The organism is Agrobacterium sp. MS2, from assembly GCF_003261015.1.
In the GTDB taxonomy this organism is placed as follows: domain Bacteria; phylum Pseudomonadota; class Alphaproteobacteria; order Rhizobiales; family Rhizobiaceae; genus Agrobacterium; species Agrobacterium pusense.
This window is the reverse complement of sequence record NZ_QLNF01000025.1, coordinates 22,104-79,774: the sequence shown is the minus strand read 5'-3', so window position 1 is coordinate 79,774 and position 57,671 is coordinate 22,104. Positions and strand designations below refer to the sequence as shown.

52 protein-coding genes and 1 riboswitch (1 of these 53 only partly in view) are annotated in these 57,671 nt (G+C 59.4%); of the genes, 30 read left to right on the top strand and 22 right to left on the bottom strand.

Translation table 11 applies throughout. The annotated features are described in order from the left end of the window. The 3 genes from DOU54_RS11170 to DOU54_RS11160 all read left to right on the top strand — a co-directional run. A protein-coding gene (locus tag DOU54_RS11170) for a sensor domain-containing phosphodiesterase (RefSeq protein WP_113731301.1) crosses the window boundary here: on the top strand, window positions 1-415 show its 3' end. Its footprint begins 1,928 nt before the window's first position; 415 of the gene's 2,343 nt are visible here — the last part of the coding sequence; its start codon lies beyond the left edge, outside the window; it ends in the stop codon at window positions 413-415. 29 nt (window positions 416-444) lie between these two features. Beyond that, a complete protein-coding gene (locus tag DOU54_RS11165) occupies window positions 445-1,338 on the top strand; it encodes an amino acid ABC transporter substrate-binding protein (protein WP_044459888.1) in 894 nt (297 codons plus the stop codon). A 69-nt stretch (window positions 1,339-1,407) separates the two neighbouring features. Then, window positions 1,408-2,310 carry an amino acid ABC transporter substrate-binding protein gene (locus DOU54_RS11160; protein WP_113731300.1) on the top strand — a complete coding sequence of 301 codons (903 nt, stop codon included), beginning with the start codon at window positions 1,408-1,410 and terminating at the stop codon, window positions 2,308-2,310. 38 nt (window positions 2,311-2,348) lie between these two features. Here the strand turns inward: DOU54_RS11160 and minE are convergent, their stop codons facing one another. From minE to minC, 3 genes are read right to left on the bottom strand one after another with little or no spacing between them, the layout of a single operon-like run. After that, the gene (minE, locus tag DOU54_RS11155; RefSeq protein WP_004438814.1) at window positions 2,349-2,609 is read right to left on the bottom strand and encodes a cell division topological specificity factor MinE; all 261 of its coding nucleotides are present in this window, start codon (window positions 2,607-2,609) and stop codon (window positions 2,349-2,351) included. Next, a complete protein-coding gene (minD, locus tag DOU54_RS11150) occupies window positions 2,606-3,421 on the bottom strand; it encodes a septum site-determining protein MinD (RefSeq protein WP_004438810.1) in 816 nt (271 codons plus the stop codon). Before minD ends, minE begins: the two co-directional genes overlap by 4 nt. 35 nt (window positions 3,422-3,456) lie before the next feature. Continuing rightward, a complete protein-coding gene (gene minC / locus DOU54_RS11145) occupies window positions 3,457-4,185 on the bottom strand; it encodes a septum site-determining protein MinC (RefSeq protein WP_064263018.1) in 729 nt (242 codons plus the stop codon). 406 nt (window positions 4,186-4,591) lie between these two features. On the opposite strand from minC, the gene DOU54_RS11135 reads away from it, so the two are divergent. The 7 genes from DOU54_RS11135 (at window position 4,592) to uxuA (ending at window position 11,785) form a co-directional block, all read left to right on the top strand. Then, window positions 4,592-5,278 carry an HAD family hydrolase gene (locus tag DOU54_RS11135; RefSeq protein WP_113731298.1) on the top strand — a complete coding sequence of 229 codons (687 nt, stop codon included), beginning with the start codon at window positions 4,592-4,594 and terminating at the stop codon, window positions 5,276-5,278. Window positions 5,279-5,645: 367 nt separating this feature from the next. Next, window positions 5,646-6,362, top strand: coding sequence for a FadR/GntR family transcriptional regulator (locus DOU54_RS11130; protein WP_004438798.1), 717 nt, complete (start codon window positions 5,646-5,648; stop codon window positions 6,360-6,362). A gap of 62 nt (window positions 6,363-6,424) precedes the next feature. Next, window positions 6,425-7,399 carry a sialic acid TRAP transporter substrate-binding protein SiaP gene (locus tag DOU54_RS11125; RefSeq protein ID WP_113731297.1) on the top strand — a complete coding sequence of 325 codons (975 nt, stop codon included), beginning with the start codon at window positions 6,425-6,427 and terminating at the stop codon, window positions 7,397-7,399. 60 nt (window positions 7,400-7,459) lie between these two features. Continuing rightward, a complete protein-coding gene (locus DOU54_RS11120; RefSeq protein WP_035208172.1) occupies window positions 7,460-8,032 on the top strand; it encodes a TRAP transporter small permease in 573 nt (190 codons plus the stop codon). 4 nt (window positions 8,033-8,036) lie between these two features. After that, complete coding sequence (locus DOU54_RS11115) at window positions 8,037-9,443, top strand: TRAP transporter large permease (RefSeq protein ID WP_022563702.1); 1,407 nt, start codon at window positions 8,037-8,039, stop codon at window positions 9,441-9,443. A gap of 69 nt (window positions 9,444-9,512) precedes the next feature. Continuing rightward, on the top strand, window positions 9,513-10,580 hold the full coding sequence (locus DOU54_RS11110; protein WP_113731325.1) for an L-idonate 5-dehydrogenase: 1,068 nt from the start codon (window positions 9,513-9,515) through the stop codon (window positions 10,578-10,580). Then, on the top strand, window positions 10,577-11,785 hold the full coding sequence (uxuA, locus tag DOU54_RS11105; protein WP_113731296.1) for a mannonate dehydratase: 1,209 nt from the start codon (window positions 10,577-10,579) through the stop codon (window positions 11,783-11,785). The genes DOU54_RS11110 and uxuA overlap by 4 nt, the downstream gene beginning before the upstream one ends. 26 nt (window positions 11,786-11,811) lie before the next feature. Here the strand turns inward: uxuA and DOU54_RS11100 are convergent, their stop codons facing one another. Next, window positions 11,812-12,165: a hypothetical protein gene (locus tag DOU54_RS11100; RefSeq protein ID WP_064263025.1), complete on the bottom strand. Its 354-nt coding sequence runs from the start codon at window positions 12,163-12,165 to the stop codon at window positions 11,812-11,814. A 243-nt stretch (window positions 12,166-12,408) separates the two neighbouring features. Here DOU54_RS11100 and DOU54_RS11095 point away from each other — a divergent pair, with 243 nt between their 5' ends. Next, complete coding sequence (locus DOU54_RS11095) at window positions 12,409-13,920, top strand: aldehyde dehydrogenase (NADP(+)) (RefSeq protein WP_004438778.1); 1,512 nt, start codon at window positions 12,409-12,411, stop codon at window positions 13,918-13,920. 54 nt (window positions 13,921-13,974) lie between these two features. On the opposite strand, the gene DOU54_RS11090 is transcribed toward DOU54_RS11095, so the two are convergent. The 4 genes from DOU54_RS11090 to DOU54_RS11075 are packed head-to-tail and all read right to left on the bottom strand — an operon-like array spanning window position 13,975 to window position 18,841. Further along, complete coding sequence (locus tag DOU54_RS11090; protein WP_113731295.1) at window positions 13,975-14,973, bottom strand: TRAP transporter substrate-binding protein; 999 nt, start codon at window positions 14,971-14,973, stop codon at window positions 13,975-13,977. 15 nt (window positions 14,974-14,988) lie between these two features. Beyond that, window positions 14,989-16,821, bottom strand: coding sequence for a TRAP transporter large permease (locus DOU54_RS11085; protein ID WP_193603324.1), 1,833 nt, complete (start codon window positions 16,819-16,821; stop codon window positions 14,989-14,991). A gap of 29 nt (window positions 16,822-16,850) precedes the next feature. Beyond that, a complete protein-coding gene (locus DOU54_RS11080) occupies window positions 16,851-17,978 on the bottom strand; it encodes an LLM class flavin-dependent oxidoreductase (RefSeq protein ID WP_022563695.1) in 1,128 nt (375 codons plus the stop codon). Next, window positions 17,975-18,841, bottom strand: coding sequence for an ABC transporter substrate-binding protein (locus tag DOU54_RS11075; protein ID WP_113731294.1), 867 nt, complete (start codon window positions 18,839-18,841; stop codon window positions 17,975-17,977). The genes DOU54_RS11080 and DOU54_RS11075 overlap by 4 nt, the downstream gene beginning before the upstream one ends. A 213-nt stretch (window positions 18,842-19,054) precedes the next feature. Here DOU54_RS11075 and DOU54_RS11070 point away from each other — a divergent pair, with 213 nt between their 5' ends. After that, window positions 19,055-19,420 carry an ArsR/SmtB family transcription factor gene (locus tag DOU54_RS11070; protein ID WP_004438767.1) on the top strand — a complete coding sequence of 122 codons (366 nt, stop codon included), beginning with the start codon at window positions 19,055-19,057 and terminating at the stop codon, window positions 19,418-19,420. A gap of 1 nt (window position 19,421) precedes the next feature. Then, window positions 19,422-20,051: a glutathione S-transferase family protein gene (locus DOU54_RS11065; RefSeq protein ID WP_113731293.1), complete on the top strand. Its 630-nt coding sequence runs from the start codon at window positions 19,422-19,424 to the stop codon at window positions 20,049-20,051. Between the two features lie 4 nt (window positions 20,052-20,055). On the opposite strand, the gene DOU54_RS11060 is transcribed toward DOU54_RS11065, so the two are convergent. Continuing rightward, window positions 20,056-21,891, bottom strand: coding sequence for an ABC transporter ATP-binding protein (locus tag DOU54_RS11060; protein ID WP_113731323.1), 1,836 nt, complete (start codon window positions 21,889-21,891; stop codon window positions 20,056-20,058). A 211-nt stretch (window positions 21,892-22,102) separates the two neighbouring features. Beyond that, window positions 22,103-23,299, bottom strand: a complete 1,197-nt coding sequence (locus tag DOU54_RS11055) for an aminotransferase class V-fold PLP-dependent enzyme (protein WP_113731322.1) — start codon at window positions 23,297-23,299, stop codon at window positions 22,103-22,105. An 88-nt stretch (window positions 23,300-23,387) separates the two neighbouring features. Between DOU54_RS11055 and DOU54_RS11050 the strand changes: the two genes are divergently transcribed. Continuing rightward, on the top strand, window positions 23,388-24,224 hold the full coding sequence (locus DOU54_RS11050; RefSeq protein WP_035208156.1) for an IclR family transcriptional regulator: 837 nt from the start codon (window positions 23,388-23,390) through the stop codon (window positions 24,222-24,224). 6 nt (window positions 24,225-24,230) lie between these two features. On the opposite strand, the gene DOU54_RS11045 is transcribed toward DOU54_RS11050, so the two are convergent. The 5 genes from DOU54_RS11045 to DOU54_RS11025 form a co-directional block, all read right to left on the bottom strand. Further along, window positions 24,231-24,725 carry a RidA family protein gene (locus DOU54_RS11045; protein WP_113731292.1) on the bottom strand — a complete coding sequence of 165 codons (495 nt, stop codon included), beginning with the start codon at window positions 24,723-24,725 and terminating at the stop codon, window positions 24,231-24,233. 82 nt (window positions 24,726-24,807) lie between these two features. Next, window positions 24,808-26,031, bottom strand: a complete 1,224-nt coding sequence (locus DOU54_RS11040; RefSeq protein WP_111814047.1) for an amidohydrolase/deacetylase family metallohydrolase — start codon at window positions 26,029-26,031, stop codon at window positions 24,808-24,810. 1 nt (window position 26,032) lies between these two features. Beyond that, the gene (locus tag DOU54_RS11035; protein WP_113731291.1) at window positions 26,033-26,908 is read right to left on the bottom strand and encodes an ABC transporter permease; all 876 of its coding nucleotides are present in this window, start codon (window positions 26,906-26,908) and stop codon (window positions 26,033-26,035) included. Continuing rightward, the gene (locus tag DOU54_RS11030) at window positions 26,908-27,849 is read right to left on the bottom strand and encodes an ABC transporter permease (RefSeq protein WP_004438751.1); all 942 of its coding nucleotides are present in this window, start codon (window positions 27,847-27,849) and stop codon (window positions 26,908-26,910) included. Before DOU54_RS11030 ends, DOU54_RS11035 begins: the two co-directional genes overlap by 1 nt. 106 nt (window positions 27,850-27,955) lie before the next feature. Then, window positions 27,956-29,482 carry an ABC transporter substrate-binding protein gene (locus tag DOU54_RS11025; RefSeq protein WP_113731290.1) on the bottom strand — a complete coding sequence of 509 codons (1,527 nt, stop codon included), beginning with the start codon at window positions 29,480-29,482 and terminating at the stop codon, window positions 27,956-27,958. A gap of 427 nt (window positions 29,483-29,909) precedes the next feature. Between DOU54_RS11025 and DOU54_RS11020 the strand changes: the two genes are divergently transcribed. From DOU54_RS11020 to DOU54_RS11005, 4 genes are all read left to right on the top strand, one after another. Next, entirely contained in the window at window positions 29,910-31,034 is a 1,125-nt protein-coding gene (locus DOU54_RS11020; protein WP_113731289.1) for a glycosyltransferase family 4 protein, read from the top strand. 397 nt (window positions 31,035-31,431) lie between these two features. Beyond that, a complete protein-coding gene (locus DOU54_RS11015; RefSeq protein ID WP_113731288.1) occupies window positions 31,432-32,628 on the top strand; it encodes a polysaccharide biosynthesis/export family protein in 1,197 nt (398 codons plus the stop codon). Window positions 32,629-32,910: 282 nt separating this feature from the next. Beyond that, window positions 32,911-34,206 (top strand): efflux RND transporter periplasmic adaptor subunit, encoded by a 1,296-nt coding sequence (locus DOU54_RS11010; protein ID WP_113731287.1) that lies wholly within the window; start codon window positions 32,911-32,913, stop codon window positions 34,204-34,206. Beyond that, window positions 34,206-37,340, top strand: a complete 3,135-nt coding sequence (locus DOU54_RS11005) for an efflux RND transporter permease subunit (RefSeq protein WP_113731286.1) — start codon at window positions 34,206-34,208, stop codon at window positions 37,338-37,340. The genes DOU54_RS11010 and DOU54_RS11005 overlap by 1 nt, the downstream gene beginning before the upstream one ends. Here the strand turns inward: DOU54_RS11005 and DOU54_RS11000 are convergent. From DOU54_RS11000 to DOU54_RS10980, 6 genes are all read right to left on the bottom strand, one after another. Then, window positions 37,337-37,885: an invasion associated locus B family protein gene (locus DOU54_RS11000; protein ID WP_113731285.1), complete on the bottom strand. Its 549-nt coding sequence runs from the start codon at window positions 37,883-37,885 to the stop codon at window positions 37,337-37,339. The genes DOU54_RS11005 and DOU54_RS11000 overlap by 4 nt on opposite strands. 32 nt (window positions 37,886-37,917) lie before the next feature. Beyond that, a complete protein-coding gene (locus DOU54_RS28420; RefSeq protein WP_353505549.1) occupies window positions 37,918-40,470 on the bottom strand; it encodes an autotransporter outer membrane beta-barrel domain-containing protein in 2,553 nt (850 codons plus the stop codon). Continuing rightward, window positions 40,442-41,647, bottom strand: a complete 1,206-nt coding sequence (locus tag DOU54_RS28415; protein WP_353505548.1) for a hypothetical protein — start codon at window positions 41,645-41,647, stop codon at window positions 40,442-40,444. The genes DOU54_RS28420 and DOU54_RS28415 overlap by 29 nt, the downstream gene beginning before the upstream one ends. A gap of 449 nt (window positions 41,648-42,096) precedes the next feature. Next, on the bottom strand, window positions 42,097-42,621 hold the full coding sequence (smoA, locus tag DOU54_RS10990) for an NADH-dependent FMN reductase SmoA (RefSeq protein WP_113731284.1): 525 nt from the start codon (window positions 42,619-42,621) through the stop codon (window positions 42,097-42,099). Then, entirely contained in the window at window positions 42,621-43,514 is an 894-nt protein-coding gene (locus DOU54_RS10985) for an aldo/keto reductase (protein ID WP_112416280.1), read from the bottom strand. The genes smoA and DOU54_RS10985 overlap by 1 nt, the downstream gene beginning before the upstream one ends. Continuing rightward, on the bottom strand, window positions 43,514-44,671 hold the full coding sequence (locus DOU54_RS10980) for an LLM class flavin-dependent oxidoreductase (RefSeq protein ID WP_113731283.1): 1,158 nt from the start codon (window positions 44,669-44,671) through the stop codon (window positions 43,514-43,516). Before DOU54_RS10980 ends, DOU54_RS10985 begins: the two co-directional genes overlap by 1 nt. 101 nt (window positions 44,672-44,772) lie before the next feature. Between DOU54_RS10980 and DOU54_RS10975 the strand changes: the two genes are divergently transcribed. The 11 genes from DOU54_RS10975 to thiD all read left to right on the top strand — a co-directional run bounded on the left by DOU54_RS10975 (window position 44,773) and on the right by thiD (window position 56,315). Then, entirely contained in the window at window positions 44,773-45,477 is a 705-nt protein-coding gene (locus DOU54_RS10975; protein ID WP_113731282.1) for a GntR family transcriptional regulator, read from the top strand. 334 nt (window positions 45,478-45,811) lie between these two features. Beyond that, complete coding sequence (locus DOU54_RS10970) at window positions 45,812-46,888, top strand: ABC transporter ATP-binding protein (RefSeq protein ID WP_113731281.1); 1,077 nt, start codon at window positions 45,812-45,814, stop codon at window positions 46,886-46,888. A 47-nt stretch (window positions 46,889-46,935) separates the two neighbouring features. After that, window positions 46,936-48,186, top strand: a complete 1,251-nt coding sequence (locus DOU54_RS10965) for an ABC transporter substrate-binding protein (protein WP_113731280.1) — start codon at window positions 46,936-46,938, stop codon at window positions 48,184-48,186. Between the two features lie 172 nt (window positions 48,187-48,358). After that, window positions 48,359-49,270 carry a carbohydrate ABC transporter permease gene (locus DOU54_RS10960; RefSeq protein WP_035208133.1) on the top strand — a complete coding sequence of 304 codons (912 nt, stop codon included), beginning with the start codon at window positions 48,359-48,361 and terminating at the stop codon, window positions 49,268-49,270. A gap of 4 nt (window positions 49,271-49,274) precedes the next feature. Next, the gene (locus tag DOU54_RS10955) at window positions 49,275-50,132 is read left to right on the top strand and encodes a carbohydrate ABC transporter permease (protein WP_004438712.1); all 858 of its coding nucleotides are present in this window, start codon (window positions 49,275-49,277) and stop codon (window positions 50,130-50,132) included. 11 nt (window positions 50,133-50,143) lie between these two features. Continuing rightward, window positions 50,144-52,135: an alpha-glucosidase gene (locus DOU54_RS10950; protein ID WP_113731279.1), complete on the top strand. Its 1,992-nt coding sequence runs from the start codon at window positions 50,144-50,146 to the stop codon at window positions 52,133-52,135. 36 nt (window positions 52,136-52,171) lie between these two features. Next, window positions 52,172-52,274, top strand: a riboswitch (TPP riboswitch). Between the two features lie 128 nt (window positions 52,275-52,402). After that, entirely contained in the window at window positions 52,403-53,188 is a 786-nt protein-coding gene (locus DOU54_RS10945; protein WP_113731278.1) for an ABC transporter permease, read from the top strand. Next, complete coding sequence (locus tag DOU54_RS10940) at window positions 53,185-54,135, top strand: ABC transporter substrate-binding protein (RefSeq protein WP_113731277.1); 951 nt, start codon at window positions 53,185-53,187, stop codon at window positions 54,133-54,135. Before DOU54_RS10945 ends, DOU54_RS10940 begins: the two co-directional genes overlap by 4 nt. Further along, complete coding sequence (locus DOU54_RS10935) at window positions 54,132-54,872, top strand: hydroxyethylthiazole kinase (protein ID WP_113731276.1); 741 nt, start codon at window positions 54,132-54,134, stop codon at window positions 54,870-54,872. The genes DOU54_RS10940 and DOU54_RS10935 overlap by 4 nt, the downstream gene beginning before the upstream one ends. Then, complete coding sequence (gene thiE, locus DOU54_RS10930) at window positions 54,859-55,521, top strand: thiamine phosphate synthase (RefSeq protein WP_113731275.1); 663 nt, start codon at window positions 54,859-54,861, stop codon at window positions 55,519-55,521. The genes DOU54_RS10935 and thiE overlap by 14 nt, the downstream gene beginning before the upstream one ends. Further along, window positions 55,518-56,315 carry a bifunctional hydroxymethylpyrimidine kinase/phosphomethylpyrimidine kinase gene (thiD, locus tag DOU54_RS10925; protein WP_113731274.1) on the top strand — a complete coding sequence of 266 codons (798 nt, stop codon included), beginning with the start codon at window positions 55,518-55,520 and terminating at the stop codon, window positions 56,313-56,315. Before thiE ends, thiD begins: the two co-directional genes overlap by 4 nt. Before the next feature lie 16 nt (window positions 56,316-56,331). Here the strand turns inward: thiD and DOU54_RS10920 are convergent, their stop codons facing one another. Continuing rightward, complete coding sequence (locus tag DOU54_RS10920) at window positions 56,332-56,790, bottom strand: Lrp/AsnC family transcriptional regulator (RefSeq protein ID WP_004438693.1); 459 nt, start codon at window positions 56,788-56,790, stop codon at window positions 56,332-56,334. Window positions 56,791-56,917: 127 nt separating this feature from the next. Between DOU54_RS10920 and DOU54_RS27995 the strand changes: the two genes are divergently transcribed. Continuing rightward, the coding region (locus tag DOU54_RS27995) for an alanine racemase (RefSeq protein ID WP_286079888.1) at window positions 56,918-57,671 on the top strand (754 nt) is incomplete at its 3' end.

Below are 57,671 nucleotides of genomic sequence, written 5' to 3'. Positions count from 1 at the left end.
CGTCCGCCTGGCGCTTGATGATTTCGGCACCGGTTATGCGGGGCTCAGCACGCTCACCCACGTCGCCTTCGACAAGATCAAGATCGACCGCGAATTGGTTTCCGGCCTTCCGACCAATCCCATGTGTTCGGCTATCGTCAACACCGTCATCGACATGGCCGAACAGATCGGCCTGAAGGTGACCGCCGAGGGGGTGGAAAACGGGGAGCAGGTCGAGGTGCTCAAACTTTCCGGATGCGACGAGGCACAGGGCTATTATTTCGCCGAGCCTGCACCGCTTGCGCAGATTCTCAGGAGCCGTGCGGTCATCGTCCAAGTGGGAAAAACCGAAATCGCCGATCGAGCCGCGCAGACGGGCCACGATGCCGGACGACCGACACAGGACACCTATTGCCCTTCACAAAAAGCGATTTGAGAAACCGGCCGCCGGCCAAGAGGACATAAATGCGTATTGCAGTCTATTGCCTTTTCCTCACATGCTTTGCCCCCCTCACCCCGCTGCAGGCTGCCGGTGAAGGCGACACGCTTCAGCAGATCGCCAGGACCGCAAAAATCCGCATCGGCTATCGTGAGGCTGAACCCCCCTTTTCCTATCAGCTGCCGAACGGAGAGGTGACCGGTTTCTCAACCGATCTCTGCAAGACGATCAGCGAGGACATTCGCAAGTCCCTGAAACTCGACAAGCTCGACGTCGAATATGTCAAGGCCACGCCCGCCACCCGCTTCATCCTTGTCCGCGGCGGTCAGATCGATATCGAATGCGCAGCCACCACCAATAATAGCGACCGTCGCAGGATCGTGGATTTTTCCTATCCGAATTTCATGACGGCAACACAGTTTCTCTCGCGCAAGCAGGACAATCTGAAAAGCCTCGCCGATCTGGCAGGCAGGTCAGTCACATCCGCCTCCGGAACTGTCAATATTGAGCAGCTCAATGCCGTGAACCGTGAGAAGAACCTCAATATCTCCGTCATGCCGACGAAAACCAACGAGGAAGCCTTCGCCCTCGTCGTTTCCGGCAAGGCTTCGGCTTTCGTGATGGATGGTATCCTGCTGGCGGCGCTGGCGGCGACATCTGAAAATCCGGATCTTTATGCGCTTTCCGAGGAGACGCTGAGCGCACCCGAACCCTATGGGCTGGTCTTCCGTCGCGACGACCCGGCCTTCAAGGCGGTCGTCAACGACAGTCTGAAACGGATTTTCACTGGCCCCGCCATTCATGATCTCTATGAAAAATGGTTCACCAGACCCATTCCGCCAAACGGCATGAATCTGAACCTGCCGATGGCAGCAGCTCTGAGACAGGCCTACGAACAACCGAAAGAATATCGGGATTAAGGTGCTCGCACCCCCGCCTCCATTTTCATGAAAACACGTTTCGACAGATACTTTAGCTGGAGATGCGCGATGCAGAGATCGACATTATGGCTTGCATTAGGAATTTTTAGCCTTTTATCCACTTATGCGGCCGGGCAGGAAGTGCAGCCGCCGACACTCGAGACCATTGCTAGAACCGGTATCATCCGACTGGGTTATGCCGATCGCAATATCCCCTTTTCGTATCTCGGCACCGGCCCGGAGCCGATCGGCTACAGCATCGAGCTTTGCCTCAAGGTGGTGGATTCCATCAGGGAGAAGCTGGATCTGCCGGAATTGAAGGCCGACTTCGTCAAACGCACCCCCAGCAATCGTATCACGCTTCTCAATGACGGCACGATCGACATGGAATGTGTGGCGAGCACGAACACGGAAGAACGGCGCAAGGCCGTATGGTTCTCCTACAGCCACTTCATCACCGGTACGCGATACGTGGCGCTGAAATCGAGCGGCCTGAATACCGTCGCGGATCTTGCCGGGCGTACCGTGGTCGTAACGACGGGAACCATTAATATCAGCCAGTTGAACGTGCTCAATCGGAAACTGGGGCTGAACATCGCCGTGCTGCAAAATGACAGCACCGAAGGCGGTTTCGAGATGGTGACGGAAAACCGTGCTTCGGCTTTCGTCATGGACGATATTCTTCTGCGATCCTTCGTCGCAGAAACAGGCAGGCCTGAGGATTACGCAATTTCAAATGAATATCTTGCGCCACCCCAACCTTACGGCCTGATGCTTCGCCACGGCGATACCGGTTTCAGAGATGCCGTCAACGAGGCCCTGGGTGAAATCTATGCGAGCGGTGAAATCGACAAAATCTACGAGAAATGGTTCAACGCTCCGATCCCGCCGAACGGGATGAACCTTCAGCGCCCGCTTCCGGACGATCTCGCTGACGCGTTTCGAAACCCCGTGGATACGACCGCGCAATAAAACGCCGCCCGGTTGGGGCGGCGTCTTTCATGCCTATGTCACGCGGCGCGGAGATCTGCGCCGAGCGGAATTTCGACGTCGATCTCGAGAATCGAGAAATGTTCGTCGCGATCCATCTTCACGTGCACACGGTCGCCGTCGATCTGTACATGCTTGGCAATGACGCCGAGAATTTCTTCCCGCAGGATGGCGACAAGATCAGAGCCCGATGAGGCCCGCTCATGGGCGAGCAGCACTTGCAGGCGCTCACGCGCAAGCGGTGCCGACTTCTGTTTGCGGAAAAGATTGAAGAGACTCATGCGGCCCTCCTTGCGAAGATCTTGGAAAAGATGCCACGCTTTTCGCCCGGAATGACCACCGGAATATCTTCACCCGAAAGGCGGCGGGCAGCGTCGAAATAGGCCATGGCCGGCGCGCAGCGGGCATCTGCGAGCGTGACCGGCGCACCGACGTTGGAGGCGCGCAGCACATCCGAACTCTCGGGAATGATGCCAATCAACGGGATCGACAGGATTTCGAGAACGTCGTCGACCTTCAGCATATCACCCCGCTCCGCACGCGCAGAATCATAGCGGGTAATGAGAAGGTGTTTTTCCATGCGCTCGCCGCGCTCGGCCTTCAGCGTCTTTGAATCGAGCAGGCCGATGATGCGGTCGCTGTCGCGCACCGAGGAGACTTCAGGATTGGTAACGACCACAGCCACATCCGCATGGCGCATGGCCAGCGTCGCGCCGCGCTCGATGCCGGCGGGGCTGTCGCAGATCACCCAGTCGAAGTGCTTCTTCAACTCGTTGATGACCCATTCGACACCTTCCGGCGTCAGATTGTCCTTGTCCCGCGTCTGCGAGGCGGGCAGCAGGAACAGCGTCTCCAGGCGCTTGTCGCGGATCAGGGCCTGCGTCAGCTTGGCATCGCCCTGAATAACGTTGACGAGATCGTAGACCACGCGGCGTTCAGCACCCATGACGAGATCGAGGTTGCGCAGACCGACATCGAAATCAACGACTACGACCTTCTCTTTATTCTGCGCCAATGCGGCGCCAAGCGCTGCGGTCGAGGTGGTCTTGCCGACCCCGCCCTTGCCGGAAGTTACAACGACTACCTTCCCCATATGGCTCTCTCCTGTTCGTGCGTGTTTATCTTTTATCAGCCGAGTTTTGCGGCCTTGATCGTATCGTCTTCCAGCCAGAGCTGAACGGGTTGCCCGCGCAGCTTGTCGTCAATGTCCTCAGCCACCTTGTAGACGCCGTCGATTGCCAGAAGCTCAGCCTCCAGCTTGCGGCAGAAGATGCGCGCAGAGACATTGCCGAGCGAACCGGCCATGGCCCGCCCGCGCAGCGCGCCATAAACATGGATCGAACCGCCAGCGATGATCTCCGCCCCCGAGGCGACCGAGCCGATGACGGTCACGTCACCTTCGGGAAACATGATCGACTGGCCGGAGCGCACGGGCTCGTTGATGACGAGCGACTGCACGACGGCGCGGATCTCGCCCGATGTAGGCGGCTTCTCCTCCGGCAATTCGGCAACCACGGCGACCGGCTCGACCTCGACATCGGAAGCCGGCTTTCCGCCCTTCAGCGATGGGGGCATGCCCGGCTCGATCATCGAGGGACGAACGCCCTCGATGCCCATGATGCCGACATTGCGCTCCCTGAGCGCCGCCAGCAGTTCCTTCAGACCCGCCTTGTCGAGCGACAGTTCCGAAACATCGAGGACCACCGGCCGCGACAGGAAGAAGCCCGCCGAACGCGCCGCGAGATCATCGAGCCTTTCCAGCCATTGATCGACCGGAGCTTCGGGGGACAGGACGACTGCGAGGAAGGAGCGGCCTTTGATGCGGATGGAACGCTGGTCTGTTAGCACTTTGGTCATCTTGGTAAACAAATCGTTGACAATTAGGTACCTCGAATATGGTTAACAAATGGTTAACGCCACCCTCAAGAGAGGGAAATCGTTAAGAAAATTCCGCGTTCGAAACTCTCATGCAGAACCTTCTAGAACATCTGTTATCCCTTTGAATCCGGTACCTTCCCTGGCATATGAAGGCAAAGGATAACAGCGCATCCTTGCTGCAGGCTGACTCCGGGTGTGGCTCTGTTCACCGCCGCCCTGCCTACCGACGACCTCGACTCGCGTGAGTCTGACCGCGTCCGATTCCGGGACAACATCCCCTACCCGCGGCAGATGACCATCGGCCCTTGGCGGCCGAAAAACGATTCCGTTATGCCTGGCAATACTGTAGAGACAGGCGAGGCCGACAGTTCAACGGAAGAATGAGATGCACAGCAGAGTCCCGCCGCAAAACCAGATTTTTTCGCAACAGTTTGCGGCCTTCCTGTTCGACATGGATGGCACACTCGTCAATTCGATCGCCGTCGTCGAGCGCGTATGGCGGGAGTGGGCAGTGGCGAATGGCATCGAGCCGAATGCCTTCCTGCAGCGCATTCACGGCATGCGAGCTTCGGAAGTTATCCGCCGTGAGGCCATTCCGGGTCTTGACGTGGATGAGCAGGCCGAAATGATCCTTCGTGCAGAGATGGATGATGTGGATGGCATTGTTCAGATACCGGGCGCCGGCGCTTTCCTCAAGTCGCTGCCGGCGGGCAAGTGGGCTATCGTGACGTCGGCCGTACGCGAACTGGCTGAACGCCGGCTCGCTGCGGCGGGCATTGCACCGCCGCCTGTCATGATCTGTGCGGAAGACGTGGTGAACGGCAAACCCGATCCTGAAGGCTATCGAAAAGCGGCCGAAAAGCTCGGCGTATCACCGCAAGACTGCCTTGTCTTCGAGGACGCCCCCGCCGGCATCCAGGCGGGGGAAAACATGGGGGCGTCAGTGGTGGTCATCAACGCCACCCATTCGCATCCTATCGAGACGCCACACCTTTCCATTGGCGGCTATGGTGAGGTGAATGTAATTATCGACGGTAAAGACGGCCTGAAGCTGGCGACGGGCAGGGGCTGAAAAGCCTGCCCTCAAAGGGAAAGAAGCGATCGCTTGCTAGCCGATGTCGCGAACTGCTGGCAAGCCGTCGCGCCCCGACATCATCCAAAATATTGAGAGAGGCAAAGTTTGCGACTTTGCCATCGTTCTCCACCCAGGGAATCCGGCTGCCCGGCCAGCTCGCGGCCAGAATGAGGAAATGGCAGAACCCCCGGGAGCCAGAGCCCCGGGGAGCGTGACAATACTGCCCCGCTGAGCCTCCAGACGACCTCCGTATATTTTTCATTAACGTCTAATTGACAGCGTCGCCCAAATGCGCCCTAATGAAATTGGTAAGACAATCTTACCGCTTGCGCGATTGGGGGAGACTTCGCGCTGGGAGGACATCATGTTTGTGGCTCTTGAGCCGCGCCGCCTTTACCGGCTGGTTGCGGAACAAATTCGCTTGCTCATCGAAAGCGGGGAACTGACGGACGGTCAGCGCCTGCCGGCGGAACGCGACCTTGCGGAACGCTTCGGCGTATCACGCCCCACGGTGCGGGAAGCGCTTATCGTTCTTGAAGTGGAAGGCCATATCCATATTCGCATGGGTTCGGGCGTTTATGTAAACGCAACCGGCAAACAGGGGAAAGAAAAGCCAACAGTGCCGGATGCGCATGGGCCTTTCGAAATCCTGCAGGCGCGTTGCATCATCGAAAGCGCTATCGCGGAGGAAGCCGCACGGCTCGCCACGCCGGAATGCATCGTCAAACTTGATGACATCATCGAGCGCATGGCCGGCGCACTCGACAATTCACCGCAGGCGCTCAATCTCGACCGGGCCTTTCACACCGCCATCGCCGACATCATCGGCAACTCGGCGCTCAACCGCTTTACCGGCCTGATCTATGACGAGCGCAGCCTGTCACCCTTTTTCGAAAAGCTCGCCAGCTATTTCGAAGGTCCGCACACCTGGAACCTCGCCGTGCAGGAACACCGGGTCATCCGCGACGCCATTGCCGCGAACGATCCGGAAGGTGCCCGGGAGGCGATGCGGCAGCATCTGACGCTGTCGCAGAAGAGATTTTCCGAAAGTTTCGGGGAGGAAACGCTCGGAGAAGAATAACCGCCGCCGCAACCGGCGACGGGAAAAACGGAAATCTGGCTTTAATTCGGGAGGAGTTAAGAATGAAAATCAGATTGTCGACTTTGATGGGCGCAACAGCGGCCATCCTGCTCTCGGCGCTTGCGGCGCAGGCGCAGACCGTACTGAAATGGGCACATGTCTACGAGACCTCAGAGCCGTTCCATACGGATTCGGTCTGGGCCGCGGAAGAGATCGCCAAGCGAACCGATGGCCGCTACAAGATCGATGTCTTTCCGGCCTCGCAGCTCGGCAAGGAAGCCGATATCAATCAGGGCCTGAAGATCGGCACCGTTGATATCATCATTTCCGGGTCGAGCTTCGCCGCGCGTGACTTCAAGCCGATCGGCGTCACCTATTTCCCTTACATCTTCCGCGATCCGAGCCATCTGATCGCCTATACCAAAAGCGATATCTTCAAGCGGCTCGCCAAAGGTTATGAAGACAAAACCGGCAACCACATCGCCGCCGTCAGCTATTACGGCACGCGCCACACGACATCGAACAAGCCGATTGCCGCCTGCGCCGACATGGCGGGGCTGAAAATGCGCGTGCCTGATGTTCCGGCATACCTCGCCATGCCACGCGCCTGCGGCGCCAACACGACCCCGATTGCATTTGCGGAAGTCTATCTGGCGCTGCAAAACGGCACCGTCGACGCACAGGAAAACCCGCTGACAACCATCGAGGCAAAGAAGTTCTTCGAAGTGCAGAAGAACATCGTCCTGACAGGCCATATCGTCGACCATCTCAACACGGTGATCTCGAAGAACCTGTGGTCCAAGCTCTCAGATGAAGACAAAAAAATCTTCACCGAAGTCATGCAGCAGGCCGCCGAGCGCACCACCAAGACCATCGAAGGCCGCGAGAAAAGCCTCGTCGAGGACTTCAAGAAGCGCGGCCTGACCGTCGCCGAAGTCGACAAGGCCGACTTCGAGAAGAACGTCCTCGAAAAAGTGAAGTTCGAGGACTTCGGTTACGACAAGGCCGACTGGGAAGCCATTCGCGCCGTCAAGTGAAGCAAGATCCGGTGCGGCCCTCTTGCCGCACCGCCCTTTCTCTCCAGACGGGATATCTCAATGTCGCAGGAAATTCATACTCAGGTCACGCCTGAGGAACTCGCCCATACGTTCGACGAGGCGCCGCCGGAGGTCGATCTCAAGGTTTATTCATTCGAAGACTGGGTCACGCTTGGCCTCTTCTGGCTGATGACAGGTTGCGTGTTCCTCCAGTTCTTCACCCGCTACGTGCTCAATGACAGCTACGCCTGGACGGAAGAAATCGCCGTCAACTGCCTGATCGGCGTCGTCTTTTTAGGTTCGGTCATGTGCGTGCGCATGTCGCGCCACATCCAGGTGGATGTGCTTTATCACTACGTGCCGCCGCAGGTGGCCCGCGCCATGTCGATCCTCGTCGATGTGCTGCGGATCCTGTTCTTCGCCTACACCTCTTGGCTGATGTGGCGCTACATGGAAATCGTCGCGGATGAGGAGATGGTCACCGTCGCCCTGCCGCGCAGCATCGTCTTTTATACGGTTCTGGCCGCTTTCGTTCTGATGTTCTTCCGGTCGGTACAGGTCTTCATCGCCAATATGCAGCGCGGTTATTCCGTTCTGGAGCGGCCCGAAGAATTCCAGAGCGCGGGGGATTGATCATATGCTGCTTCTCATCGGCTCCTTTCTTCTCTTGATGGTGATCGGCCTGCCGGTCGCCATTTCCATGGCCTCGGCTTCTCTGCTCTACATCGTGTTTTATAATGTCGCGCCCGATATCATAGCGGCGCAGCGCCTGATCGCGGGTGTGGAAAGCTTCCCGCTGTTGGCCGTGCCATTTTTCATCCTTGCCGGTAATCTCATGAACACGGCCGGCGTGACGGGACGTATCTATTCCTTCGCCGTCGCGCTCGTCGGCTGGATGAAGGGTGGTCTCGCCCAGGTCAACATCATCGGTTCGGTGATCTTTTCCGGCATGTCGGGGACCGCGCTTGCAGATGCGGCCGGTATCGGGACCATCGAGATCAAGGCCATGAAGGATCACGGGTATCCGGTCGAAGCGGCCGTCGGCGTCACCGCCGCCTCCGCAACGCTCGGCCCGATCTTCCCGCCATCGCTGCCCTTCGTCATCTACGGCATGATGGCCAATGTCTCCATCGGAGCATTGTTCATGGCTGGCATCATTCCCGGCGTCGTCATGACGCTTCTGATGATGATCACGGTCGCCGTCTTTGCCTATGTCAAAGGCTGGGGCTCCGATACACCATTCAGCCTCAGAACGATCTTCGGCGCATCGATTGAAGTCTTCGTGGTGATGATGGTGCCGCTCGGCATCTATATCCTCACGGCGCTCGGTCTTTCCCTCAACCTGTCGATCCTGATCGTGCTGGTCATCCTGCTCGCCTGCGACTGGTATTTCGACTTCTCCGCCGTGATGGCGCTGATGACGCCCGTGATCCTGATCGGCGGCATGACCATGGGCTGGTTCACACCGACGGAAGCAGCCGTCGCGGCCGTTCTGTGGTCACTGTTCCTCGGTCTCGTCCGCTATCGCACGATGACCTTCAAGACGCTGGCGAAATCGACCTTCGATACGATCGAAACCACCGCATCGGTGCTCTTCATCGTCGCGGCGGCCTCGGTCTTCGCATGGCTTCTGACCGTCAGCCAGGCAGCGCAGCTTCTGTCGGCGGCGATCCTGACGATCACGGACAGCAAGTGGATTTTCCTTGTGCTGGTCAATCTGCTGATGCTGTTCGTGGGCTGCTTCCTCGATACGATTGCGGCCATCACCATCCTCGTGCCGATCCTTCTGCCGCTCGTGCTGCAGTTTCATATCGATCCGGTGCATTTCGGCCTCATCATCACGCTCAACCTGATGATCGGTCTGCTGCATCCGCCGCTCGGCATGGTGCTGTTCGTGCTCTCGCGCGTGGCGAAACTCTCCGTCGAACGCACGACAATGGCCATCCTGCCCTGGCTGGTGCCGCTATTCGTGGCGCTGCTGTTGATCACGTTCGTTCCGGCAATCACCCTGTGGCTGCCGACCGAAATGGGCCTGATCCGCTGACGCGGCACCCTGCCCGCGCGGTTCGCCGCGCGGGGTCATCATTCCATATCAAGACATGAGGGCATGGTCATGCAGACCCGCGTGGCACGTCTATACGGCGAGAAGGACATTCGCGTCGAAACAGAGAATCTCGCTGAGCCGGGACCCGGCGAGGTGCTGCTCGCCATGGCAGCGGGTGGCATCTGCGGCTCCGATCTCCATTATTATCAGGATGGTGGTTTTGGCCCGGTCAGGGTGCGCGAACCGATCATCTCCGGGCATGAGGCATCCGGCCATGTGCGGGCGCTGGGGAAAGGCGTCAGCGGGCTCGCCATCGGCCAGCTCGTCGCCGTCAATCCCTCGCAACCCTGCGGCCATTGCCAGTTCTGCCTGAAGGGCCAGCCGATCCATTGCCTCGACATGCGCTTCATGGGCAGCGCCATGCGGCTGCCGCACGAACAGGGCATGTTCCGCGACCGGCTGGTGGTTCCGGCCAAACAATGCGCGCCATTTCCAGCCGATACCTCAGCTGCTGAAGCGGCCTGCACCGAGCCCCTTGCAGTCTGTCTGCATGCCGTCGCCCAGGCTGGCGATCTCACCGGCGCTAAGGTGCTGGTGACGGGAGCCGGCCCAATCGGCCTCTTGACCATAGCCGCCGCCCGCCATGCGGGCGCAAGTATCATCGTCGCAACCGATCTGACCGATGCGGCGCTGGAACGCGCACCAGCCATGGGTGCGGACCGCACGATCAATGTCGCAAAGGACGCCGAGGCGCTTTTGCCGTACCAGGATGACAAGGGTTATTTCGACGTCATTTTCGATTGCTCCGCGGCAGCCCCCGCGCTCCGCACCGCCTTTGCCTGCGTGCGCCCGCGCGGCACCATCGTACAGGTGGGCGTAACCGGTGACATCACCATTCCGCTCAATGCGCTGGTGGGCAAAGAAATCCTCTGGCGCGGTTCGCAGCGCTTTCATGATGAATTCGCCATCGCCGCCGGGCTGATCTCAACGCGCAAGATCGATGTGCGGCCGATCATTTCCCACAGCTTCCCGCTTGATGAGGCGAAGGCCGCATTCGAGCAGGCCGGAGACCGCTCGGCCGCCTGCAAGGTGCAACTGACTTTTTCCGCAGACGGAATTTTTGAGGACGAAAGATGAGACATACATGGCGCTGGTTCGGCCCGGTCGACAAGGTCACGGTTCAGGATGCGGCTCAGGCGGGTGCGGAAGGCATTGTCAGCGCGTTGCACCACATCGCCACCGGCGATGTCTGGCCGGTGGACGAAATAACCAGGCGGCATGAGGCCATCAAGGCCGGCGGGCTTTATTGGGACGTGGTGGAAAGCGTGCCAGTCTCCGAGGACATCAAGACCCAGACGGGCGACTGGAAAACCCATATCGCCAACTGGCAGGAAACGCTGCGCCGCCTCTCGGCGTCAGGCATCCGCACCGTCTGTTACAACTTCATGCCCGTGCTGGACTGGACCCGCACCGACCTGCGCTGGGAAACGAAACACGGCGCGAAAGCGATGCGCTTCGACCTTACGGATTTCGCTGCCTTTGATATTCACATTCTCAAGCGCCCGGACGCGACACGGGATTATCCTGGCTGGTTGCTGGAGGATGCGGCAAAGCGGTTCACCGAGATGCCCGACACAAAAATCGTCGCGCTATCGCGCAATATCGGTGCTGGCCTGCCCGGCTCGGCGGATGGTTATACCCTGCCGGAACTCATCGAAAAGCTGCGTTCCTACCATGGCGTTAATCGCGAAAGGCTGCAGCAGAACCTGATCGACTTTCTATCCGAGGTGACGCCGGTTGCCGAAGACGTCGGCATCAACATCTGCGCCCATGGCGATGATCCGCCCTGGCCGCTTCTCGGCCTGCCGCGTATTCTCTCAACGGAGGCGGATTACGCCCATATGCTGTCGCAGGTCGACAGCCGCGCCAACGGCGTCACGCTCTGCACCGGCTCTCTCGGTGCGCGCGCGGATAACGACCTGCCCTTTATCGCCAGCCGTTTTGCAGATCGAATCCATTTCGTGCATCTGCGCAACGTGACGCGCGACACGGACACCGTGCCCTGCTCCTTCTTCGAGGACGAACATCTGGAAGGCGGAACCGACATGGTCGCCGTCATTGCCGCCCTCATCACCGAAGAAGCCCGCCGGCGAGCGGAGGGCCGTGAAGACCACACCATTCCGATGCGGCCGGATCACGGGCAGGAAATTCTCGACGACGTCACGCGCGGCGCCCAGCCCGGTTACCCCGCCATCGGGCGATTGAAGGGATTGGCTGAGCTGCGCGGCATCGAGCGTACGCTGTCACACAGCCACTTCGGTCTCGCGAATGGGAATGGCTAATCGGAAATCTGACCGCAGGGGATGTGTCAGCCTGCGGCCATCTTCGCCCGAAACATGAGGTAGGAATAGGCGGCCAATCCGCCGGCAACAGCCCCGGCGGCCTTCACGGCTGCGTCGGTCAGATGCGGATGGCGTGTCGGCGACAGGAATTGCAGCGCCTCAATGCCAAAAGCCGCAACAATGCCCGCGACGATGATGGCAAGCCAGTAACGCGGATAGGCGAGCACGAAAGCGGCCGAACAGAGGGCGAAGGCACCCGCGCGGTCGATACCGACCGTCGTCAATGTGTGGGGCCTCAGCCCAATGGGGCTGACAGTCACAGTTACAATCAACAGAAGAAGCGACCAGGCAACATATTTCGGAAATCTGTTTGTCATCATGGCGTCACATTAGAGCGTCGTGTGCGTAAACGGAAGCAGGTCTTTTTCACGCTTCGCCCAATTAATCACACTTTTTGGTCAGATAGTTGAAAAACCGGCTTTCGCTCAGGCCCTACACGGGCTAAGGCAGAAGGCAACCGGGCGAGGATCGCGGCTGATGGCGCTTGCGCTGTCGCCTTTCGGTGCAACGTCACGGTGTCGGGTGGGTTTTCCACACAGGATCAGTTTTCAGGGAAGAGCACAATGAGTTTCAAGCCGCACGGCAAACATCTGGTTGCAGGAGAATGGGTCGCAACGGAAGCAAAATTCCGCAGCGAGCCTGCACATGGCGAAGCTTTCGATTTTTCGGTCGGCACCGTCGATCTGGTGAATGCCGCCTGTGAGGCAGCTGAAGAAGCCTTCTGGAGCTACGGTTACACCACCCGCGAAGAGCGCGCCGCATTCCTCGACACCATCGCCGATGAGATCGAAGCCCGCGCCGACGCCATCACCGAAATCGGTTCCTCCGAAACCGGCCTGCCCGCTGCCCGTTTGCAGGGCGAACGCGGCCGCACCGTCGGTCAGCTCCGCCTGTTTGCCTCGCATATCCGCAAGGGCGACTATCTCGATCGTCGCCACGACGAAGCACTGCCGGATCGCCAGCCGCTGCCGCGCCCGGATATCCGCCTGATGCAGCGTCCGATCGGCCCTGTCGCCGTTTTCGGCGCGTCGAACTTCCCGCTCGCCTTCTCCACGGCCGGTGGTGACACCGCTGCGGCTCTGGCTGCCGGTTGCCCTGTTGTCGTCAAGGGTCACTCCGCCCATCCCGGCACCGGTGAAATCGTTGCCGAAGCGGTTCTTGCCGCCGTCAAGAAGCACAATCTGCATCCCGGCGTCTTCTCGCTGATCCAGGGCGGCCGTCGCGATGTCGGTTCCGCGCTCGTGCAGCATCCGCGCATCAAGGCTGTCGGTTTCACCGGTTCGCTCGCCGGCGGCCGCGCACTGTTCGATCTCTGCGCCCAGCGCCCCGAGCCGATCCCCTTCTTCGGCGAACTGGGTTCGGTCAACCCGATGTTCCTGCTGCCGGAAGCCGTTGCCAACCGCGGCGAAGCCATTGCCAAGGGCTGGGCCGGTTCGCTCACCATGGGTGCGGGCCAGTTCTGCACCAACCCGGGCATTGCCGTCATTCTCTCCGAGCAGGCGGATGCGGTTGCTGAAACCGCACGTGCGGCCCTGTCGGAAGTCGGTCCTCAGGTCATGCTGACCGACGGCATCGCCGCTGCCTATCGTGATGGCCGTGATCGTATCGCTGCCGGCAACGGCGTGCGCGACGTGCTGACCACCACCTGCAACCTGCGCAATGCAACGCCGTATCTCTATCGGGTCGCAGGCAAGGACTGGGTTGCCAACCATGCGCTTGCTGAAGAAGTCTTCGGACCCCTTGGCCTGATCGTGACTGTTGATAGCACCGAAGAAATGCTTGAGGTTGCCAAGAGCTTCGAAGGCCAGCTGACGGCAACCATGCATCTCGATGCAGGCGACGCCGAACTCGCCCGCAAGCTGCTGCCGATCCTTGAGCGCAAGGCCGGCCGCGTTCTCGCCAACGGTTTCCCGACCGGCGTGGAAGTTTCCGAAGCCATGGTTCACGGTGGCCCCTACCCGGCCTCCACGAACTTCGGCGCAACCTCTGTCGGCACCATGTCGATCCGCCGCTTCATGCGCCCGGTTTCCTATCAGAATATTCCCTCGGACGTTCTGCCGGAAGATATTCGCTAATAAAAAAGGGGAGGCGCTCACACGCCTCCCCTGTTCTTCGTCTAACCCGTAGTCTCAGGCAGACTGCACGGCCTGTATCTTCTCGATACCCCCGACGATGCCGGCGAAATCCTGCCAGACGCCCTGAGCGCCCTTGCGCCATTCATCCAGCGCTTCCGGCTGCAGCACCTTGCCACCCTTGGACAGCGCAAGCTCAATGGACTTCGTTTCATCTTCAACGATCAGCTGGTTGAAGTACTTCGCGCCTTCGCTAGAGGCCTCCGACAGCACCTTCTTTTCTTCGTCGTCCAGCTGGTTCCAGAAAGTCGCACCGTAATAAACGACGCCTGAGGCCCAGATGTGACCGGTTTCGGTCAGATAGGGCACGACCTCGTAAAGCTTGAAGCCGGCATAGGCGGATTTGGTGAGGTCCATGGCGTCGGCCACGCCTGTCGCCAGCGCATTATAGGTCTCTGTGATCGGGATACCGACCGGCGTGGTGCCAAAGGCGCTCCACAGCTTGGTGTGCAGCGGGCTCTGGATGACGCGGATCTTCTTGCCTTCCAGCTGCTCGGGGCGTGTTACCGGTTCCTTAGTCAGCAGATGGCGCGCGCCGTAATTGATGAAATCGGCAGCGATGAATTGCTGGGCGGCAAGCTTCGTCTTCAACTCGTTGCCAGTCTCGCCGGTTACCACCTTGCGCACGTGCTCCCCATCACGGAACAGGAAGGGCAGATCGAGGATCTGCAATTCCGGCACCCAGCCTGAAAGCGAGGAAACGGTTGAAAGACTGGCCTGAACCGATCCCAGCCGAATATTCTCCGCCACTTCCTTTTCGCCGCCCAGCGCACCGCTCTTTACGATATTGAACCGGAAGCGACCGGGCAGCTTCGCTTCCATCAGTTCACTGATCTTCACCCAGATTTTCGTCTCCGGCTTGTCGTCAGCAAAAAGCGACGCAACGGTGAGGCTGCGGGTTCTGGCACTAGCCGTGCGCACGAAGGCCGGTGCGGCGAGCGTTGCCGCGCCGAGAGCGGAGAGTTTGAGGAGATGACGACGGTCGATGATAGTCATGAATAAAGCCCCGGATTAGAAGAAAATGGCCCAGACGCACAGAATGGCGAGGGAAACGAGAAGGGAGAGGAGATAGGGAACGACGGCCCGGAAAAGGGCTGTCGCCGGAATGCGGGTGACGCCGCTCACCACAAAGATCAGCATGCCGAGCGGCGGTGTCAGGCCGTGGATCATGAGATTGACCACGAGAATGACACCGAAATGGATAGGATCGATACCGGCTGCCACGGCAGCGGGCAGAAGGATCGGCCCGAACAGCAGGATGGCAGCACCGATATCAAGCACAAGACCGACCACGAGCAGAATGAGGTTGGACAGCAGAAGCACCGCGATCTTGCTGCCACCGAGCAATGTCACGAAGTCGGTGACAAGACCGGAGACATTATCGACCGCCAGGAGAAAGGCGAAGGGGCCAGCCGTGCCGATCAGAAGGCCGATCGCAGCTGCTTCACCCGCCGATTGGCGGAAGGTTGTAAAAATGCGGCGCGCGCCCAGCCGGTATCCGAAGCCGAGAAACAGCGTGTAAAGCGCTGCAAGCGCTGCGGCTTCCGTGGTCGTGACGACGCCAATGCGGATGCCGACCACCACGATGACGCCAAGACCGAAGGCAGGTATCGCAGCCACGGCCGAGCGCCACCGCTCAGAGCCCGTAGCGCGAGGCAGGGTATCAACGCTGCGCACGCTGAAATGGATCGCCACCGCCAGGCAGACCGCCATCAACCCGCCCGCAAAGAATCCGCCGACCAGCAGCGACCCGACCGACAGGTTGGTGGCCGTTGCGAGGATGAGAAATGCGATGGAGGGCGGGATGACGTTGTCCAGCACGGAAGTGGCAGCGATGATCGCACCCGCCTGCGCGGGTGGATAACCATGCTTGACGAGTTCCGGCTGGAAGGTGGAGGCGCCGAAGGCAGCATTGGCGACTGAAGAACCGGAGGCGCCCGAAAACAGCACGCTGGTCAGAAGCGTCGTCTGGGCCAGCCCCGCCCGTCGGTGGCCGACCATGGAGGCGGCAAAACGGACGAGCTGGTTTGCGACGCCCGATTCCGTCAGCAGACTTCCCGCCAGCAGGAAGAAGGGGATGGCGAGCAGCAGGAATTTCGACATGCCTGTGACCGTGGAGGAAACGATGGCCGGCTCCGGCAAAGTACTGCCGAAGGCAATCGCCACATAGGCGGCGGCGAGGAAGGCATGGGCAAGCGGCGCGGCCAAAACCAGCCCCACGGCTGCCGTCAGCGCCAGAAACAGGCTCGGCGGCAGGGTCGTATCGACGAAAATTTCCGGCAGGCCCACATAGGAAACAACAGCAATGACCACGGAGAGCAGAACAGCAAACGCCTTGCCTTCACTGACGCGCTGAAGCGCGAGATAAACAAAGATCAGTGCGCCACAGGCACCAAGAAATCCGAAACGCACCCATTCCGGCAGACCAAGCGTCGGGGACGTCCCGCCCAGCATTGCCGCAATTTCTACCCCGCCGAAGGCGAGTATGAGCGCGGCAACGAACGAGAAAGCATCGGCCAGGACTTCCGTGGCAGCATGGAAACGTTCCGGCAGGAAGCGCACAAAAACATCGAGCCGCATCGCAAGCGCGCTTTTGAGACTGAGAGGCGCGCCGACAGCGATCATCGCGACATTAAGCCAGATGCCCAGATCTTCCGCGCCGATGAAGCCGGTGTGAAACAGATAACGCAGGGTGACATTGACCAGAACCACCACGAGCAGCGTGGCAAGGATTGCTGCCGCGACCGCACCGAGTACCTTGTCCAGAATGGCCAGCAGCCGCCCTGCCACACGCTGCGGGCCGATGCGCCCTCGTGCCGATGTCGTTACGGGACTCGCCATCATGTCTTTCTTCTCCACTCCCGAAGCCATGCTCATGAGGCCTTGGCCGAGAGGTCACGGTCGAACAATGTCGACCACGTGAATTGTTTTGCCGCCGAAACCTCACGCGATACGTCAAGACGCGGAAGCACCTTTTCCCCGAAACGGAAGGCTTCTTCCAGCAATGGCATGCCGGACAGGATAAAGGTGTTCACGCCCGCCTTCTTATAGGCCTCCAGCGTGCGGATGACAGTATCGGGCGAGCCGACGATAGCTGTTCCCGGACCTGGACGAACGAGACCGATGCCGGCCCAGAGATTTGGCGCTATTTCAAGATCGCGCAGGTTCTCCGGCTTCTGGCCGCCATGCATCGCCGTCATGCGCTGCTGGCCGACGGAATCGGTCTTGCCGACGAAACGCTGGTTGGCGGCAATCGCTGCCTCATCCATGCGCCGGTAGAGATCGGCGGCGGCAGCCCAGGCCTCTTCATCCGTATCGCGCACGATAACATAAAGGCGAATACCGTATTCCAGTTCTCGACCGAGCTTTTCCGCCCGCGCCTTGACGAGATCGACCTTCGCGCCAATCTGATCAGGCGTTTCGCCCCACGAGAGATAGGTCTCGACATGTTTGGCCGCAACGTCGATGGCCTTGTCCGAAGAGCCGCCAAACCACAGCGGCGGCGGCTCGATGCCCTGCCCCACCGGCAGAGCGAGCTTTGCGCCCTGCGTCTGGAAATAATGCCCGTTGAAATCCACCGTTTCGCCGGCGAAAAGCCGGTGCCAGATTTGCAGATATTCATCCGCCATCTCGTAACGCTCGTCATGCGGCATGGTCATGCCGTAGGCGCCGAGCATCTTCGCATCGCCCGAGACGACATTGATAAGCAGACGCCCGCGCGAAAACTCTTGGAGCGTCGCCGCCATCTTGCCAAGCAGCGTTGGCGCGATCAGGCCCGGATGAATTGCGACCAGCAGCTTCAGCCGCTCGGTATAGGAAAGAAGCGCGCCCGCCAGAACCCAGACGTCATGCGCGCCGGTGGCAAACAGCGCCCCGGTATAACCGAGCTGGTCGTAAGCGAGCGCCAGTTGCTTGTAATAACCGAGATCGACCCTGCGGGACCCTTCCGGCTGCCAGGGATAGGCGCCGTCGGGGGCGCACATGTACCAGAAAACATTCATCTGTCACCTCCGACGCTGGCTGATTGCGGGGCCGGGCTTTGCCCGGTCTGAACCGGTAAAGAGAAATGGCCGTGCCTGTAAAGCGTATCGGCCTCCTCCTGCTGTTCGGCAAGAATATTTTGAGTGGCCGGCACGACTGAAAGATCGCGAGAGCGCAATACCCTTGCCCAGGACGAAGCATCGCCTTCGCTGCCAGGTTCGGCGGCGAGCAGCGCAGCCGCCTGCTCTACATTAGCCATAACGGCGCGGCCGACGCGGTCCAGTTCAGCCGCAATCGCTTGCCTCGTTTCAGGCGCAAGAGCGTGACGATCCAGCGTCCAGAACAGCGAACGGTTGGGAATGGTGGAGCCGCAGCGAACCAAAAGACTGATTTCTTCATGAGTCAGAGCCTTTTCCAGCCGCGGCGACATCGTCACCCAGGCATCGACGCGACCTTCCACGAGGTCCCTCAGGCTGTCACTGTCGCCGCTTTCTATCCGGTTGACATCCGAGAGGCCAAGCCCCGCTCCTTCCAGGCTGCGCGCCAGAAGATAGGTATGAAACGATCCGTCGATCAGGGATATGCGTTTTCCCGAGAGATCGGCGGCGGAACGGATCGGGCTGTCGCGCCGCACGAGGATCGCGCCATTGGCCGGCCGCGGTGCGGAGGCGGCAATATAGACCGCCGAAAGCCCGCGCGCATCCGCCTCGATGGGCGGTGTCGACCCGGTGCCGCCAAAATGTATTTCACCCTTTTCCAGAACCGCCGCGGTATCGCGCCCTTCTCTATAGAGCACGAATTCAGGCTCGAATGCCTTAAAAGAACCGGGCCAGAGCCGGGCGAGCCGCAAATGCAGATTGTTGGGATGGACCCCGATTTTCATGTCGACACCTCATTTCACGATCAATCTACTTTTTCATAGAGTGTTTTCGAGAAACGTTTTGGCCATCCCCGGGCGGAAAGCGAAAGAGAAATCTATTAATCCTGTAGATTTTAAAAAATGCCTGATTGATCTGGGATGAGATTCATCAAACCATTGAAATTTATTGCCGCACAATTTACTTTTTTATAGTTTGAAAAGTGGGCCTCTTCAGTCGTGACCAAACCGGTTTCCAATCTCATCTGCCGCAGCGTGGTTGAAGCAAGCGAGCTCCTGAAGCTTGTGGCCAATGCCAACCGTCTGGCCATCGTCTGTTACCTCATGGAAACGGAAGCCTCCGTTTCCGCGCTTGAATATGAACTCGGCATCCAGCAGCCGACGCTTTCACAGCAGCTGGCCGAACTGCGCGATGCGGGGGTCATCGAAGGCACGCGGGAGGGCAAGGCGGTGATCTATCGTGTTACCGATCCGCGTATTGTCCAGTTGGTTCTGACATTACGCGGCCTCTATGCTGATCTTTCCGATGTGACCGGCAAGAAAGGCAGGCGCGCTTTACCGCTGGATGAGGCAATGTTCGACTAACATGATCGACCTTTACACCTGGATCACGCCGAACGGCCTCAAAATCTCGATTGCGCTGGAAGAACTTGGCCTGCCCTATGTCAGCCATGCCATAGATATCGAAAAGGGCGAACAGTTCTCGGCCGAGTACAGTCGCATCAACCCTGGCTCCAAAATCCCTGCAATCGTCGATCAAGACAATGGCACCGTTTTAACAGAGTCCAACGCAATCCTGATCTATCTCGCGGAAAAAGCCGGACGGCTCATGCCTGTCTCTGCCGCGGCACGGCTGACAGTCACCGAGTGGCTGATGTGGCAGGCCGCCAACTTCGGCCCGACACTCGGTTACGCCCATTATTTCCTGACGTACAATACAGGAAAGGCACCCTTTGCCGAAACCCGTTTCGCCTCGGATACCGAACGCCTCTATCGGACGCTGAACGACCGCTTGGCAAAGCGCGGGTTCGTCGCCGGCGATTTTTCAATAGCCGATATTGCCATCTGGCCATGGGTTTCGCGTTTCGCCCGTCATAAAATCGATCTCGCTGATTTTCCCGAAATAAACCGCTGGTATCGCCAGCTTGGACAGCGCGAAACCTTCCAGCGCGGTTATCGCGTACCATTTGTGACATCTGACGTTCCGGGGCTTTGATCGCTCAGCTGGCGACAAGATGGCCGGGTGAGACTTCGCGATATTCCCGCGGCTTCACGGAATAATCGACTGAGCGGATAGGACTTTTCAACTCGTCATTGGCGGCACCGCGACGCGTGTTTCTGCGGTCCGGGTCCGGCACCGGCACCGCCGCCATCAGCTTGCGGGTATAGTCATGCTGCGGGTTGTCGAAGACAGCCGCACGCGGGCCGATTTCGACGATCTCGCCGAGATACATCACCGCCACCCGGTGGCTGACGCGCTCCACCACCGCCATGTCATGGCTGATGAAGAGAAAGGCGAGATCGAGGCTCTGCTGCAGATCCAGCATCAGGTTGATGACCTGCGCCTTGATCGAGACATCCAGCGCCGAAACGCTTTCATCAGCGACGATGACCTTCGGCTGCAGCGCCAGCGCGCGGGCAATGCAGATTCGCTGCCGCTGGCCGCCGGAAAATTCGTGCGGGTAACGCGCCGCCATATCGGGCGAGAGGCCGACCTTTTCCAGCATGTCGGCCACAACATCCTTCGCTTCTCGGGCGCTGCCCATGCGGTGTTCCAGAAACGGTTCGGCAATCGCCGCACCCACCGTCATGCGCGGATTGAGCGAGGCGAAGGGGTCCTGAAAGATCATCTGCACCGTCTTGCGCATCTCGCGCATGCCGGACTTGTCGAGGGCGAGAATATTCTGGCCATTGACCATCACCGAGCCGGCATCCGGCTCGATCAGCCGCATGATGGCGCGACCAGTCGTAGACTTGCCGCAACCGCTTTCGCCAACCAGCGACAATGTTTCCCCAGCTCTCAGATCAAAGGACACATTCTCCACAGCGTGAACGCGACCGCTGAGCCGCCCCAGCAGGCCGGAGTGAATGTCGAAACGCTTGGTCAGCCCTTCCACCTTCAGCACCGGCTGAGCGCTGGCGTCAACGGTATCGGCCGGGCGCGCCGGTTCCTGCGTTTCCCCCGTGGTGGTGTTGACGATGGGAAAGCGCAGCGGTCTTTCCTCACCCGTCATGGAACCCAGAACCGGAACGGCAGACAAGAGTGCTCGTGTATAGGGATGTTTGCCGCGATGGAAAATATCCGCGGTCGCGCCGACTTCCACCTGCTCGCCGCGATACATGACGACGGTACGGTCGGCGATCTCCGCCACCACGCCCATGTCATGTGTGATGAACAGGACGGAGGTGCCCTCCTCTTCCTGAAGCGTCTTAATAAGGTCGAGAATCTGGCCCTGGATGGTCACATCGAGCGCCGTCGTCGGCTCGTCGGCGATCAAGAGCTTTGGCCGGGAAGCGAGCGCCATGGCGATCATCACGCGCTGGCGCATGCCACCGGAAAAGCGGTGCGGATATTCATCGAAACGTGAGGCGGCCGAGGGGATGCGGACCTTTTCCAGCAGGCGGATCGTTTCGGCTCGTGCATCAGCTTTCGACATCGGCTGATGACACAACAGTGCTTCTGAAATCTGGTCGCCGATGGTGAAGAGCGGATTGAGGCTGGTCATCGGCTCCTGGAATATCATGGCCACCTCATTGCCCCGCACCCGCCGCATGGCGTCCTCTGAAAGTGACAGGAGGTTGCGCCCGCCAAGCAGGATTTCTCCCTGCACCCTGCTGCTGTCGCGGTCCAGCAGCCGCATGATGGAAAGCGATGTCACGCTTTTGCCCGAACCGCTTTCGCCAACGATCGCAACCGTCTCGCCTGACCCGACATCAAAGGAAATATCACGCACCACCGGTTTCCAGCCGCCATCCACGTGAAAGGACGTGGTGAGGTTGCGGACGGAAAGCACGGCATCTTTTGCACCAAGCGGTACTGCCTGCGGCATGGTCATGATCGTTCCCTTCTTTTCTTCTCGTTTGAATTCAGGCACGGCGTCACGGCCTGTGTCTTCTCCCCGTCGGGGAGAAGGTGGCCCGAAGGGTCGGATGAGGGGGCGACGTTCACGATAGATCGCACCCCTGCCCCCCCTTCCGCTGCCGCGACCTTCTCCCCGGCGGGGAGAAGAAACTCGCGGCACCCGCTCGTTCGATATGCAGTCGTTATTAGTCCGGCCAGCGCAGCATGCCGTCGAAACGGTGGCGGCTGCGGTCTTCGAACGGTGTCGCAATTACCTCGTTGGAGGCGCGCGCCTTGTCCAGTTCCTCCGCCAGACGGGACGCAACGACAGTCTCCTGGCCAGGATGGAGGTTGCAGGGGTCGAGATAGAAATAGCGATGTTCCACCTCGTGATCGCGGGTGATGATCGGCGGATTACCCTTGGCCAGCGCCGTTGTCAGGTCCCATGCCGTAATATGCGCTTCTTCGGCATTGATGATAACGCGCAGCCGGTCGAGCGGGTTGTTGGTCGGGTCGGGCTCGATCAACGCCGTCACGCCCGGCCGTCCATCCAGCGTCCTTTTCCAGAGGTTGAGATAACCGGTTTCCCGTTCGCGAATTCCGGCATGGTCCCGCTTTTCCCAGGCCTCAAGCGCCGCCATGACGCCATAGATACTTTCCTTGCCGACTTTCATGCCGCGGCCGATGCCCATATTCTGAAGGAAAGCATGACGCACCAGTTCCTTCTTACCCGCGACGATGCCCGAGGTGGGGCCGCCGAGGAACTTGTGGCCGGAATAGAGCACGACATCCGCACCCGTGGCCAAAAACAGCTTCAGGTCGTATTCGGAAGCGGCATCGACAATGACAGGGACACCCTTGGCATGGGCGATCTCGACGAATTCGGAAAGACGCAGCAGACCGTAATCCACCACATGATGCGAGACGACATAGACAGCGGCAGCCGTCTTTTCGGTGATGGCGTTTTCCATATGGAAACGGTGGGTCGATGTTGCCTGCCCGATCAGCACCACCTTGCCGCCGCCGAGGCGGATGGCCTGATCCACCGGTGCGCCATAACTCACCACATGCCCCATCTGCACCAGAACCTCGTTCTTCTCAGGCGTAACATCGGGCAGCTTTTCGATGGCGAGAAGATTATTGCCGGTGATCGCGCCTGCGACAGCAAGGCTGATGCCAGAGGAGCAGGACGCCGTGATAAAACCGGCCTCGCCCCCCGTCAGCCTTGCAATGATCGCGCTTGCCTTGCGCTGCAGATCGTTGATCTCGACAAATTGCGGCAGGATGGCCGCTATAGCTTCAACCGCTTCCGGAACGACGATGGAAGCGCCGAGCGAGGTCATGGTGCCCGAGACGTTGATGACCGGGCGAAGGCCGATCCTGCTTCTAATATCCTCGGTCATGTCTTTCTCCTGTTTTTGCGATGCGATGGGCATCGACATATATGCCATAATAATGTAATAGCTTCTCAAAATTGATGAGGAGCCAAAATTGGACGCCCATAAGCTGGACGAAACGCCTTTATCCGCCCTTCCCGATACGGCGGAAAACCCGGACGCGAAGGCGGCCAAGCGCTCTCGCGTCAGCGGCATCGACCGCGCCCTTCAGGTTATTGATTACCTCTACGAAACCGGATCCCCCGCCGGCGCTTACGCCATTGCCAAGGCGATCAAGGCCCCGCTGTCCACCGTCTATGTGATCATCGATGATCTCATCGAAAAGAACATGCTGGCGCGCAATGCCGACGGCAACATCTGGCTCGGCGCGCGGCTTTACCACTACGGTCTTGCCTATGCCCGCTCGCTCGATTTCATGGGTGTCGCCACCCACGAAATGCACGATCTCTGCCGCCATGCGGGCGAGACGGTGCAGCTTTGCGGCCGCGATGGCGACCATATGCTGGTATTGGCCATGGCGGACGGACCGAGCCATTTTCAGGTCGCGTCCCGTGTCGGCACCCGCGTTCCCTTGAACTGGACGGCGTCCGGACGTCTGCTCGTCGGGCATCTGCCGGAAGCCGAACGTCTCGAACTTTTCCGTCGCTGTGCCCGTTCCTCGCCGACCGGACGCGCCGAAATCAACCCGGAAACGCTGTCCCAGTCTGCGGCGGCGGCCTTCCATGACAGGCTGTCTATCCAGGTCGCCGAGTCCGATTACGCCGTGGCGTGCATCGCTTCGCCGATTTGCGACAACAGGGGCGAATGCGTTGCGACGATCTCCATCGTGCTGCCCGAGCAGAAGGTGCTGGCGGACGAGAACCACTACACCGAGCAGGTCAGGGTCTCGGCGGAACGGATCGAAAAGCTCATGGGCTGGCGCAACCATTGAACGGCCTCAACCCTTGAGCGCGACGATGGCTTCGATTTCGACGGTTATATTGCCCGGCAGTGAGCCGAAGCCCACGGCGGAGCGGGCATGTTGTCCCGCATCGCCGAACACATCGATGAAGAGATCGGAACAGCCGTTGATGACGCTCGGGTGATCGCGGAAATCACTGACGGCATTGACCATGCCCAGCAGCTTCACCACCTTCTTCACCCGCGACAGGTCGCCCAGCGCCTCGTGCATGACGGCAAGCAGGTTGATGCCGGTGAGACGCGCATGGTTATAGGCCTCTTCCAGCCCGATTTCCGCGCCCACCTTGCCGGCATAGAGGCGGCCATTTTCTTCCCGCGGCCCCTGGCCCGAAAGATAAAGCATGTTGCCTTCCACCACATGCGTGACGAAATTGGCAATCGGCGGCGGCGGCGGCGGCAGGGAGATGCCGAGCGCGGCGAGCCGGTCATAGGGCGAGACGTGCCCTTCTGCGTCGAGCGAAGACTGTTTCACGCGAATTCCTCATAATGCCGGGAGCGGTTTCCCGTAATGGCTGCGAACGGCGGAGGAAGGACCTCCGCCCTATCAGTCGGGGTCAGCGCCAGGAATAACCATGGCTGTGGCGCACCAGCTTGCGCGCCCTTGGAATGTAACGGCTGGCCGCGATGGCTTCCGCGCCGATAACCGCGTAACGCGGCTCGAACAGGCGCTTCAGGCGCGACACGTCGCCGTTGGAATCGGTCGCTTCCAGATCGGCATCGACAAGATCAAAAACAGTGAAATCTGCGCGCTGACCGACCTCGAGACGGTTTTCCATATCGAGGCGGATGATGGAGGCGGGGTTACGGGTCACGGCTTCAACCACGTTTTCGAAGGGCATGTTCACGGAGAGCAGCTTCGACATGGTGGTTGCCAGATCCCAGACCGGGAAATTCATCGAATGGCCATGCAAATCCGTAGAGATGGAGAACGGAAGCAACCCGCGTTCAATCGCGGCTTCCGCAACCTTGAAGGAAAAGGATGCGCCGCCATGGCCGATATCCAGCCGGATGCCTTCGCCCGCGCAGCGTTCGGCAAGGTTGAACAGGTCCTCGTCTTCCATGATGCTGGAGCCCGACTTGCCGTTGAAGCAGTGGGTCACGACATCGCCGGGGCCGAGAATTTCCAGAACCTCGTCGTAAAGGGCCGGTGGCTCGCCCACATGTACCATCATCGGGACTTTGAGGATCTTGGCGATCTTCTTGCCGAGCTTGACCGGCGTCACACCCCAGGAGCCGGTGATGACATGGCTCGCCCGCACCTTCAGGCCAACTATATGCTCGCTGTTTTCCGCGTAACATTCGAGGATACGGTCGAGATCGATATCCTTGATGTCGCGCAGTTCAGGCACGCGGTTGCAGGCAACGAGGCCAATGGAGCCGAGGTTGAGGAAGGCCTTGATGCGCTCCCTTGAGGGTTCGATGATATATTCCCTGAAACCGTGGAAATTCGCCTCGCCCGCCGACCCGGCATCCACCAGTGTGGTTACGCCGCGCTCGGCCCCGCATTCGGAGGGGCGGATGGAGATGTCGGTGCCGCCGTGCCAGATATGCACGTGCAGATCGACCCAGCCGGGCGAAATGAAGGCACCCTTGGCTTCGATACGCTGCGCATCCGCAGGCACCTGCAGGGCAGAGCCTACCGCGGCAATCTTGCCGTCGCCGCCGATCAGAATATCGGTTGAAGCCTCAGACGCACCTTTTCCGAAACCGACAGGTTTGACATTGGTGAGAAGAATGGGAGCTCGAAGAGGCGTTTTTGCCTGTTCACCTGATGTCATATTACAAATCCCTTCGCAGTCTTGGGTCGAGCATGTCCCGCAGTCCATCGCCAACCATTTGCAGCGACAGTACGGAAAGAATGATGGCAAAGCCGGGGAAATAGGTCATCCAGTCGGCCTGTCCGATATATTGGCGGCCGGCGGAAATCATGGTTCCCCACGTTGGAATCTCGGGGCTGACACCAAGTCCCAGAAACGACAGGCCGGCCTCCGCCAGCATGGCGCTGGCAAAAAGAAAGGTGCATTGCACGAGGATCGGCGAGACCAGATTGCGCAGGACATGCCGCGTCATGATGTGGAAAGTGGAAATGCCGAGCGCCTTTGCCGCCTCCACATAGGGCAACTCACGAATTACCAGCGTCGAGGCGCGCACGATGCGGGCAAGGCGCGGCGAATAAACGACGGCGAGCGCGATGATGACAGTCGTCAGCGATGGGCCGAGTGCCGCCACCAGCGCAATCGCCAGCAGAATATCAGGAAACGCCATCATCGCATCGATCAGCCGCGCGATCGGTGTGTCCAGTTTCTGGAAGAAACCGGCAAGCAGGCCGAGCGTGATGCCGATCAGCGCCGAAAGCGCCACCACGGCGGCCCCGACCAGAAGCGACAGTCTTCCGGCGTATATGGTGCGGGAAAAGACGTCGCGACCAAACTCATCGGTGCCGAACCAATAGAGTTCGCTCGGCGGCTTCAGGCGGTTCACGATCGACAGTTTTGAGGGCGAGTACGGCGCTATCATCGGCGCGAAAACCGCAAGCAGCACGAAGACAAGCAGCACGAGCAGGCCGGCGGCGACTGTCTTGCGCTTCAGGAGACGCCGAATGAACAGGACAGTCGGCTTGCGTGCCGGGGGAACGGTGGAAACGATATCGGCCATCAGTAGCGAACCCTTGGATCGACCAGCAGGTAAAGCATGTCGATTGCAAAATTGATGAGCACGTAGAGCCCGGCGATAACGAGAAGCGCGCCCTGGATGACCGGATAATCACGCCGGAGCACCGCCGAGACGACGAGATTTCCGACCCCCGGCAAACCAAAGACGGTCTCCGTTACCACCGCACCCGAAATCAGCACGGCGGCGGTGAGGCCAAGCACGGTGAGAATGGGGATAAGCGCATTCTTCAGCGCATGTTTCATCACCACCCGACGCTCCTTGACGCCCTTGGCACGTGCAGTGCGGACATAGTCATCACCGAGGACATCCAGCATAGAGGCGCGGGTGAAGCGCAGAATGAGGGCGGAGGACACGAGGCCGAGCGCGATGGCCGGCAACGTCAGATGATACATGCGCTCGGCGAAACTCGACCCCGGCCCGCCATAACCCGATACCGGGAACATATCGAGCCTGACGGCGAAGACCTGCATGAGGATGAGGCCGAGCCAGAAGCTCGGAATGCTCGCCGCCAGCATCGCGACCGTCGTTGCGGCCTGGTCCACGAACGAGCCGCGCCGGTAAGCGGCATAGATGCCGATCGGGAGAGCGATGACGCTGGCGATCAGCAGTGAAAAGATTGTCAGGAAAAAGGTCGGTTCGGCCCGATCCAGCAGGGCTGATCCGACAGGCATATTGAGAAAGATCGACTGGCCGAGATCGCCCTTCAGCAATTGGCCGATATAGTAGACATATTGCACCCCAAGCGACTGATCGAGGCCGAGGCGGGTGCGCAGTTCCGCAATGTCCTGTGCCGAGGCATCCGGCCCCAGCATCACGGCGGCCGGGTCTCCGGGCGTGACGCGCAGGATGACGAAAACGATGGTGACGACGAGGAACATCACCACGATCATTCCCGCAAGTCTCTGGAAGATATACCGAATCACGAATAAAAGCTCCTGATCGCAAAAGTGGCGGACCACTTATGCGAGATAGTTGAAGCGAAGCTGCTGAAGGGTGCCGGCAGCCCGGCACCCGATTGCCGTCCTGGCTTTATTTTGTGACCGAGGCATTCCAGAAATACGGCCACGGAGCGGGATCGACGCCTTCCAGCTTGTTGGACTTCGCCGCCACGGCATTGAAGTCACCGATCTTGAGAAGCGGCAGCTCGGCATAGATCGTCTTCTGCACATCGGCCCAGAGAGCGATGCGTTTATCCGGATCGACTTCGGCAGTGAAGGCATCAACCGCAGCCTTGCGTGCCGGCGTGTCCCACCAGCCCGGCGAGCTCGTGGAAAGCGCGCCCATCAGCGCCGGTTCCGGCAGGAACGGGCTGTGGCTGATATAAATATCCCAGAGCTTCGGGTCAGCGCGGCGCTGTGTCAGCGTCGCCCAATCCACCACCTGCATATCCACCTTGAAACCGGCCAGTTTCAGATATTCTGCAGCAACCTGCGCCATCTTATAATGGAACTCATACTGGCGGCTGGTAAGGATGCGCAGCGGCTCACCATTGTAACCGGCCGCCTTCAGCTTTTCGGCGGCGGCTTCCGGATTGCTGACATTATAGTTGCCCTCGACACCTACTTCTGAATGCCAAGAGAAGTTGTCGGGATAATAAGCGCCGTCGAGCGCGTAGAAATCCGTGCTGCCGAAAGCCGCCGCGAGCATGTCTTCCATGTTCAGCGCTTCCGTCACCGCCTTGCGAACCTCAAGCTTTGAGGACAGTCCCTCCTTGGTGTTGAAGACGAAGACCGGATAGCCGAAGGGCTTCAGCATCAACGGCTGCGAGGCGGAGGACGACTTCACCTTCTCGAAGGATTCCACAGGAATGGAATCGACATAGTCGTATTGGCCCGAAACGGCGGCTTCGACGCGGGTGTTCGGATCAGGCACCGGAACGAAGCGGATTTCATCGAGATATTGATGGCGCGCACCGCCGTAACCGTCGCTTTCGCCGCCGCGGGACTTGTAGCCATCGAAGCGCACGAGCTGGATATACTGGTCGGCCTTGCGTTCCTTAAGCATATAGGGACCGGTGCCGATGAATTCGGCCATCGGCTCCGCCTGCTTTTCGGCCGGCAGGATGATCGCCGCGGAATTGTTGAACGCGAGCAGCGAGGTGAGCGGGGCATAGGGCTGCTTGAGGGTGATCGCCACCGTACCGGCGTCGGGTGCGGAGATATTCTCGATAAAGCCGGCGGCTTGCTTGCCGCGCGAGGCGATCTTCATCCAGCGTCCGAGCGAGGCGACGACATCTTCAGACGTCATGTCGCTGCCGTCGTGGAACTTGATGCCCTGTCTGAGCTTGATCGTGTAGGTTTTGCCATCTGCGCTGATCTCGGGCAGGCTTTCCGCCAGCAGCGGCGTCACCTTCCAGCCCTTGTCGAAAGTATAGAGCGTTTCGAAAATATGCTGTGTGACGATGCCGACGAGATCGGCGGTAGACGCCATGGGGTCCAATGTCGGCGGCTCGCCGATGGTGGCGACATTGATCACGCCGCCCTTTTCCTGGGCCATCATCAAACCCGGTGCAAGCAACAACGCGGCGGTGGCGAGAAATGCAATTTTACGTCTCATGGTCAAGCTCCCAGCTCTTATGTGTTCCATTATTATGTTATATGCATCTTTATAACAGAATATCTTGCTGCGACGCCTTGTCAATAACCTTGAAGCGAGGAGGAATGATTACCAGACCGACGGGGAAGCATTTTGGTACGCACCGCCCGCCCGGCGCGCTTTCGGCAGCCACCGCCAGACGCCGGGTCGGCGCAGATGTCAGGAAATTTGGAAGCGGGATATTTCGCATCTGCGAACAAGATGCTATTCAAGAGACGGAGCAGGACAGGATTCCGACAGACATAACCCTGCGTCCATATTATTTTCGCATTGTTTCGTCTTCGCAGCCGCGCTTTTGCGGGTGAAGACAAGATTGATATTCGATACTGCCGGCTTATTTCCAGGTCGGATTACAAATTTTTATTACGTTGATATTATTGAGGAAACTATGAAGACGGCGATCGTCCATGACTGGCTCACCGATAGGGGTGGGGCTGAAAAGGTCCTTCACAACCTTCTCGAAATCTATCCTCAGGCAGATCTTTTTTGCCTCGTGGATTTCATGAGCGAGCGTGATCGCGGCTTTCTCGGCGGCCGCCCGGTGAATACCTCCTTCATCCAGAAGCTGCCCTTCGCCCGGAAGAAATATCGCTCTTACCTGCCGCTGATGCCGCTCGCCATCGAGCAATTCGATCTGAGCGGTTATGATCTCGTCATTTCCTCAAGCTATGCGGTCGCCAAAGGCGTCATCACCGGGCCGGGCCAGTTTCACGTTTCCTATATCCACAGCCCCATCCGTTACGCGTGGGATCTTCAGCATCAATACCTCAAGGAAACGCGGCTGACGCACGGCTTCGCCTCGTGGATCGCCCGCGCCATCCTTCATTATATCCGCATGTGGGACATCCGCACCGCAAACGGTGTCGACCTGATGACCGTCAACTCCAAATTCATCCGCAACCGGGTGCGCAAGTGTTATGGGCGGGATTCCACGGTGATCTATCCCCCGGTAGATACCTCCCACCTCTCTCCCTCTGATCGCAAGGGCGATTATTTCGTCACGGCATCACGGCTGGTGCCCTACAAAAAAGTGCATCTGATCGTCGAAGCCTTCGCAAAAATGCCCGACAGGCGCCTCGTTGTCATCGGAGACGGCCCGGACATGAAGCGCATTCGCGATATCGCAACTCCCAATATCGAAATCCTGGGGTTTGTCGGCAATAAGGAGCTTCACAGATACATGGCGGAAGCCAAGGCATTCATCTTTGCGGCGGAAGACGACTTCGGCATCGTCCCCGTCGAATCCCAGGCTCTGGGCACGCCGGTGATCGCTTATGGAAAGGGCGGCGTGCTGGAAACCGTCATCCCGCTCGGCGGCTCCAACCAGCCCACGGGCCTTTATTTCCGCGAACAGACGCCTGAAGCGATCTGCGGCGCTGTGCAGGAGTTCGTCGACAATTCCGACCGCTTTGACAAGACCGCCTGCATCGACAATGCCGCCCGTTTCTCCCGCGAACGTTTCCTGAGGGAATTCGCCGACACCGTCAATTTCGCGCTCGCTGAACGGGCATGATCGCCTGCAAAGTGAAACTTGACTATCAAAACTGATTACATGGTGTCGACAAAGGAAAAAACTGCATAAGCGTGACAAAACTGCACTAGCACAATGCAGCAATCACAGAGATGATAGTGGGCGGACGAATGTTGAATTGCAACGAAAATAAAACAGTGCGTCTTGCATAACATAAGCAATACACACGATTTAGCCCGAGATACCTTAATAAAATTGAATTACGCTCCAAAATTGCATATCACTTTCGCAGTTCAACACGTTTTTCAATCCTATCCTTTCTGAACAAATGCAAACCGGCTGAGACTTTCTTTACCGGGTTATTTACGAAGTGATCATTTTTTAAAAACCTATACGTGTCCGTTTATGCTTTTCGCACGATATTCATTTTGAGGACCAAATGCGTTTATTGAATGTTTCGATTCTGCTCGCCTCTGCGGCTCTGGCAGGCTGCACTGTCACAGCGGCATCTGGCCCCGACGCAGCCACAATCGAATCCAACGCCTCCGTAAAATTCGGATCAAAGGACAAGAAAAAAACCGCAGGCGTGGATTATGCGCTTATCGACATCAACAGCTCCGTCCTTAACTATGTCGGTGATACCACCACGACCACCTTGCTCGGCAGCTTCGGTGGTGGCAAGGGCGGCGTCCCGGCATTGCCGATGGGTGTCGGCGACGTAGTCCAGGTTGCGATTTTCGAAAGCCAGGCGGGCGGCCTGTTCATTCCAAACGATGCAGGCAGTCGCCCGGGCAACTTCATAAGCCTCCCCAACCAGACGGTCGATCGGGAAGGCAATATCAGCGTTCCCTATGCCGGCAAGATCCGCGCAACCGGCCGCAATGTCGAGGATGTGCAGAGTGAAATCGAGGAGCGCCTGGCAAATCGCGCCATCGAGCCGCAGGTTCTGATCACCAAGATTTCCAGCCGCTCCGCACAGGCCTCGGTTCTGGGCGACGTCAAAGAGCCGACAAAGGTGCAGCTGTCGGAAGCGGGTGATCGCGTTCTTGACGTCATCTCTTACGCGAAAGGCCTGAGTGCTCCCAACATAGAGTCCTATGTCACACTCATTCGGCGCGGGAAAACGGCCCGCGTCAACTATAATCACCTTGTCAGCACGCCTTCGGAAAACATCTATGTAGTGCCGGGCGACACCATCATGGTGGAGCGGGAGCGCCGCACTTATCTCGCCTTCGGCGCTTCCGGCCTCAACGGCCGTTTCGAGTTCGAGGACGCCGAGCTCAAGCTCTCGGACGCCCTTGGCAAGGCGGGCGGATTGCTCGACTCCCGTGCAGATCCCGCCCAAGTCTACGTCTACCGCATCGTCAAGCGCGATCTTCTCGTGAAGCTCGGCATCAACACGTCGAAATTCGCTGGCCAGGACGTTCCGGTCATTTTCCGTGCCAATCTGCGCGATCCCTCGACCTTCTTTGCCAGCACGAAATTCCCGATGCAGGATCGCGACATCATCTATGTCACGAACTCGCAGGCCACCGAACTCTACAAATTCCTGGATCTCGTCGGCTCCGTGCCCGCCACCACAGGCAATGTTGCTGAAGATGTGCTGGCCACCCGCAACGCCATCCGGGCTTTCTGACCTCCAGCGTATCGCATCGCGCAAAAGGCCACCCCGGAAACGAGGCGGCCTTTTCCCGTATCAACCGACGCGAAGAATATGCGCAATGGCGGGTTACACGCCAGTGCGATCCGCTTCAGCCCCTGTACGGCAGGGCAAACGGCTCCCGCACACGGTTATTGCCATTACAAAAGTTTAAGGTGATTTCGCAGCGTATTGGGTGTCTTGTGGAGGAAAGCTGCTCCCAAAGCTTGCCGCACATGTCGGGAAACATGTATCGCCTTCATTACGCGGAACCGTCAGATGAAACGTTTCTGGACCGCCCTCAGCGTTCTTGCCATCGCAGCCGCCGGCGCGTGGTATTTCAAGGACCGCCTGCCGCTCGATCAAATTCCCTATCTGAAACAATTTGCCAGCACTCCACCGCAGGCGGAGACCGCAACCGCAGAAACGACTGCAAGTGCAAAACCGCAATCCTCCCGCAATGGCCAGCCAGGCGCACAACAGGGGCAACGGCAGGGCGGCGGGCGGCGCAATGGCGGACCACCGACCGTCAGCACCATTTCGGTCAGTAAAGCGACGCTGCCAATGGACGCGGCGGCAACAGGGTGGGCGGTAGCAGCCGACATCACCAATATCGCACCGCTCCAGGCCGGCCTCGTCACCGAAATCGGGGCAAAGGACGGCCAGCACATCAAGGCGGGCGATCTGATCCTCAAGATGGACGATCGAATTGCCCGTGCGGCGGTCGACAAGGACAAGGCGAATATCGCCGCCGACCAGGCGACACTTGAACAGACTGAAGCCGCTTTTCAGCGTGCCGCCAACCTCGTCAAGCAGAGCGCCGAGTCACAGCAGGTGCTGGATCAGGCCAGAGCGGCGCGGGACAGCGCCAGCGCCAAGATCGATGCCGACCGCGCAACGCTTGCGTCCGATCAGGTAGCATTGGAACATATGAAAATCCGTGCTCCCTTCGATGGGAGACTGGGTGATATCAGCGTCAGCCCGGGGGCTTACCTTAGTGCCGGCGTGAATATCGTGACGATCACGAAATACGACCCCATCTCGGTCAGTTTCCGGCTCTCTCAACGCTATCTGCCGCAATTGCGCGAAGGCGTAGCGAAAGACACGGCAGTTGATGTCGACCCTGCGGCGACCGGCGGCGAGGCGATGCGCGGCGTACTGCGTTTTTACGACAACACTGTGGACCAGACCTCCGGCACAGTGCTGGCAAAGGCAGAGTTCAAGAACGACCGCGGCCTTTTGTGGCCCGGTCAGTCCGTCAACGTCACCGCGCATTTTGTTTCCGAAGACGAAATGGTCGTCGTACCGACGGTCGCTGTGAGACCCGGACCGAAGGGCAATTTTGTCTACACGGTCGACGGTGATCATCATGCTCATATGACGCCAGTTGAGGTCGCGCGTTCGAACGGCGACCTCACCGCCATTGCGCGCGGCCTTAATGGCGGAGAGCATATCATCGTCGAGGGCCAGTCGGAACTCGCCGACGGCCAGCTCGTGATCGAGCAATTTTCCGACAAGGGCGGGGCGGCAGGCAATCTGGCCGCCAATATTCCGCAGGAAAAGGCTGGCCGCTAATGATCCCGAATTTTTGCATCAACAGGCCCGTCGCCACCACGCTTCTCGCCATCGGCCTCGTTCTGGCAGGCCTTGCCGGTTTCCGTTTACTCCCGGTCGCGGCCTTGCCGAAGGTGGATTTTCCGACGATCAATGTGTCGTCATCACTCTCCGGCGCCTCCCCGCAAACCATGGCCACCTCGGTCACCACGCCACTGGTCAAGCAGTTCGAGACAATTCCCGGCGTCAGCGAGATCAGCGCCACCAATACGCTTGGCAACAGCTCGATCGTGCTTCAGTTCGATCTCAACCGCGATATCGACGCGGCCGCTGCCGACGTGCAGGCCGCAATTTCCCGCGCGCAACGGCAGTTGCCGAGCAATATGACAACGACGCCCAGCTATCGCAAAACGAACCCGGCCGATGCCCCGGTACTCTTGCTTGCGGTCAACAGCAAGGAAATGCCCACCAGCAAGGTCGATGAAATCGCCGAGAACATTATCTCCCCGCTCCTTTCCACCATTTCCGGCGTGGCGCAGGTGAGTATCTACGGTGCGCAGACCTATGCCGTGCGCATTGGGCTGGATCCGGCGCAGCTTCAGGCAAGAGGCCTCGGCGTCGATACGGTCACCACCGCCATTGCCCAGGCGAACAATCAGGTTCCCGTCGGCGCACTGCAGAACGATAATCAGCGCCTGACGATCGAGGCCGATACCCAGCGCACGAACGCAGCCGCCTTCCGTTCGCTGGTCGTATCGACGAACAACGGTGCACCCATTCACCTCGGTGATATCGCCAACGTCACCGACAGCATTGACAACACCAATGCGGGCAGCTGGTTCGACGGCGAACAGGCCATCGTTCTCGCCGTTCAGCGGCAGCCGGATGCCAACACCGTCGATGTCGTGGACGCCATCAAGGCCAAGCTGCCGGCGCTTCACCAGCAATTGCCGCCTTCCGTCAACATCAACGTGATGAACGACGCCTCGACCGCGATCAAGGACGCGATTTCCGACGTTCAGTTTACCCTGTTCCTGACCATCGGGCTGGTGGTGGCAGTGATCTACCTCTTCACCGGGCATCTGACGGCAACCGTCATTCCGGGTCTTGCCGTGCCGTTGTCGCTGATCACGGCTTTCGGCGCGATGTATGTGCTGGGTTACAGCATCGACAATATCTCCCTGCTTGGGCTCACCCTGTCAGTAGGTCTTGTGGTGGATGATGCCATCGTCATGCTGGAAAACATATTGCGTCTGCACGAAGAGGGGCTGCCGATGCGGGAAGCCGCGCTGCAGGGTGCAGCGGAAGTCAGCAGCACCATCCTCTCCATGTCGATTTCGCTTGTCGCCGTCTTCATCCCCATTCTGTTGATGGGCGGGGTTATCGGCAGGCTCTTTAATGAATTCGGCATGGTCGTCACGCTCGCCATCATGGCCTCGGCTCTGGTATCGCTGACGGTCACGCCAATGCTCGCCTCGCGCCTTTCCGGCCACTCCTCCCGGCCACCGGCGATCATCCGCTGGTTCGATGCCGGCTTCGAGCGGACGCTTCGTGCCTATGGAAACGCCGTAAGCTGGTGCCTTTCCCATCGCCGTATTGTTTTGGCGTCATTTCTCGCCTCGGTCGCGGCATCTCTTTATCTATTCGAGGTGCTGCCCTCCAGCTTCTTCCCCCAGGAAGACATCGGCCGTCTTTCGGTTTCGACGCAGGCGCGAGAGGATATTTCCTACACGGCGATGCGCGATCTCCAGGCGCAGGTTGCCGATCAGATCCGCAAGAATCCGGCCGTGGTCCACGTTACATCCATCGTTGGCGGCAATTCGCGCAATCCGCTGAACAACGGCTCGATGTTCGTCGAACTGAAGCCCAAGGAGGAGCGTGCACCTCTGAGCCAGGTTCTGACGGAACTGGGCCAGGCCAGCTCGAAAGTCGCGGGCATCCGCACCTATATCAACCCGCAGCAGAGCCTGCGTTTCGGCGGGCGCAGCTCCGCCAGCCAATATCAGCTCGTGGTGCAGGGCTTGAACGCTGATATCACCAATGAATGGTCGAACAAGCTGATGGAGGCGATGCGCCGCGACCATACCTTCACGTCAGTCACCTCGGATGCCCAAAACGGCGCCATCGCCGCCACGATTTCGGTCGATTCGGAAAAAGCCGCTGCCTTCGGGATTACCAATGATCAGTTGCGCAAGACACTGGAAATGTCCTTCGGCGGTTACACCGCCGCACAGATACAGTCGACCGGCGACAGCTACGACGTCATTGTCGAGTTCGACAGCTCGAAGCCGTGGAATGACGATTTCCTGAGTGACATCAATATTCTTTCGGCCAAAACGGGCGTACTGGTGCCGCTTTCCAACTTCGCTGCTATCACCCGGACGCAGGCGCCTGTTACCATCAATCAGACGGGCCAGCTCGTCTCCACCACCATCTCCTTCAACCTGCCGGATGGTGTGGCACTCTCCGACGCCACAAGCCGGATCGACCAGCTCAAGACCACGATAGGCCTGCCGCAGGATGTCTTCACCAGCTATGGCGGCACGGCGGCAATCTTCCAGCAGAGCCAGGGGAACACCGGAATCCTCATTCTGGCGGCGGTGCTCACCATCTATGTCGTTCTCGGCGTTCTCTATGAGAGCTTCATCCACCCGCTGACCATTCTTTCCGGTCTGCCGGCAGCGGCCTTCGGCGCCCTTGTGGCGCCGAAGGTTATGGGCATGGATTTCTCCATCATCGCCCTGATCGGGCTATTGATGCTTATCGGCATCGTCAAGAAAAACGCGATCATGATGATCGACGTGGCGGTGGAACTGATGCGCGAAAAAGCGGAACCACCCGCAACCGCCATTCACGAAGCCTGCGTGCGCCGGTTCCGCCCGATCATGATGACAACATTCTGCGCATTGCTTGGCGCCCTTCCCATCGCCCTCGGCTCGGGCGCCAGTTCAGAACTGCGCCAACCGCTCGGCATCGCGGTGGTCGGTGGTCTCATCGTCTCGCAATTGCTGACATTGTTCATCACGCCTGTCATCTTCGTGGAAATGGACCGCCTCGGCCGCTTCCTGACAGGGCTTCTCTCCCGCAGGATCGAGCCCCATGCGCAAAAGCAGGAACAGGGCGCGAAACCTGAGCCGGATTCCGTAGCGGCCTAACGCACTTCCTCAAGGCGTTTCAACGCCTCCGGAAACCCTTTGCCCTGCAGCTGGAACGAGACAATGCGACCCTGCAGATCGGGTGCCTCTATCGTCAGTGTCTGTTCCGCCTTCAGCGCCGAGACCAGCTCGACAAAGGGCGAGAAGGAAACAACGCAGCCAACCGGTAAGCAAGTGCTGACCTGCACCTCCTGCAAGCGCATATTTCCCGATTTGACGGAAAAGAGCTTGGTCACGGCTAGACCGAAGGGCAGAACCATCGTGCCCGCAAGTTTCCCCGGTGCTTTTTCACCGGCGAGCCGGAACTCCACGGAAATGGCGAGTTTGCGGGTCTTTTCCTCCAATTGGACCTGAGCTATCGCGCATGCCCGCTTGATTTCCTGCGTCGCGCCAGACGCTCTATCTGGCTCATCGTTATTTTCGGGTCCAGCGCAGGCAAGCTGCCAGCTTCCGTGGGCTTCGTGGAAGGATACCGCGCCTTGCGACGTCTCCTGCGCAGCTGCGCTGTCGAGAGAACTTGCGACGAACAGGAGAGTGGCAGCCATGGCACTTGCGCAACGCGTCTTTTTACACTGCATCAAAAGCGAACCCCAAGTTCGGCGGCAGCGGACTGATCTAGCAGCCCAGCGCCGAAAACTGCACCATAACGGAATGTCAACGTAGCCGATGGCGTGAGATCGTAGCTTAGCCCCAGATTAAGTGTTGCTGCGTCTCGCGAACCTCTCGTGCTCACGACCGAAAACGCTTCGCCGCCTTCGTAGAAAAGGCTGCTGTTCATGTCAGTGTCGCCATAATTGTGACGCCAGGCGAGATCGAACATTGCGCGGCCAAGCATGCCTTCCAGCGCGACATCCCTCGTGATGCGCGCACCGAGCGTCGTGTAAAGCTGATCGTAGCGTGCCGATGCTGAGGATACTGCGGCGATCCCGCCTTTTTCGCCAAAATCTCCGGTGCGGCTGTTTACGTAGGCGATGTTGGCATAGGGCTCGACATGGGTCAGATCAAAATCGAAACGCCAGGCTGCTTCGGCAAAGACCTGCGACGTCGAGCCGCCATAGCTGGCGGAGAGGTTTTCGCTCAGTGTCGAGAAAGAGACCGAGCGGCGCGTATCCATATCCTGAAAAGCATGGATCGCCCCAAACCGCAGAGACGCAGGCCCGATCATCGTTCCCGCATAAGCAGCCACAAAATAACTGTCGACTTCTGCTGAAGCAGCAAATGTCTTCTGCTCGATCCTCTCGTGACTGTAACCGCCCGCCACACCAGCGCGCCAACTTTTCCCGAGTTCACCATCAAGTCCGAACAGAATGCCGCCGCCCTTGCTATCAACCGATGAGCCATTGCCATCGCCATCAACACGTCCACGCGATCCCAAACCGCTGGTCCAGAAGCTCGGCGATCCTACTTCCTCGAACAAGAGGTCCCTGTCGTCCTTCGCATAAGCGACGGGCATGATTGGCCGCGCATCGATGCTGTCGAAAGCGCGGCGCAGCCGTTCCAGAATGACGTCCCGGGTTTGGCTGCTGCGATTGATCAAGGTCATGGCAACCGAGGGGTGGATTTCTCCGGAAAGCTGCGAAAATGCCAGTTGCGTTTCACCGCCCTGAAGGAAAATGGCAGACCGATACAGGGCTGCATTTTCTCCGAGGGCCTCAACGGCGTTGGCCGCGGCTCGCGCATTGGCCGTGGTCGCTTGCGCGGCAAGAAATCCGGGGGCCGACGATGCCGGGCTGAACGACAGATAAGCGGTGCCAGTGTCGTCGCTCTTTGCGATGGTAGCGGTCAGATAGGCAAAGCTCTCATCGATGCGGGAAAAAGCGCCGGTTATGCCACCCGTCGCAGTGAGTAGCTGGTAGCGCGTATTCAGACTGAAAGCAGATCGGTTCGTCAGCGGCGTGACGACGAGGGTTACATCATTGGCGATTGTTACGGTACCGTTCACAGCAAGCCTGTCGGAATTCCCGGCGGTATCTATATCAACCGCATACTTGCCGCCCGCAGCGAATGTAGCGTCGCCTGTCGATGTCAACGTTCCAAGCGGGTTACCCGGAGCCAGCGTCCCGCCCGGACCGATGGAAAGGCCGGCAACGGTACCCGTACCGCCGAGCGCCGCGCCGTCGACCACTGAAACCGCGCTCGCCAACGAGCCATTGACGCTCAGCTTTCCGCCTGAGACTGTCGTCGGACCCAGATAAGTGCTGACGGCCGAGAGTTCGAGGTTGCCTGCGCCAGTCTTTTCGAAACTGCCCGTGCCGTGAATCGCATTCGAAAGCCTGCCGGCGCCATCCACGACCAGCGCCGCGTCATTGGCGATCTCGCCGGAGCCAAAACTTCCAGCGATTCCCTTCAAGGTACCGCCAGATATCGTGGTGCCGCCGGAATAGCTGTTGTTTCCAGCAAGCGTCGTCACGCCATTTTCAGCAACAACGCTGCCCGCTCCCGAAATATCGGCTTTGACGAGGTACGCCGTCTGCGAGTGATTGAAAACGATCCGGCCAGCGCCGGCTCCAAAGCTGATCGCCTGAGCGTCAATGGTGCCGGCCGAACGGGCCGTTTGTCCGGAAGCTGCGCCGACATTCAGGACGCCAGCCGAACCAGCAGACGACGCAATGAGGATGGTAGGCGCCGCGAGCGCTGCGCCGCCGGTTACTTCAACGCTGCCGTTCCCCGCAGCGCCGATGACCAAGGTGTCGCCAACGGAGACGCGCGAGCCGATGCCGTTGACGAGGACGGCCCCATCAGACCCCGCCGAAGAACCCACGGAAAACAGATAGGCATTGAGCGACGCACCATTCGTCACAGTCAAACCGCCGGAACCGGATTGTCCGACCGTCATGCGGCCGGAAGCCCCAAGCCCGCTATCGACGTAAGCCGTTACATTCGAGCTGGCACCCATGATGGTCATCGTTCCCGATGAGCCCGAAAGATCTCCCAGGACCACCTCCCCTGCCCGGATATTTCCGCCGGCGCTGGCTGTAACCTCGGCCGAAGCCGTGTCCTGATAACCGGCGATCAAGGTACCGGTCATCGTCCAGCTGGAGCGACCGCCGGTAACAGTGACCGATGACGACGAACCGCCGAGGGCAGCGACGACACCGTTTCTACTCTCGACAGCCCCCCCCTGCTTCAACCGACATCATGGCGTTGCCACCGCGACCGACGATGATGTCACCCTCGCTGCGCAACGTGCTGCCAACGCCGGAAATCCGGGCGGAGCCGGTACTGGCGGCACTGTTGCCGAGCACGACGGCTTGACTGCCGACGATGCCGCCACCCGTTACGGCCAACGATCCGGTGCCGGCATCGCCGATCGCAAGGCCGCCACTGCCGACAGTCCAGGCCGATCCCTCGCCATCGATATTGACTGCCCCGGTCGCGCCGGCAACAGTGCCGAGCCGGGCGGCGGTGCTATTAACCTTGCCACCGGCGGTCACATTCAAGGTTCCGTTACCGGAAGCCCCGCCGGGGTCGGCGACATCGCCACCGATCTGAAGATCGCCCGCGACCCAGGTGGATCCGTCGCCGGTCACCGTCGCAACGGAGGTGGAATGGCGTCCGATGATGGCGCTGTCGCTGGTCGCGGATGCCGCCGCCTCGACAGTCAGGCGAGCACTGCCCTCATTTCCAACGATCAATTGACCGGTTTCCAGTGAAGAGCCGAGCCGGGTAAGAGTGACTTCGCTTCCCGATGCGGAATAAAGATTGGCAATGACGGTTGTCGTTCCGCTGAGGAGTTTTCCGCCGCCCGTCACCGTGAGTGTGCTGACACCGGCATTGCCGATGACGGTGTCGGCTGCAACCGTCCAGCGGCTGCCGGCGCCCGATATAAGCGTGGCACCTTCGGTTCCAGCCCCCTCGCCCAGAATGGCCCTTTGGCTGTCTACCGTGCTTCCGGCAAGAATTTTAAGCTCGCCGTTTCCGCCGCCGGAGGGCGCGGACCCGCCGCCGTATCCCACAAAGATCGTGCCTGCCGTAACGAGACTGGACGAATTGTCGAGTGTCAGGAAACCGTTCCCTGTTGCCCCTTCGCCGATGTAGACGGTCCCGGTCGAGACCGCGCTGCCATGTAACAGGGAGAGGGTACCGATGCCGTTACCGCCGACCGATAAGAGACCCTGGTTTTGCAGGGTCGCGCCCGAGAACGTGACGGTACCACCGATTGCCGCGGCGACGCCAAGGCTGAGCGAATTTGATAACAAGCTCCCATTGATAACCAAAGTACCGGACGAAACTTGCCCGACCGTGACGGAATTGGCCGTGGCAGATGTGTTGGTCACGACAACCGGGCCATCGCTGTTGATCAACACGTCATCGCCGGCATCGGGCACGCGGGCTGACGGCGCCCAGTTCGTCGAGGCAGACCAACTGCCGCCCCCAGCGCCGGTCCAGTTCAAGTTTTCCGCACAAGCACTCTGACCAAGGCTAACGGAAAGAAGAATCGACAAAAACCAGCCTGTGCCGAACACCGAAAGGCGCCCGGCAGCTTTCCTGCATGCAATACTTTCCGGAGAGGTTTCCCCATCCAAAAAGAGGCAGAAACAACCGGACATTCAAACTTCCCTAATGAGCGCCGCACTATATCCATGATTCGGCGAATCATTTCTTCACCCAACCAAGTGCATTAAGCCATTTTAGAAAGTCAGCGCCAGCTATAACGTCACGAGGACAGGGGTTTACTTTGAACGCTGGATGAGTGCCGTGAAAAGCGGGCGGCTGCAGCTGATATCTTGCATTAAGCGCTTATGACATCGCAGGATTACGGCCGGGCGAACCGTCCGAAGGCTCCACCCGAAAAGCACAGCGGATCACCATCACGATGGGCAGCGCGCAACACCTCGCCGACGATGATAGTGTGATCGCCCGCATCATGCGCCGCCGCCTGCCTGCACTCAAAACGGGCCAGCGTTCCGGGGATGACCGGTACACCTTCATCGTTCAATTCCCATTCAAGATCATCAAAAGCACGGCCGTTGCGGGTGAAGCGGGCGCTCAGCACGTCCTGATCGGCGCTCAGCACATGAATGGCGAAATGGGTCGCGCCGCTGAAGGCCTGATAACGCGACGAGCTTTTCGCAGGTGACCACAGCACCAGCGGCGGATCGAGCGAGACGGATGCGAAGCTGTTGACCGTCATGCCGATCGGGCCTTCCGGGGTCGTGGCTGTTACCACCGTAACACCGGTGGTGAAAGCGCCGAGCGCGTTGCGAAAGCTGCGGCTGTTTTCGCCGCCGGGAACGAATACATGTTCATTGGGCATCTTGATCGCCTCTGCAACTGTCATCACGCCACCTCTTTTCCAATCGCAAGGGTGTAGAGTTCAAACCATGTCTGGCGGTCCATCGTTACGCGAAGCGCATCGGCAGCGGTTTTGATGCGTTCGAGATTGTTGGTCCCAAGCACGGGCACGATCTTTGCCGGATGGCGCAGCAGCCAGGCGATCGCGACGGCCGTCGCGTCGACGCCCTGTTCCTTGCCGACGCGCTGCAGGGCAGACATGGTGCCGCCATGCGCGCCGGAGAACAGCGAACCGCCACCGAGCGGCGACCAAGCCATGGGCGAAATGCGCTTTTCCTGCAGGTAGGCGAGATCGCCATTCGTGAAGGAATCGGTGGCAAGCAGGCTCATTTCGATCTGGTTCGTCACCAGCCGGTTGCTCATGGCCGATTGCAGCAGCGAAAAATCCCACGGGCGGAAATTGGAGACGCCAACCGCCTTGACCTTGCCCGACGCCACCAAGGCATCAAGTGCCTTGCCGGTTTCTTCCGCGTCAATCAGCGGGTCGGGGCGGTGAATGAGCAGCAGATCGACGTGATCCGTTCCCATGTCGCGCAGCGACGCTTCCACCGACGCGTTAATGTGGACCGCGGTCGTGTCGTAATGCTTGACGCGGGCGGCAGCATGTCGGCCGGCCGGGGCGACGATGCCGCATTTGGTGACGATTTCGATTTTGTCGCGCAGTCCTGGCGCGGCTTTCAATCCGGCGCCAAGAATGGCTTCTGCCGTGTATCCACCATAGATATCGGCCTGATCCATGGTTGTGATGCCCTGTGCGAGGCAGGCCTCGATCTTCGCCTGTACATGCGCCGGCGAGGTGTCTGCATCGTCACCAATGCGCCACATGCCGTAAACGATGCGGCTGAGTTCGAGTGTGTCAGAAAGAGCAATACGTTCCATCAGTGGCGTTCCCCGTTGCCGAGCGGCGTCGCTGGCGTTTCAGAAGGCACCCGGCCATAGGCATGCGGCAGGGAGCAGGTTTTCATCTGCGGCAACACCTTGGTGCCGAAATGTTCCGCCTCGTCGAGATGCGGATAACCGGACAGGATGAAGGCGCGGATACCCATCTTCTGGTAGTCCTCCAGCGCCGAAAGAACCTGATCCGTCGAGCCGACAAGTGCTGCACCGCAGCCGGAGCGCGCCCGGCCGATGCCGGTCCACAGATTGGGTTCGACATAACCGAACTTGTCAGCGAGTTCACGGGCCCGTGCCTGATGCGACACGCCGAGTGAACCGCTGTCGTGGGCGCGGTTGCGGATCAGCTGGCCGTATTCATCATCGAGCTTGGAGACCAGATGTTCGGCATATTCGCGGGCTTCCTTTTCAGTATCGCGCACCACCATATGGACGCGCAGACCATAATCCAGCGTGCGGCCATGGGCGGAAGCGCGCTCGTTGGCGGCGCGCATGCGGTCCGCCAGCTGTTCCTTCGTCTCCGGCCACATCAGATAGACGTCGCATTGTGCGCCACAGAGCTCAAGGGCATCTGGAGAATAACCGCCGAAATAAAGAAGCGGGCCGCCATTCTGCTGGTAGGGTCTCGCCGGCTCGGTCGATACGCCCTTGAACTGGTAGATTTCGCCGTCGTGGTCGATGGTGTCACGGGTCCAGGCCTGCCGCAAAATCTCGACGACCTCGTGGCTGCGCTTGTAACGAAAGGCGCTGTCGGCGACTTCGCCCGGGAAGTCCGAGCTGATGACATTGAGGGTCAGGCGGCCTTTCAGCATGTGGTCGAGCGTGGCAACCGTACGCGCCAGCATGATCGGCTGCATTTCGCCACAGCGGATAGCGGCAAGGAAATTGATACGGTCGCTGATCGGCGCACAGCCGGCGACAAAGCTCAGCGTATCCTGCCCCACCTGATAGGACGACGGGCAGAGAATGTTGCGGAAACCAAGTTCCTCGGCTTTTTTGACGATATCCGAGCAATGTTCGAAGCTGGAACGCAGGCTTCCATCCGGCACGCCGAGATAGGCGTAATCATCGGAACACAAAGCGGAAAACCAGGAGACCTCGGCAGCATCGAGATCAGCGGATGTAACGGGTACGACGGTCATGCAATTCCTCCTCAGGGCCGCTCTCGTTGTTCTTGCATAACATCAAGAAATATGTAAATCAATGATGTATCAATTTTTGTTTCGGGTGGAGGAAACGGCATATGAGACACACTGGTGGCAGTTTGCCCATGTATCTGCAGATCGCCGAAATGCTGGTGCGCGAAGTGTCAGCAGGGCGGCTGATCGACGGCGAGAAGCTTGCGCCGGAGCGCGATATGGCTGCCGATCTCGGCATCGCCGTCGGTACGCTACGCAAGGCGCTCGCCGAATTGCAGGAGCGCGGCCTTCTGGAGCGCGTACAGGGTTCCGGCAACTACATCCGCGCGGTCAGCGATCCGCAAAGCGTCTACGCTTTCTTCCGGCTTGAACTGATCGAGGGCGGCGGCCTGCCGACAGCGGAGGTTCTGGATGTGACCCGGCTACCGAAGCCCGCCGATCTGCCCTCTTTTGGCACTTCCTCCGAAGGACACAGGATTCGTCGTCTGCGGCGCATCGCCGGCAAACCGGCCGCCATCGAGGAAATCTGGCTTGATGGTTCCTATGTTGACACGATCACCATCGAAAATATGTCGGAATCTCTCTACCTCTATTACCGCACTCGCCTCAACCTCTGGATATCGAAGGCGGAGGATCGCGTCGATCTCGGTGAAGTGCCAGAATGGACGCCCGAAGCGTTCGGCCAGAAAGCAGGCGCATCCGTGCCCCGCGTCCTGCGTCTCAGCCAGGCGCAGGATGGTGTGGTGGCAGAAGTTTCCTGGACCTGGTTTGACCACACCGTGGCGCGCTACGTTTCTCGCATACGTTGAGTCTGCGCAAAATTCGCGTGATCTACAGGAGTGACCGAATTTGACAGCAGGCAAGCCAACCACTGCCCGCCAGCGGGCGATTTTGCGGATATATTTCTTTTAATCAATGACTTAGTAGTTTTTGATTTCTGTCAGAAATAAAATTGATGCACTATTGATTTCCTTTTAGTGAAAGGTAATATCACGACCACAGGGAGACAGGCGTTTCGCCACCCCACGTTATTGCCAGACAATCGGGCTCGATTTTCGAAGATGCAGTACGGGGAACTTGAAGGTTGATACCGGCTATTGCGTCCATTGAAATTTCAGGCGTGCCGGTCGTGAGGAGGAAAATATGGCTTCAGTCAGCCTGCGCAAGCTGGACAAGAGTTACGGTGCGCTTCGCATCGTCAAGGGCATCGACCTTGAAATCAACGATGGCGAATTCGTCGTATTTGTCGGCCCTTCCGGCTGCGGCAAATCAACGACGTTGCGCATGGTCGCAGGGCTGGAGAGCATTACTGGCGGCGAGGTGAAGATCGGCGACCGTGTCGTCAACCGGCTGCCGCCGCGCGAGCGCGACATCGCCATGGTGTTTCAGGACTATGCGCTCTATCCGCACAAGACGGTGCGCGAAAACATGGGCTTCAGCCTTAAGGTGCGCGGTGTCAGCGCTTCGCAGGCCAATGCCAGCATCGATGAGGCGGCAAAGATGCTCGGCATCGAGCACCTTCTCGACAGGCGGCCCGGACAGCTTTCCGGCGGCCAGCGTCAGCGTGTGGCCATGGGGCGCGCCATCGTTCGCCGCCCGCAGGTCTTCCTGTTCGATGAGCCGCTTTCCAACCTCGACGCTAAACTCCGCGGACAGGTACGCACGGAAATCAAACGCCTGCACCAGCAGCTGGGCACCACCATCATCTATGTTACCCATGACCAGGTGGAGGCGATGACGCTGGCGGACCGCATCGTCATCCTGCGCGGCGGTGATATCGAACAGGTCGGCACGCCGGATGAGGTTTATAACCGCCCTGAAAGCGTGTTCGTCGGCGGTTTCGTCGGTGCGCCCGCCATGAATTTCGCGCGAGCCAAGGTGAATGGCGACCGGCTGACATTCTCGGACGGGAATTTCCTGCCTATGGCGGCTATCCGGCCATCCCGCGAAACGGGTCTCGAAGGGCGCGAAGTCATTGTCGGCATTCGCCCGGAACATTTCGGCCCCGTTGAGGGCTTCGACACGCAGCTTGCGGTCAAGGTGCAGGTGGTGGAGCCGCTCGGCTCGGACACGCTCGTCCATTTCAGCCTCGGCGACGCGGCGCTGACCGCACGGATGCCGCCGCAGCTTCGGCCAACGCCGAACGAGGAACTGCGGATCGGGGTCGATCCGTCCAAGGTCCATCTTTTCGACGCAACAACAGAGCGCTCGATCCACTGATTGCCAGGCAAAATGCCACGGCCAAGGATTAATAACGGGAGGAACACATGACATTCAAAACTATCCGGGGCAAAGCCTTCATGGGCGCAGCGCTCTGCGCAACAGTGCTCGCTCTTTCAGGTCAGGCCTTTGCCGATGCCGAGCTGAAGATCTTCGTTTCCAGCCAGCATCAGCCGGATGTCTGGCGCAAGGCGCTCGATCAATATGAGGCGAAGACGCCGGGCGTGAAGGTGGTCATTGAGACCGGCGGCAACACCTCGGAAATGCAGGCGCAATATCTCAACACCGTGATGTCGGCCAAGGATTCGAGCCTCGACGTATTGATGCTCGACGTCATCCGTCCCGCGCAATTTGCAACAGCCGGCTGGACCAGCGATTTTGCCGGCAAGGACATGTCCGCCTACCTGCCGACCTATGCCGAAGCCAACACGGTGGACGGCAAGATCGTGGCGTTGCCAGCCTTCGCCGACTCCATGTTCCTCTATTACCGCAAGGACCTGCTGGACAAATACGGCATCAAGCCGCCGACCACCTGGGACGAGCTGAAGGAAGCGTCCAAGAAGGTCATGGAAGGCGAAAAGAACCCGGAGCTTCAGGGCCTGTCCTTCCAGGGCAAAGCGATCGAAGGCGCGGTCTGCACCTTCCTCCTGCCCTACTGGAGCGAAGGCAAGTCGCTGGTTGAAAACGGCAAGCTGAACTTCGACAACCAGGCGGCGGTGGATTCGCTGAAGCTCTGGAAGAGTTTTGTCGACGAAGGCATTTCCAAGAAGAACATTTCGGAGGTGGCGACCGACGACACCCGCAAGGAGTTCCAGGCCGGCAAGGTTCTCTTTGCCGTCAACTGGTCCTATGCCTGGACCCATTTCCAAGGCAAGGAATCGCAGGTGAGCGACAAGGTCGGCGTCGCCCGCCTTCCCGCGGTCAAAGGCGGTGAGCAGACGACCTGCCTCGGCGGCTGGGAATTCGGCGTGTCCGCCTATTCCAAACAGCAGGATGAAGCCAAGAAGCTTGTCGAATATCTCTCCAGTCAGGATGTATCGAAGTTCATGGCCATCAATGCAGCGCTCCTGCCCACCTACGCCGCTCTCTACAAGGATGCCGACGTGACCAAGGCAATCCCGTGGTTCGCGGATGCCCTGCCGGTCGTCGAAACAGCAAAGGCCCGTCCGGTGACGCCGCGTTACAACGAGGTCAGCGAGACCATCCGCACCACGGTCAACGGTGTGCTCGCCGGTGTCATGACGCCGGAGGATGGCGCAAAGCAGATGGAAAGCCGTCTGCGGCGCGTTCTGCGATGAGCTTCGGGCCGGAAGGCGGCGTGTGCACCGCGCCCCTTCCGGCCGTTTCGACTGACAGGATGAAAGGCGCCTCAAGGGCGCGAAACGGGCCGGACATAAACCGGTCCGACCGGGAGACGATGACGTGAATCCAGTTGCGGGAGTGGCAGACGTGACAATGCCGGAAAGAACCATGGTTCGGGTGGACGAGAAACCGCAGCCGCGCTGGACGCGGTGGCTCGATCTCGGCGACCGGTCGCTGGCCGTGCTGCTGCTCGCGCCGGCGGCGATCCTGCTTTCGCTCATCATCGTTTATCCGGTGGCGCGGCTCGTCTATACGAGCTTCTTCAGCCTGTCGCTGACCTCGGGCCTGCCGGCGGAATTCATCGGCTTTGAAAATTACACGGCGATGTTCGACGATCCGATTTTCTGGGAAACGACCTGGAATACGGTGCTGATTACGCTGATCACCGTGCCCGGCGCACTGTTCATGGGCCTTGGCCTCGCATTGCTCGCCAACCTGCCTTTCTCCATGCAGTGGCCAATGCGGCTTTCCCTTCTTATCCCCTGGGCGCTGCCGCTCTCCTTTGCAGGTCTCATCTTCGCGTGGTTCTTCCATTATGAATATGGTGTGGTCAACGACGTGCTGAACCGGCTGGGCTTTGAAGGCATTATCTGGTTCAACTCACCGAACTGGGCCTTTGCCGCCATCTGCCTGACGATCATCTGGAAGACCTCCTCCTTCATGGCGCTCATGATCCTCGCCGGGTTGCAGACCATCCCGCGCTCGCTTTACGAGGCAGCGGATGTGGATGGCGCCGGCAAGATCAGGCAGTTCTTCGAAATCACCCTGCCACTTCTGAAGCCATCGATTATCGTCGCCCTCATCTTCCGCACGATCACGGCGCTACAGACCTTTGATATTCCTTACATGATGACCGGCGGCGGCCCCGGCACATCCACCACGACGCTTGCCATGTATATCCACCAGAACACCGTCTCCTTCCTCGATCTCGGTTACGGTTCGGCCTTAGCGGTCATGATGTTTGCGCTTTCCATGTGCGTCACCGCCGTTTACCTCCGTATCATCAGGACGAAGGACTGATCCCATGAGCACCGTCGCCACCTCTTCCGGTCTGTCGTCCTTCTTCTCTGGCAAGCCGCTGCGCTTCATCGCGGCCTCCATTCTTCTGATAAACGGCCTTTTCCCGGCTATCTGGATCCTCTTCACCTCGCTGAAAACCGAGGCGGAGCTGACTGTCAAGCCGATCACCTGGTTTCCACACGCGCCGACACTCGCCAACTACATGCAGGCCTTTTCGGATCAGCCGCTGCACCTCTTCCTGTTCAACAGCTTCATGGTGGCGCTGCTTTCCACGGCACTGACCATCCTGATTTCGGTGTTGGCGGCTTACGCACTGGCGCGGCTGAACCTTAAATACCGCGCGCTTATCCTGTCGCTCATCATCGCCGTTTCCACCTTTCCGCTGGTGACGCTGCTTGTGCCGCTGTTCGAAATCATGCGGGCGCTCAATCTGCTCAACAGCTGGACGGCGCTGATCCTGCCCTACACGGTGCTTTCACTGCCGGTGTGCACGCTGATGCTAGTTTCCTTCTTCGAAAGTATTCCGCGCGATCTCGAAAACGCCGCCATGATCGATGGCTGCACCCGCATCGGCGCGCTGTTCAAGGTCGTCGTGCCGCTTTGCGCGCCGGGCGTCTTCACCGCAGGCATCCTTGCCTTCGTGAATGCCTGGGACGAATTCCTGCTGGCGCTCTCCTTCAATTCCAACCCTGCGCTGCGCACACTGCCCGTTGGCATCCAGCTTTATCAGGGGGAGTTCGCTTTCCCCTGGCCGGTCATTTCGGCAGCGTTGGTGGTTGGCATCGTGCCGGTCGCGATCCTCATCGTCATCTTCCAGGAACGGGTTGTCTCTGGCCTCACCGCCGGCGGTCTCAAGGGCTAAAAGGTTAAGTCATGCATTTCGAAAAGACCCACGATGGATTTACGCTTGCGATCGGCAACCGCACCATCCTTTCCCATTCGCCCGACGAGCCGGCCTTCTTCGCCGGTTTCGGCAAGGAACGGATGGATATGTATCGCGGCAATTTCGATATCGAAGACTACATCGTCGAACGAACTGCCCTGCGCCACGCCGAGATGAGCGGCGATAGCGTCACGCTTTCCTCCGCACCGGGACAGACCCCTCGCCTTCGCCTGACACTCGAAAGCAATGCCATCCTGCTGACGGCGCTGGACAAGACCATCAACCGCCTCTGGCTGCGCATCTTTGCGGAAACGGACGAGCATGTCTGGGGCGGCGGCGAGCAGATGTCCTATTTCGACATGCGCGGACGGCGCTTTCCGCTCTGGACCTCCGAGCCCGGCGTTGGCCGCGACAAGACCACCGAAATCACCTTCAAGTCAGACGTCAACGGCAAGGCAGGCGGTGATTATTACAACACCAACTATCCGCAGCCGACCTATCTCTCGTCGCGTAGATACGCGCTGCATGTGGAAACGAGCGCCTATTCGGTCTTCGATTTCCGCAATGGCGATTTCCACGAGATCGAAATCTGGGCCATCCCTGAAAAGATCGAATTTTTCGCCGGCGACAGTTTCACCGATATCGTCTCCGCGCTGTCCCTACGGTTTGGACGGCAGCCGCAATTGCCGGAATGGATCTATAATGGCGCGGTCATTGGATTAAAGGATGGCGTCAATTCGTTTGCGCGGCTGGAGAAAATCCGCGCAGCCGGAACGCTCGTGTCGGGCCTGTGGTGTGAGGACTGGGTGGGGCTTCGCCAGACATCCTTTGGCGCACGCCTGTTCTGGGACTGGCAGGCGAACGAGACCCGTTATCCGCATCTGCGCCAGAAGATCGCCGAGCTTGCCGATCAGGGCATCCGCTTCCTGGGTTACGTGAACCCCTATCTCTGCGTTGACGGCCCGCTTTTCCCGGTGGCCGAACAGGCCGGTTATTTCGCAACGGATGCGGAAGGAAAAACGGCCCTGGTGGATTTCGGCGAGTTCGATTGCGGCGTCGTCGATTTCACCAATCCGGCTGCCGCCGACTGGTTTGCCGAAGAAATCATCGGCAAGAACATGCTGGATTTCGGCCTTTCCGGGTGGATGGCTGATTTCGGCGAATATCTGCCGATCGATATCCAGCTTTCGAACGGCGTCGACGCTAAGCTGATGCACAATGCATGGCCCACCCTGTGGGCCGAGGTTAACGCGAAGGGCGTCAAAAGTCGTGGCAAAACTGGCGAAGCACTGTTCTTCATGCGGGCCGGTTTCACCGGCGTGCAGGCCCATTGTCCGCTGATCTGGGGCGGTGACCAGTCTGTCGACTTCTCCCGTCATGATGGACTTGTCACTGTCATTTGCGGTGCGCTCTCCTCCGGCCTCATGGGCAATGCCTATCACCATTCCGACATCGGCGGTTACACCAGCCTGTTCGGCAATGTCCGCACCGCGGAACTTATCATGCGCTGGACGGAGATGGCCGCCTTCACGCCGGTCATGCGCACCCATGAGGGCAACCGCCCGCGTGACAATCTGCAGATCGATCAGGATGAAACGGTTCTCGCCCATTTCGCCCGCATGACGACAGTCTATGTCGCGCTTGCCCCCTATCTGAAATCGCTCTCCGCCGAAGCGGCCAGAACGGGGCTTCCGGTGCAACGCCCGCTTTTCCTGCATTACGAGAATGACCGGCAGACTTACGCCATTCAGGACAGCTATCTCTATGGCCCCGACATGCTGGTGGCCCCTGTCTGGAAAGCGGGAGAAGCGCAACGCACCCTCTATCTTCCGGGCGATGGCCAGTGGGTACATCTGTGGAGCGGCGTGCATCATCGCGGTGGAAACGAGGTTACCGTGGAAGCACCACTCGGCCGGCCCGCGATTTTCTACCGCGCCGATAGTGCCAACGTCACCCTGTTTGAACAGCTCCGCACCATCTGAGCCGTTGACAGCCAGCTAAAAAAACGACAGTTTCCGACCCATTCCGAGGGGAGCACCAGACGGTGCTGAGATGGCGTTGAGCCGGACCCTTGAACCTGATCCGGATCATGCCGGCGTAGGAACGGAAACTGTCGCGCCTTTGAGGCGCTGCCCTTTCTCTTCTCCGCTTTGTCTTGATCTCCGCGATTGTCACGTGTGGAGACCGAATGATGATGCTGAAAGTTTTTGTCCGTCGCGCCCGGTGCGTCTGCGTCTGAGGTCCGGCTCATGCGTGCCGCCCATGCGTTGAACGGTGTCGGTCTCCTGCTTGTTCTCTGGCAGGCAGGCACATGGCTGTTCTCGCCACCCCGTTATATCATGCCGGCGCCGACCGATGTCGCCGCGGCCTTCCTGCGCCAGCCCGGTTTCCTGTTGGGGCAGGCCATGGTTACATTTCTCGAAATGGCCGTTGGACTGACGGCCGGCGTCCTGGTCGGTATTGTCGTGGCTTTCACCATCGCGGCAATCCCCCGTCTCGGTCGCCTCGTCTGGCCGATGGTTCTGGTTTTGCAGGCCTTTCCGGTCTTCGTGCTGGCGCCCATCCTCGTCCTCTGGTTCGGCTTCGGCATGGCCTCGAAAGCGGTGATGACGGCGATCATCATCTTCTTTCCCGTCGCCTCCTCCTTCACCGATGGCCTCAACAGGACGGATCGCGCCATTCTCGATGCCGCCTCGCTGACGCAGGCAAGCCACTGGCAGGTTCTCACCCGGTTGCGCGTGCCACTGGCGCTGCCTTCGCTTATCTCCGGCCTGCGGGTGGCCGCACCCCTCGCACCGCTGGGCGCTGTCATTGGCGAATGGGTTGGCGCATCGGCAGGGCTTGGATTCGTGATGATCAAGTCAAACGCCCGCATGCAGACCGACACGATGTTCGCCGCCATGGCGATACTCGCCATCATGGCGGTGCTGCTGCGACTGGCGGTGGATCGCGCCACCGCCCATCTGGCGCCTTGGGCCAGGGAAACAGAACACACCATTCCTTTCGGGTATTTACGGAGAATTTCAGCATCATGAAGCGAACTCTTCTTTCTTTCGTCATCGCGGCGGCAAGCATATTTGCCCCCGTTCAGTCACACGCGGCCGACAGGCTTACGGTATTGTTGGAATGGTTCGTAAACCCCGACCATGCGCCGATGGTCGTCGCGAAAGAGCGGGGCCTTTTTGCGGATGCGGGGCTCGATGTTGAACTTGTTCCGCCGGCAGATCCTTCCGCCGTTCCGCGCCTCGTTTCGGCAAAACAGGCCGATATCGGCGTGCACTATCAACCCAACCTATATCTCGACCACGATGCCGGCCTGCCGCTCGTCCGTTTCGGCACACTGGTCGAAACGCCGCTAAACACCGTCACCGTGCTGGCTGACGGACCGATCAAAAGCCTGAAGGACCTGAAGGGCAGGAAAGTCGGTTTTTCCGTATCCGGCTTCGAGGATGCCATGCTGAAGCGCATGCTGGAAAAGGACGGTCTGACGAAAGACGATGTGGAACTCATCAACGTCAATTTCTCCCTGTCGCCATCGCTCATCGCAGGCAAGGTGGACGCCACGCTCGGCGGTTTCCGCAATTTCGAACTGACGCAGATGAAGCTCGAGGGCCACGAAGGCCGATCCTTCTTTCCGGAGGAACATGGTGTTCCGGCCTATGACGAACTGATCTTCGTCACCCATCGCGATCTCGCAACAGACAGCCGCCTGCCGCGTTTACTCTCCGCCGTGGAACAGGCCGCTATTTTCATCACCAATCACCCGCAGGAATCCTGGCAGCTTTTCATCAAGGCCTATCCCAATCTCGATGACGCACTGAACAAGCAGGCTTTCTTCGACACATTGCCGCGTTTTGCCAAGCGCCCTGCCGCACTCGACCGCGCCCGCTATGCGCGTTTTGGCGCCTTCATGCAGGAAATGCAGCTCATCAAGAAGGCGCCGGCGGCGGACGAAATCGCCGTGGAGCTAAAGCAGCCATGACCATCCCTTTCCCCACGACCACGCAGGCCGCCGAAATCCTTGAAAAAGTCAGACAGGCGCGTCCGCGCGTACATTGCCTTATGAATACCGTGGTACAAAAATTCACCGCCGACGGGATTACCGTTGTCGGCGGCATTCCCTCCATGACCACGTCGCTGGAGGAAATCGATAGCTTCGTTGCCAAGGCGGATGCGCTGACCATCAATCTCGGCACGCTGGATGCGGAACGGCGCAAGGTTATCCTGCTGGCAGTGGAGATCGCCAACGCCTCAGGCAAGCCCTGGATCGTCGACCCCGTGCATTGTGACTATTCTTCATCCCGGCTGGCCTTCGCGCGTGAGCTCATCACTCTCTCTCCCGCGATCGTGCGTGGCAACCGTGCCGAAATGAGCCTGATCGGCGAGGTGCCAGATGCAATCAGGATCGAGACCGGGCCGGTAGATCACCTGAGCGACGCGACGCGACGCGTCAGGATCGTAAACGGCCATCCCTGGATGGCAAAGGTAACGGGTACGGGCTGCCTCTCGGGAGGCGTCATCGCTGCTTTCATGGCGGTGGAACAGGATGCTTTGGCAGCGGCGGCGTCCGCCCTTGCCGTCACCGGCGTCTCCGCCGAACTAGCCGCGTCCTGTGCCAAAGGTCCCGGCACGTTCGAACCGGCATTCCTGGACGCGCTTTCGGCGATTACCGGCGAAGATATCATCAATCATGCGAGGATCGAGAATGAACAAGGTTGATTACCGCCTCAACGCGCTTGTGGATGCGAGCCTCGGCGATGTCGCGCCTCTCTTTGAGCTTGCTCTGGCGGCTGCACTTAATGGCGCGACCATCCTGCAATATCGCGACAAGCACGGCTCGACACGGGAGATGATCGAAAACGCCCGCGCCATCCACGAGGCCATCGCCGGCACCGGCGTGCCGCTCGTCATCAATGACCGGGTGGATGTTGCGCTCGCCTCGGGCGCAGATGGAGTGCATCTTGGCGCCGACGATATGGACGCCAGAACCGCTCGGCGCATTCTCGGCGAAAAGGCGATCATCGGCCTCACGGTCAAGAACCGCGCCGACGCCGAACGGGCAGCCTCCATGCCCGCCGATTACGCCTGCATCGGCGGTGTGTTCGACACGGTTTCAAAGGTCAACCCGGACAAGCCTGTCGGTATCGATGGGTTTTCGACACTCCGTGGCCTACTGAGGGAATGGCGGCCGGACATGCCAGTGGGCGCCATCGCCGGCATCGATCTTTCCCGCGTCCCCTCTGTCATGGCCGCCGGTGCGGATGGAGTCGCGGTGATTTCCGCCATCTTCCGCGCGGCGGATATTGCCGGCGCGACCAAGGAGTTCCGCTCCGCAATCGATGCCACCCTGAAAGCGAGACAGCCATGACATCAATTGCGTTGACAATTGCCGGATCCGACAGCGGCGGCGGTGCGGGCATACAGGCCGACCTCAAGACATTCTCCGCGCTCGGCGCCTATGGCGCCAGCGTCATCACCGCCATCACCGCACAGAACACCAGAGGCGTAACTGCGGTCGAGGATATTTCGGTGACCACCATCATCGCGCAGATGGATGCGGTGTTTTCCGATCTCACCGTCAATGCGGTGAAGATCGGCATGGTTTCCCGTATCGAAACCATTGCAGCCATAGCGGAGCGGCTCCGGCGGCAATCGCAGCCCGTGGTGCTGGATCCAGTCATGGTAGCGACGTCAGGCGACCGTTTGCTGCAAGAGGACGCCATCGAGACATTGCGGCGCGAGCTTCTGCCAATCGCGACCATCGTTACGCCGAACCTGCCGGAAGCGGCGCTTTTAACCGGCACGCCGATAGCGGATACGAAAACGGACATCAATCATCAGGCCGAGGCGATCCTGAAAGCGGGCGCGAAAGCGGTGCTCATCAAGGGCGGTCATGGTGAGGGGCCTGACAGCACGGACTATCTGTTTGCAGATGGCACCATACATGCGCTTTCCGCTGCACGCGTAGAGACGAAGAACGATCACGGCACCGGCTGCACGCTGGCGGCGGCGATCACGGCTCATCTTGCGAGGGGAAGCGAGTTGCTGGAGGCCGTGGAGCTGGCGAAGGATTATTTGAATGGGGCGCTCGATGCTGGCCGGGGGCTTGCCGTTGGACATGGGCGCGGGCCGGTGCATCATTTTTATCGGTGGTGGGGGTGAAGCCCCACACTCGATGCTACCTCGCCTTCGGCGTCGCCAGCACATTCCGGATCGCGAAGCTCGAATGAATACGCGAGACCCCCGGCAGCTTAGAGAGTATCTCCTTGTGGATGCGCTCGAAATCCCCCGCACTTTCTGCCTCGCAACGCAGGAAATAATCCGAACCGCCGGTCATGAGATAACATTCGCGGATTTCCGGATATCGCCGCACCGCATTTTCGAAACGGTTGAGAAAATCCTCCGTCTGCCGGTCGAGCGTGATCTGCACGATGACCGAAATCACCTCACCGCCGGCGAGGCCGCTGGTAAGCGCCGTGTAACCGCGGATGATCCCTTCCCGTTCGAGAATATCGACGCGACGCAAGCACGCGGATGGCGAAAGCCCGACCTCTGCAGCAAGCTTTGCGTTGCTGATGCGGGCGTTGAGCCGAAGCAGCCGGATGATATGGCGGTCGGTCGCATCGAGTGACGACATAGAAAATTCCAATCAGCAAAAGAAAATTGCGCGATTGCCAATTCTATCGCATTTCCTTCGAATAATCGCCAAGAAATTCGATAATCGTTGCAATACTCTCATAAGACAAAAATGAGGGTGAGCGACTATGGACATGCAGATCAGCCGCCAGCAGGCAGCCGGTGGTGCGAGCGGCCATCTGACCATCGATCTCGGCGCATTGCGCGACAATTATCTGGCACTTGCGGCGATGGCGCCCGCATGCCAGACGGCGGCGGTCGTCAAGGCCGATGCATACGGCCTCGGTGCCGATATGGTCTCGCAAACCCTGTTCGATGCGGGGTGTCGCCATTTCTTCGTCGCTCATATTGACGAGGCGCTGGCGCTCCGGCTGCGTCTTCCCGCCGAGGCGCGGATCTTCGTCCTCAACGGCCTTCAACCCGGCAATGAGACCTCCTGCGCCGCCATGGCGATCACACCGGTTCTCAATTCGCTGGAGCAGATCGCCCAATGGGCGGCCCATTCCAAGACGCTCGGCAGGAAACTTGCAGCTGCCGTACAGATCGATACCGGCATGTGCCGCCTCGGCCTTTCCCCCGAAGAGCTGGAAACCCTCACTTCCCAGCCGCAACTGCTCGATGGTATCGACATCGCCTTCGTCATGAGCCACCTCGCCTGCGCCGACGAACCGGGCCATGCCTGCAATGCGGCACAGCTGTCGGCGATGCGGCAGGCCACGATTGCGTTTCCTGATGTCCCGGTCTGTTTTTCCAACTCCGGAGGTATTTTTCTGGGTCGTGAGTACCACAACCACCTGCTGCGCCCCGGCATCGCGCTTTACGGCGGCGCACCCTCTCTCGACCGCCCGAACCCGATGAAGCCGGTCGTTCGCCTCGATCTCG

Coding starts and splice junctions, on each gene's coding strand:
- thiD (WP_113731274.1), top strand. CDS start 55,518: ATGACATCAATTGCGTTGACAATTGCCGGATCCGACAGCGGCGGCGGT.
- DOU54_RS11060 (WP_113731323.1), bottom strand. CDS start 21,891: ATGACCATGCCGCAGGCAGTACCGCTTGGTGCAAAAGATGCCGTGCTT.
- DOU54_RS11035 (WP_113731291.1), bottom strand. CDS start 26,908: ATGGCCGATATCGTTTCCACCGTTCCCCCGGCACGCAAGCCGACTGTC.
- DOU54_RS10965 (WP_113731280.1), top strand. CDS start 46,936: ATGACATTCAAAACTATCCGGGGCAAAGCCTTCATGGGCGCAGCGCTC.
- DOU54_RS11130 (WP_004438798.1), top strand. CDS start 5,646: ATGTTTGTGGCTCTTGAGCCGCGCCGCCTTTACCGGCTGGTTGCGGAA.
- thiE (WP_113731275.1), top strand. CDS start 54,859: ATGAACAAGGTTGATTACCGCCTCAACGCGCTTGTGGATGCGAGCCTC.
- DOU54_RS11125 (WP_113731297.1), top strand. CDS start 6,425: ATGAAAATCAGATTGTCGACTTTGATGGGCGCAACAGCGGCCATCCTG.
- DOU54_RS11000 (WP_113731285.1), bottom strand. CDS start 37,885: ATGGCTGCCACTCTCCTGTTCGTCGCAAGTTCTCTCGACAGCGCAGCT.
- DOU54_RS11110 (WP_113731325.1), top strand. CDS start 9,513: ATGCAGACCCGCGTGGCACGTCTATACGGCGAGAAGGACATTCGCGTC.
- DOU54_RS10975 (WP_113731282.1), top strand. CDS start 44,773: ATGAGACACACTGGTGGCAGTTTGCCCATGTATCTGCAGATCGCCGAA.
- DOU54_RS11005 (WP_113731286.1), top strand. CDS start 34,206: ATGATCCCGAATTTTTGCATCAACAGGCCCGTCGCCACCACGCTTCTC.
- minD (WP_004438810.1), bottom strand. CDS start 3,421: ATGGGGAAGGTAGTCGTTGTAACTTCCGGCAAGGGCGGGGTCGGCAAG.
- DOU54_RS11015 (WP_113731288.1), top strand. CDS start 31,432: ATGCGTTTATTGAATGTTTCGATTCTGCTCGCCTCTGCGGCTCTGGCA.
- DOU54_RS11160 (WP_113731300.1), top strand. CDS start 1,408: ATGCAGAGATCGACATTATGGCTTGCATTAGGAATTTTTAGCCTTTTA.
- DOU54_RS11165 (WP_044459888.1), top strand. CDS start 445: ATGCGTATTGCAGTCTATTGCCTTTTCCTCACATGCTTTGCCCCCCTC.
- smoA (WP_113731284.1), bottom strand. CDS start 42,621: ATGACAGTTGCAGAGGCGATCAAGATGCCCAATGAACATGTATTCGTT.
- minE (WP_004438814.1), bottom strand. CDS start 2,609: ATGAGTCTCTTCAATCTTTTCCGCAAACAGAAGTCGGCACCGCTTGCG.
- DOU54_RS11075 (WP_113731294.1), bottom strand. CDS start 18,841: ATGAAAATCGGGGTCCATCCCAACAATCTGCATTTGCGGCTCGCCCGG.
- uxuA (WP_113731296.1), top strand. CDS start 10,577: ATGAGACATACATGGCGCTGGTTCGGCCCGGTCGACAAGGTCACGGTT.
- DOU54_RS10970 (WP_113731281.1), top strand. CDS start 45,812: ATGGCTTCAGTCAGCCTGCGCAAGCTGGACAAGAGTTACGGTGCGCTT.
- DOU54_RS11010 (WP_113731287.1), top strand. CDS start 32,911: ATGAAACGTTTCTGGACCGCCCTCAGCGTTCTTGCCATCGCAGCCGCC.
- DOU54_RS11040 (WP_111814047.1), bottom strand. CDS start 26,031: ATGACATCAGGTGAACAGGCAAAAACGCCTCTTCGAGCTCCCATTCTT.
- DOU54_RS11100 (WP_064263025.1), bottom strand. CDS start 12,165: ATGATGACAAACAGATTTCCGAAATATGTTGCCTGGTCGCTTCTTCTG.
- DOU54_RS10935 (WP_113731276.1), top strand. CDS start 54,132: ATGACCATCCCTTTCCCCACGACCACGCAGGCCGCCGAAATCCTTGAA.
- DOU54_RS10985 (WP_112416280.1), bottom strand. CDS start 43,514: ATGGAACGTATTGCTCTTTCTGACACACTCGAACTCAGCCGCATCGTT.
- DOU54_RS11095 (WP_004438778.1), top strand. CDS start 12,409: ATGAGTTTCAAGCCGCACGGCAAACATCTGGTTGCAGGAGAATGGGTC.
- DOU54_RS10920 (WP_004438693.1), bottom strand. CDS start 56,790: ATGTCGTCACTCGATGCGACCGACCGCCATATCATCCGGCTGCTTCGG.
- DOU54_RS11115 (WP_022563702.1), top strand. CDS start 8,037: ATGCTGCTTCTCATCGGCTCCTTTCTTCTCTTGATGGTGATCGGCCTG.
- DOU54_RS10980 (WP_113731283.1), bottom strand. CDS start 44,671: ATGACCGTCGTACCCGTTACATCCGCTGATCTCGATGCTGCCGAGGTC.
- DOU54_RS10950 (WP_113731279.1), top strand. CDS start 50,144: ATGCATTTCGAAAAGACCCACGATGGATTTACGCTTGCGATCGGCAAC.
- minC (WP_064263018.1), bottom strand. CDS start 4,185: ATGACCAAAGTGCTAACAGACCAGCGTTCCATCCGCATCAAAGGCCGC.
- DOU54_RS10960 (WP_035208133.1), top strand. CDS start 48,359: ATGGTTCGGGTGGACGAGAAACCGCAGCCGCGCTGGACGCGGTGGCTC.
- DOU54_RS11120 (WP_035208172.1), top strand. CDS start 7,460: ATGTCGCAGGAAATTCATACTCAGGTCACGCCTGAGGAACTCGCCCAT.
- DOU54_RS11020 (WP_113731289.1), top strand. CDS start 29,910: ATGAAGACGGCGATCGTCCATGACTGGCTCACCGATAGGGGTGGGGCT.
- DOU54_RS11085 (WP_193603324.1), bottom strand. CDS start 16,821: ATGATGGCGAGTCCCGTAACGACATCGGCACGAGGGCGCATCGGCCCG.
- DOU54_RS11090 (WP_113731295.1), bottom strand. CDS start 14,973: ATGACTATCATCGACCGTCGTCATCTCCTCAAACTCTCCGCTCTCGGC.
- DOU54_RS11135 (WP_113731298.1), top strand. CDS start 4,592: ATGCACAGCAGAGTCCCGCCGCAAAACCAGATTTTTTCGCAACAGTTT.
- DOU54_RS10945 (WP_113731278.1), top strand. CDS start 52,403: ATGCGTGCCGCCCATGCGTTGAACGGTGTCGGTCTCCTGCTTGTTCTC.
- DOU54_RS11025 (WP_113731290.1), bottom strand. CDS start 29,482: ATGAGACGTAAAATTGCATTTCTCGCCACCGCCGCGTTGTTGCTTGCA.
- DOU54_RS10955 (WP_004438712.1), top strand. CDS start 49,275: ATGAGCACCGTCGCCACCTCTTCCGGTCTGTCGTCCTTCTTCTCTGGC.
- DOU54_RS11065 (WP_113731293.1), top strand. CDS start 19,422: ATGATCGACCTTTACACCTGGATCACGCCGAACGGCCTCAAAATCTCG.
- DOU54_RS10940 (WP_113731277.1), top strand. CDS start 53,185: ATGAAGCGAACTCTTCTTTCTTTCGTCATCGCGGCGGCAAGCATATTT.
- DOU54_RS11080 (WP_022563695.1), bottom strand. CDS start 17,978: ATGAATGTTTTCTGGTACATGTGCGCCCCCGACGGCGCCTATCCCTGG.
- DOU54_RS11055 (WP_113731322.1), bottom strand. CDS start 23,299: ATGACCGAGGATATTAGAAGCAGGATCGGCCTTCGCCCGGTCATCAAC.